The 42047-nt window shown below is 46.0% G+C and carries 36 protein-coding genes and 2 pseudogenes; 21 read left to right on the forward strand and 17 right to left on the reverse strand.

Annotated elements, in window-relative coordinates; genetic code table 11:
* Window positions 1–114: pseudogene (locus QUA77_RS19475) on the forward strand (IS5/IS1182 family transposase); the annotation flags it as partial.
* Window positions 115–201: 87 nt separating this feature from the next.
* On the opposite strand, the pseudogene QUA77_RS19480 reads toward QUA77_RS19475, so the two are convergent.
* Window positions 202–1695 (reverse strand): annotated as a pseudogene (locus QUA77_RS19480) (IS5 family transposase).
* Between the two features lie 153 nt (window positions 1696–1848).
* Here QUA77_RS19480 and QUA77_RS19485 point away from each other — a divergent pair.
* Window positions 1849–2097: a hypothetical protein gene (locus QUA77_RS19485; protein WP_333451920.1), complete on the forward strand. Its 249-nt coding sequence runs from the start codon at window positions 1849–1851 to the stop codon at window positions 2095–2097.
* Complete coding sequence (locus tag QUA77_RS19490; protein ID WP_333451922.1) at window positions 2091–2366, forward strand: type II toxin-antitoxin system PemK/MazF family toxin; 276 nt, start codon at window positions 2091–2093, stop codon at window positions 2364–2366. Before QUA77_RS19485 ends, QUA77_RS19490 begins: the two co-directional genes overlap by 7 nt.
* Window positions 2367–2482: 116 nt before the next feature.
* On the opposite strand, the gene QUA77_RS19495 is transcribed toward QUA77_RS19490, so the two are convergent.
* Entirely contained in the window at window positions 2483–2755 is a 273-nt protein-coding gene (locus QUA77_RS19495; protein ID WP_333451956.1) for a hypothetical protein, read from the reverse strand.
* On the opposite strand from QUA77_RS19495, the gene QUA77_RS19500 reads away from it, so the two are divergent.
* Window positions 2726–3121, forward strand: coding sequence for a DUF2243 domain-containing protein (locus tag QUA77_RS19500; protein WP_333451954.1), 396 nt, complete (start codon window positions 2726–2728; stop codon window positions 3119–3121). The two genes, QUA77_RS19495 and QUA77_RS19500, sit on opposite strands and share 30 nt — an antisense overlap.
* A gap of 71 nt (window positions 3122–3192) precedes the next feature.
* On the opposite strand, the gene QUA77_RS19505 is transcribed toward QUA77_RS19500, so the two are convergent.
* From QUA77_RS19505 to QUA77_RS19515, 3 genes are all read right to left on the reverse strand, one after another.
* Window positions 3193–4155: an Rpn family recombination-promoting nuclease/putative transposase gene (locus QUA77_RS19505; protein ID WP_333451924.1), complete on the reverse strand. Its 963-nt coding sequence runs from the start codon at window positions 4153–4155 to the stop codon at window positions 3193–3195.
* A gap of 125 nt (window positions 4156–4280) precedes the next feature.
* Window positions 4281–4646 (reverse strand): hypothetical protein, encoded by a 366-nt coding sequence (locus tag QUA77_RS19510; protein ID WP_333185839.1) that lies wholly within the window; start codon window positions 4644–4646, stop codon window positions 4281–4283.
* A 118-nt stretch (window positions 4647–4764) separates the two neighbouring features.
* Window positions 4765–11445 (reverse strand): translocation/assembly module TamB domain-containing protein, encoded by a 6681-nt coding sequence (locus tag QUA77_RS19515; protein ID WP_333451926.1) that lies wholly within the window; start codon window positions 11443–11445, stop codon window positions 4765–4767.
* Between the two features lie 454 nt (window positions 11446–11899).
* Here QUA77_RS19515 and QUA77_RS19520 point away from each other — a divergent pair, with 454 nt between their 5' ends.
* Entirely contained in the window at window positions 11900–12274 is a 375-nt protein-coding gene (locus QUA77_RS19520) for a DUF3110 domain-containing protein (protein ID WP_333042205.1), read from the forward strand.
* Between the two features lie 226 nt (window positions 12275–12500).
* A complete protein-coding gene (murQ, locus tag QUA77_RS19525; RefSeq protein WP_333042206.1) occupies window positions 12501–13415 on the forward strand; it encodes an N-acetylmuramic acid 6-phosphate etherase in 915 nt (304 codons plus the stop codon).
* A gap of 99 nt (window positions 13416–13514) precedes the next feature.
* Here murQ and QUA77_RS19530 read toward each other — a convergent pair whose 3' ends face one another.
* Window positions 13515–14042 carry an adenylate kinase gene (locus tag QUA77_RS19530; RefSeq protein WP_333042207.1) on the reverse strand — a complete coding sequence of 176 codons (528 nt, stop codon included), beginning with the start codon at window positions 14040–14042 and terminating at the stop codon, window positions 13515–13517.
* Window positions 14043–14402: 360 nt separating this feature from the next.
* Here QUA77_RS19530 and QUA77_RS19535 point away from each other — a divergent pair, with 360 nt between their 5' ends.
* On the forward strand, window positions 14403–16124 hold the full coding sequence (locus tag QUA77_RS19535) for a bifunctional diguanylate cyclase/phosphodiesterase (protein WP_333042209.1): 1722 nt from the start codon (window positions 14403–14405) through the stop codon (window positions 16122–16124).
* Window positions 16125–16134: 10 nt separating this feature from the next.
* Here QUA77_RS19535 and QUA77_RS19540 read toward each other — a convergent pair whose 3' ends face one another.
* From QUA77_RS19540 to QUA77_RS19555, 4 genes are all read right to left on the reverse strand, one after another.
* The gene (locus QUA77_RS19540) at window positions 16135–16311 is read right to left on the reverse strand and encodes a hypothetical protein (RefSeq protein ID WP_333042211.1); all 177 of its coding nucleotides are present in this window, start codon (window positions 16309–16311) and stop codon (window positions 16135–16137) included.
* Window positions 16312–16419: 108 nt separating this feature from the next.
* Window positions 16420–17712 (reverse strand): CAP domain-containing protein, encoded by a 1293-nt coding sequence (locus QUA77_RS19545; RefSeq protein ID WP_333451930.1) that lies wholly within the window; start codon window positions 17710–17712, stop codon window positions 16420–16422.
* Between the two features lie 511 nt (window positions 17713–18223).
* Complete coding sequence (nblB, locus tag QUA77_RS19550; protein ID WP_333451931.1) at window positions 18224–18898, reverse strand: phycobilisome degradation protein NblB; 675 nt, start codon at window positions 18896–18898, stop codon at window positions 18224–18226.
* 263 nt (window positions 18899–19161) lie between these two features.
* Entirely contained in the window at window positions 19162–19623 is a 462-nt protein-coding gene (locus QUA77_RS19555; protein WP_333036916.1) for a CBS domain-containing protein, read from the reverse strand.
* Between the two features lie 245 nt (window positions 19624–19868).
* Here QUA77_RS19555 and QUA77_RS19560 point away from each other — a divergent pair, with 245 nt between their 5' ends.
* From QUA77_RS19560 to QUA77_RS19570, 3 genes are all read left to right on the forward strand, one after another.
* The gene (locus QUA77_RS19560; RefSeq protein WP_333036915.1) at window positions 19869–20195 is read left to right on the forward strand and encodes a (2Fe-2S) ferredoxin domain-containing protein; all 327 of its coding nucleotides are present in this window, start codon (window positions 19869–19871) and stop codon (window positions 20193–20195) included.
* A gap of 75 nt (window positions 20196–20270) precedes the next feature.
* Window positions 20271–21719, forward strand: a complete 1449-nt coding sequence (gene dacB, locus QUA77_RS19565; protein WP_333451934.1) for a D-alanyl-D-alanine carboxypeptidase/D-alanyl-D-alanine endopeptidase — start codon at window positions 20271–20273, stop codon at window positions 21717–21719.
* Window positions 21720–21936: 217 nt separating this feature from the next.
* Entirely contained in the window at window positions 21937–22833 is an 897-nt protein-coding gene (locus QUA77_RS19570; RefSeq protein ID WP_333036913.1) for an alpha/beta hydrolase, read from the forward strand.
* 149 nt (window positions 22834–22982) lie between these two features.
* On the opposite strand, the gene QUA77_RS19575 is transcribed toward QUA77_RS19570, so the two are convergent.
* The gene (locus tag QUA77_RS19575; protein ID WP_333036912.1) at window positions 22983–23207 is read right to left on the reverse strand and encodes a helix-turn-helix transcriptional regulator; all 225 of its coding nucleotides are present in this window, start codon (window positions 23205–23207) and stop codon (window positions 22983–22985) included.
* Between the two features lie 29 nt (window positions 23208–23236).
* Window positions 23237–23710, reverse strand: a complete 474-nt coding sequence (locus QUA77_RS19580) for a Coq4 family protein (RefSeq protein WP_333036911.1) — start codon at window positions 23708–23710, stop codon at window positions 23237–23239.
* Window positions 23711–24326: 616 nt separating this feature from the next.
* Here QUA77_RS19580 and QUA77_RS19585 point away from each other — a divergent pair.
* Window positions 24327–25046 (forward strand): hypothetical protein, encoded by a 720-nt coding sequence (locus tag QUA77_RS19585; protein ID WP_333036910.1) that lies wholly within the window; start codon window positions 24327–24329, stop codon window positions 25044–25046.
* A gap of 119 nt (window positions 25047–25165) precedes the next feature.
* Here QUA77_RS19585 and QUA77_RS19590 read toward each other — a convergent pair whose 3' ends face one another.
* Entirely contained in the window at window positions 25166–26650 is a 1485-nt protein-coding gene (locus QUA77_RS19590) for a NarK family nitrate/nitrite MFS transporter (RefSeq protein WP_333036909.1), read from the reverse strand.
* 305 nt (window positions 26651–26955) lie between these two features.
* On the opposite strand from QUA77_RS19590, the gene QUA77_RS19595 reads away from it, so the two are divergent.
* A complete protein-coding gene (locus QUA77_RS19595; protein ID WP_333451937.1) occupies window positions 26956–27393 on the forward strand; it encodes a hypothetical protein in 438 nt (145 codons plus the stop codon).
* 174 nt (window positions 27394–27567) lie between these two features.
* On the opposite strand, the gene recA is transcribed toward QUA77_RS19595, so the two are convergent.
* Window positions 27568–28707 (reverse strand): recombinase RecA, encoded by a 1140-nt coding sequence (gene recA / locus QUA77_RS19600; protein WP_333036907.1) that lies wholly within the window; start codon window positions 28705–28707, stop codon window positions 27568–27570.
* A 318-nt stretch (window positions 28708–29025) separates the two neighbouring features.
* On the opposite strand from recA, the gene QUA77_RS19605 reads away from it, so the two are divergent.
* A complete protein-coding gene (locus tag QUA77_RS19605) occupies window positions 29026–30642 on the forward strand; it encodes a glycosyltransferase family 39 protein (RefSeq protein ID WP_333451939.1) in 1617 nt (538 codons plus the stop codon).
* Window positions 30643–31005: 363 nt separating this feature from the next.
* Window positions 31006–32541, forward strand: a complete 1536-nt coding sequence (locus QUA77_RS19610) for a peptide ligase PGM1-related protein (protein WP_333036905.1) — start codon at window positions 31006–31008, stop codon at window positions 32539–32541.
* Window positions 32542–32720: 179 nt separating this feature from the next.
* On the opposite strand, the gene lepB is transcribed toward QUA77_RS19610, so the two are convergent.
* Complete coding sequence (lepB, locus tag QUA77_RS19615) at window positions 32721–33329, reverse strand: signal peptidase I (protein WP_333081491.1); 609 nt, start codon at window positions 33327–33329, stop codon at window positions 32721–32723.
* An 89-nt stretch (window positions 33330–33418) separates the two neighbouring features.
* Between lepB and QUA77_RS19620 the strand changes: the two genes are divergently transcribed.
* The 3 genes from QUA77_RS19620 (at window position 33419) to QUA77_RS19630 (ending at window position 35483) form a co-directional block, all read left to right on the forward strand.
* Complete coding sequence (locus QUA77_RS19620) at window positions 33419–34741, forward strand: dihydroorotase (RefSeq protein ID WP_333451940.1); 1323 nt, start codon at window positions 33419–33421, stop codon at window positions 34739–34741.
* A gap of 61 nt (window positions 34742–34802) precedes the next feature.
* Window positions 34803–35135, forward strand: coding sequence for a DUF433 domain-containing protein (locus tag QUA77_RS19625; protein WP_333451942.1), 333 nt, complete (start codon window positions 34803–34805; stop codon window positions 35133–35135).
* A 12-nt stretch (window positions 35136–35147) separates the two neighbouring features.
* On the forward strand, window positions 35148–35483 hold the full coding sequence (locus QUA77_RS19630) for a DUF5615 family PIN-like protein (RefSeq protein WP_333451944.1): 336 nt from the start codon (window positions 35148–35150) through the stop codon (window positions 35481–35483).
* Window positions 35484–35499: 16 nt separating this feature from the next.
* Here the strand turns inward: QUA77_RS19630 and tsaE are convergent, their stop codons facing one another.
* The gene (gene tsaE, locus QUA77_RS19635; RefSeq protein ID WP_333036903.1) at window positions 35500–35949 is read right to left on the reverse strand and encodes a tRNA (adenosine(37)-N6)-threonylcarbamoyltransferase complex ATPase subunit type 1 TsaE; all 450 of its coding nucleotides are present in this window, start codon (window positions 35947–35949) and stop codon (window positions 35500–35502) included.
* A 134-nt stretch (window positions 35950–36083) separates the two neighbouring features.
* Window positions 36084–37484, reverse strand: coding sequence for a gluconeogenesis factor YvcK family protein (locus QUA77_RS19640; protein ID WP_333451946.1), 1401 nt, complete (start codon window positions 37482–37484; stop codon window positions 36084–36086).
* A gap of 171 nt (window positions 37485–37655) precedes the next feature.
* Between QUA77_RS19640 and QUA77_RS19645 the strand changes: the two genes are divergently transcribed.
* The 4 genes from QUA77_RS19645 (at window position 37656) to QUA77_RS19660 (ending at window position 41615) form a co-directional block, all read left to right on the forward strand.
* Window positions 37656–38438, forward strand: a complete 783-nt coding sequence (locus tag QUA77_RS19645; protein ID WP_333036901.1) for an ATP-binding cassette domain-containing protein — start codon at window positions 37656–37658, stop codon at window positions 38436–38438.
* 93 nt (window positions 38439–38531) lie between these two features.
* Window positions 38532–40022: an MlaD family protein gene (locus QUA77_RS19650; protein ID WP_333451948.1), complete on the forward strand. Its 1491-nt coding sequence runs from the start codon at window positions 38532–38534 to the stop codon at window positions 40020–40022.
* Window positions 40023–40209: 187 nt separating this feature from the next.
* The gene (locus QUA77_RS19655) at window positions 40210–41007 is read left to right on the forward strand and encodes a Uma2 family endonuclease (RefSeq protein WP_333451950.1); all 798 of its coding nucleotides are present in this window, start codon (window positions 40210–40212) and stop codon (window positions 41005–41007) included.
* 113 nt (window positions 41008–41120) lie between these two features.
* On the forward strand, window positions 41121–41615 hold the full coding sequence (locus QUA77_RS19660; protein WP_333451952.1) for a Uma2 family endonuclease: 495 nt from the start codon (window positions 41121–41123) through the stop codon (window positions 41613–41615).
* Window positions 41616–42047: the final 432 nt, after the last annotated feature.

Below are 42047 nucleotides of genomic sequence, written 5' to 3' on the forward strand. Positions count from 1 at the left end.
ATACTTTCATCCAGATATCGGAATCGAAGAAGGCGCTTCGGATTAAGATTTAATTTGATCGCTGGTATTTATAATTATGAACTTTCTTTAAAGACTAAATTAGATATCGCCTGAGACTTTCGCAAGAGGTCTATTGTGTTAGAATAAATAGGGCTTGCTGAATAATCGATCGCAAACTAAGAACAGGAGTGATCGATCTATTCAAGCTCGATTAAAGATAAGTTGTTTCGGCATTGATTCTACCCAGTTATAATTGTAAATTATCTTCTACCCAAAAATAGGTGTTCTTTTTCCAAATAGACATAAAAACACACAAAAAACCCGGCGCCACCAGGTAGTAAGGTTCATGACCAAAAAAGTAATTGCAATAACTGTAGCAGATGTATTATCAAGTTTTGCCATTATTCGATTGAGACCGAATCTTCGTTTTCCTTGCCCAAACTTCCCCTCAATTGCATTTCTAATTCTTTCGTCTTCTTTCGCTTGCTTCTTTTTTGATTTACTCACATTTGCTCTTGGTCTTCCTAGGGGCGGGCCACTGAGTCTAATTCCTTTTTCTTTACACCAAGCTCGGTTTGATCTTGTACGGTAAATGCGATCTGCATGAACGGATTCTGGATAATGTCCTGTGAACCTATGATAGGCTTCTACTTGGGCTTTCAAGTCCCCTGATTCGTTAAAGTTATCCCAGCTCATCCGGTCTAAAAATACATATCCTTCAAAGCAACTGGCTGATAGTTTAGCTCCAAACTCTACGCTTTTCCCGGCTTTTCCTCTGACTATGGGGCGAATATGGGGTTGACTTAAACTTACTATTCTATCCTCAATACTCTGTTTATTGTTGTCAAGTAACCACTGTTGTTGGCGAGTGACTTCTGTGAGGACTAGCAAGGTTTTATATTGCTTTTTAGTCAGACCTTCTAGGCTCGCACCTAACTCTATTAGCTGTTCAATATGAGCTAAATTTCTTTTGATATATTGGAGTTGTTTTTTGATTGCTTGTCTTTTTTTGTTTTTGGTGGGTCGTCTTTGTTTGGCTACTGCTAAGTAGTCTTTTCTGGCCTTATTACGGTAGGTTATAGGTTTTTTATGGGTTTTTTCTTTAATTTGTTTATACAGTATGTCTATGATTTTTTCTGTATGAACTCTAGCTCTGTTTAATAGTCCTAAGTCGGTCGGATAACTAATGTCGGCAGGGGCCGAGGGAGCATCTATGATGAGTTTGCCCCGATTGGGTGACTCATTTTTGTCGTCCGAATCCTTTTTTTTTTCGGGTTTGACTGGCTTGATTTCTCGCATTTTTTCGACCATGCGTTCGTTGACTTGATTAATTAGGTTGGGACTGATTCGTTGCCGAAAGTGTACTAAGAGTGATGGGTCAAATGCAAGTTCATTGCTGTAGCTTGATTGACCGATGAAGTATTGTAGATAGGGGTTTTCGCGGATCTGCTCTACTGTTTCTCGATCGCTAATTCCTAATTTTTCTTTAATAATTAATGCTCCCAATGCCATCCGAAAGGATTTGGCGGGTGCCCCTTTTTCTGTGGGGAAGTTTTTAGCATATTCTGCTTCAAATTCTGACCACGGGATTATTTGGGCCATTTTTACCCAACGGTTGTCCGCTGACAATTTAGAGCCGTTGGCTAGTTCAAACTCTAAGGCTGGGAGGAGAGCAAGCTCAGCTTTCTTGTACACGCTCGCAGGTTGTGATGCACGGGTTTTGACCTATTCTACCTGTTTATCTTGCACTAAACTCTCGATCGCGCGATCGAAACCTTTCGCCATGTCAAGTGCGATCGATATATTCAACAAGCCCTAAATAAACCTGAGTGTTAACCTCGCAAATGTATGAAAGCCAAAATACACATCAGCAAATTAGGTAATTCCTTGGCTTTGCCAATACCCGACTACATAGTAAAGTTTCTCAACCTTAAAGCCGAATATTCAGTAATTTGCAGCATAGAAAATGGGAAACTGGTCATAGAGCCTGTAAATAATAAAATACCAAAGTATACCCTAGATGAATTATTGGCAGGCGAAATAGAATCTAGCGAAGAAGTCTCTTGGGGAAAACCAGAAGGAGAGGAAGTTTGGTAAACTATATCCCCGAACGAGGTCATTTTATTCGCCTCAATTTTGACCCTCAATCAGGACACGAACAAATGGGGACTAGGCCTGCACTGGTTGTGAGTCAAACTAAATTTAACCGAAAAATGGGGTTTGTGTTCGTCTGTCCCATCAGCAACACACAACGCAAAAATCCGTTTTATGTTCCCATTCCAGAAGGTGAAGCGATAACAGGTGTAATTATGACGGATCAACTCCGTTATGCAAGATTATCGCGCAAGGCAGGCAAGTTTTCTTAGTGAATGTCGATCAGATATAATTTAGGAAGTTTTGAGGCGAATTCAACCTATTTTGTTTGAGAATATGACTGTTGATGAATAGTTAATCAAATTATAAACTAGATTTGTAGTTGGCATTAAGCATCAAGAGTATCCAGAAATCTCTCTCGCGGATGATGCGATCGCCCCTCCTCCCCAGCAAAACTAAAAAATGTACTGGCAAATCCCTTCACAGGCCCAGGCTCAGCAGTTAAATAATCTGAGGTTTTCCATTGGACGATCGCACAAACCCACCAACCACCGCAGCTAACAACCGCCGACCTCTCATTATCGCAGGAATTCTCCTCGGTATCGGTCAATCCGGCTTTTTTGACGGCATTGTGCTGCACCAACTCCTCCAGTGGCACCATATGTTTAGCAGCGTTAAAACCGATACTACCGTTGCCGGTTTAGAATTAAATACCCTTGGAGATGGACTGTTTCACGCTGCGGATTGGTTGGTAACAGTGGCGGGCATCTTCTGTTTGTGGCGTGCTGTGAAGCGCAAAGATGTTCCTTTGTCAACTCAAACTTTTTTCGGTTCCATATTAATTGGTGCTGGATTGTTTGACTTTGTTGAAGGCATTGTTGACCATCAAATTTTGGGAATCCACCACGTCAAACCCGGTATCAACGAGTTAGCTTGGGATTTAGGATTTCTCGCTTTCGGTCTTATTTTAGCGTTGTTAGGTTGGATGCTGGTACAGAGTGAAGTTCCCGCAGATACTAAAGTTTAAATGAATGCAGAGATTGGGAATTTTACCAAATCCGCGTTACAAATCCCCGACTCTCTTTTTAACTCATCAGTTCATCCCGCCGCCGACTCCAACCACGCAATCAAATCCTCTGGACTCCTAAAATCCAACAAAGCCTCTCCCAAATCATCTAACTGTTCCGCAGATAACCCTTGGATGCGAGTTTGAACTTCCAGTGTTACCTCACCCACCCGCCGCACCAGTAGACGCATAATTAATCCTATTTCCCCCTCAATTTTCCCCCTTTCGATTCCTTGTTCGATTCCTTGTTGTATTCCCTGTTCAATCCCCTGTTGTAGACCAATTTCTATCCCTTTCATCACAGACCCGATTTGGTCTTGGATAAACATTTCTCGCTTGTCTACATCGTTCAATTCGTCTAGGGTCAAATTTGCTCGGTTGGCAATTCCCAGCGCGGTATTAATCTCTTCAATAGACCCCAATGTCTCTGGTACTGCTTCCAAAGAGGGCGCATTCTTCATAAAATAAATCCATTTTTCCGGCAGAGTTTCGAGTTCATTCAATTCTTTTTTGAATTTGGGTAACTCGACAAACACTAATTTTAACTCGCAGTTGGGATAAACGAATTTCTCTTCTGTTTCTGTGAATTCAAAGTTAGAAATTAGTTTGGTAGTATTTTCAAATAAGATAAAGTCGGTGATGGTTAAAGCAATGACCGGATTTAACTTTAAATAACCTTCTCCGGCTTTGAGTTGAGTAGAATAGGTTTTGGCTGCATTATATACTACCCGTTTTTCAAAGGCGGCGACGTTGAGTACCTGCATTTCCACAATCACGGTTTTGTTACCGGTAATCTTGGCTTTGACATCCAGGTAAGTGTCTTTCAATCCTGTAACGCTTCCTGCTGAATAAGGGTGAATTATTTCTAATTCTTGGATAGTTGGTTCTCCGTTATACAGCATTGCATTTAGGAAGCTGATGAGAATTTCTGGATGTTCGGAAGAAGCGAATATTTTTTTGAATGCAAAGTCTGTTTTGGGGCTGATGAAACGCATATTATAGAAGGAAGAGGGAAGAGGGAAAAGGGAAGAAGGAAGAAGGAAAACGCAATATCTTAGGGATTTTTAGGTTGGTAGTTGCGCTTTACCACCCTTAGCGCAACTACAAAGTTTTTCAATTATCAGCCTGTTGCTTCAGTAGTAGTTGCAGGCGACATAACTAGCTTTCCAGTTATATCCATCGTCGCTAGCTTCAGCACTTCATTAAAAGCTAAACCCCGAATTTTGAGTTCCCACCGAATGCCTTTTGCTTTCATTCGCTTGGCTTTCCGCATATCGACATCAGCAGCTTTTTGATGCAAGAGCAAATATTTCATTGCTGCTGTAGCTTCTACTTTTGTGGGAAATGCAATATAAGTGATAAATCCGCCGTCCCAATGATTGGCGTTGCGGACACTGCTGATAGTCGCAACTCTCGGACTAAAGCGGTTCCAGTACAAGTCGCCGTAGCCGATCGACTGTGTATTAACTTGGAGTTTGTTTGCCATTTGACTTAACTCCTATAACCTTGTGTGCGGGGTTAGCAGCACCAATTTGCTGCTATTAACTATTATAGCAAATTACTGAAAAAGTGGTAATTGTTGGCTGTTGGCTTTGGGCTGATGCCTAAAACCTCAATTCATATTCAGCAGTGACGCGGTTGTCTCCTTGAAAATTACTCGAACTTCTGAGTAAAATTTTATCGCTCAATCGATAACGCACAGTAAATTCAGTCGGTTGATTTGCTGACAAAACTCGAATTATTGAGGCTGAAATATTGCGCGTGATGTCAAACCCAACTTCTAAACCTAAACCGAGAGAACCCGCACCCGAACTGGAACTAGCTGTTTGTGCTTCGTTGCCTCTAATGCGAGTGGGAAATAAGCGAAATTCGCTCAATCCTGTGGCGTTAGTAATCGCAGATTGAAGGTTGTTCAATAAACCCGCACCGGCTAAATTTGCGATCGCCAGCGTACTGTCTCCCTGTCCCAAAGTCTGCACGAAACTGCCGCCCAACAGCGCTACAATCTCTGTTTCCGATCGACTCGGAGAACTCCTCAACTCCAGACTTTCCGCCAACTGAGAAGCTCTTCCCTGCACTAACGCTTGAATTCGGACACTCCGCACATTGCCGAAACTTGTCGGTTCGTCTGCGATTTCAGAGGCTACAGATGTGCCGGGAGTGCGGAACCGCGTTACTTCCTGCACCGAAGTTGCTAATCTCACATCCAGCGTCGGATCGAGTCCTTGTGTTGGTACAAAGATCGCAGTCTGTGAGTATCCTCGATCGAGTCTAAACTCTGTCGTAAACAAATTCACCGACCCGGAAGTCAACCGAATCGTACCCTCCGGGCGAAGGTCATCTAAAGTTCCATTCACCGTCAAGCCCCCAGTCGCCTGAAAACTTAATATCGGCGCACTTGTGACCCGAATTCCCCGACCCAAATTCAGCCGCAAATCGTTCAATCCAACTTCAAAGGAAGGGGAAGTCGGAGTCGCAGGAGAAGGAGAAACCTCAGTTGTAGGGGAAGCAGAAACGTCAGTCGCAGGGGAAGCCGAAGATGTAGAAGGAGAATCGGAAGCAGAAGAGGAAGAAGCTAACTCAGTTGTGCCGCCGCCGGGACTCCGGAGAAATACTTCACCGTTGTACAGTTCAATATTACCGCTCAACTGCGGGCGCCTAGCCGTGCCCCTTGCCTGCACTTGACCAACAACGCCACCGCTGTACAATCCTCTGAGGTTCACTGCCAACTTGTCGAGATTCACAGCCAGGGGATTATCCGCATCGACATCGCCCTCCGCGAAGGGCACAGACAGCGGAATCACGCCAGCGGCCACAACTTGCCCCTGACTCAACTGTCCACGAATTCCCTCTACCCGAATACGATCGCCCTCAAAGCGCACCGTCCCAGTTAGCCCTGTCAGCGGTTCTGGGAAGGCGTTCGCCCGGACAGTTGCATTTTCAAAATTCGCAATTCCTTGCGCTATAGGGTCTTGCAGCGTTCCTCCCACGCGAATTTGCACCTGTCCCTGGCCGCTGACCCACGCCACTTGCGGAGTCAATACATTAATAATTGCCAAACCTTCATTTTGCAAATTCGCCCTCACATCAATTTGATTGCTATCAGCTTTCACGGCGGCAAACGGCAACTCAAAAGGCAAACTTCCCTGCACTTCAATCGGTTCGGTTTGAGTTACCAAAGCGCTGCCGCCAAAATTCAGGCGGGCATTGCTGTAACTGAAACTGCCGTCGGCTTGCTTAATCGGTTCTCCGTTTAGCGTACCCTCAAGCAAACTCAATTCCCCGGTGGCTTGCGGGTTTTCCAAACTGCCGGCCAAATTCGCCCGCAAATTCAAATTTCCCGTGACATCCACAAAAGGCAATTCCACCAGTTTTGCCAACTCTTCCACGGGGACATTTTCTACCCGCAACTGCCCGGATTGAGCTTTTTGCCCGAGTTGTCCCGAAAAGCCGATCGCACTTTTTCCCGATCGAATTTCCAAAGGCAAAACAGTTAAAATCCCGTCCTGAAAACTGCCTTCAATGCTGAAATTTTCAGCGACATATCTTCCCCACTGCCAGTTATCGCCTTTCACGTTAAATTGAGCTTGCACGCCCGTTTGCAAAGAACCGGCGACAGCAATTTCCGCGCCAAAAGTGCCTTGCAATTGAGATAAGGGAGGCAATTTTTCTGATGATTTAACTGCTTGCTGCTGCTGCAAAATAGTTTCAATTTCTGCCAAGCGGCGCAACTGTACAATTAGCGGGGCTTCGGGTTCTCCTACTGCTACAGTTTGCACGTCGCCGCTGTCACCGTAAACAGGAGGTTTTAGGCCTCTCGCCAAGTCGCCTAAATTGAAATATTGCAAAGCGGCTAAAACCTGCTGCAAATTGCCTTGCTGGACGTTAACTTTCCCGGCAAATTGAGGGTTTGCGCCTGTTTGAACATTGCCGGAAATTAAGTATTGACCGCTGCCTTGGCGGAATATGCCATTTGTAAGAGTTGCGCTGCCGTTAGCGTAGCTGAATTCGGCTTGGAAACTGTCACCTTTAATGTAGCCGATCGCCGGTTGGGCGATCGCAATTTGTCCGCTTGCTTGCAAAGTCGCCGGATTTAACGGCATCTTCCAACCGGGCACATTTACTTGTCCCGAAACCGTACCGGTTATCGGCCCCAAACCGACCTCTTTACCGGGTGATAGATTCAAAGCAGCGAGGGGAAAATCGCTTAAATTAACTCGCAAAGTTTCTCCCTCGGTTTGGCCCCTAGCCACGGATTCCCCGCGTTGAATTAAGAAAGATGTCGGCAGAAAAGATTGATTTAAAGCTACTTCAATTTTGTCGCTGGCGCCGGCCAAACGCAAATCTACACTTTTCCCAGCATCCGCATTCACAGTCCCCGCCAGTACCGGGTCAAAAGCGATTTGATTTACTGCTAAATCCCGCACTTCCACGTCGCCAACTAAGCTGAGGGCGGCGAGGGTTCCGGTGAGGCTGCCGGTAAAATCGACATTGCCGCGCAGGGGTGGGTTTTGCTGTGAGGAATTTTTGTCCCCAATTGCAGACAAAAATCCTAGTTGTTCTGCTGGTAAGGCTTCCAGGTTAAAGTTGGCGAGTTTGACATCCAAATCTAAGTTGGAAATTGAGGGCCCTCCTTTACCTCCGAGTTCGACGTTAACAAAACCGTTTGCTGTCAAACCGGGAGTTCTGGCGTTCTCAATTTCCACCCGTTTGCCGTCCCAATTAAATACTGCCTCAAAAGGTTGTTTCAAAAACGGCAATTCCGAGATGCGGAAACTGCCGCCGGCGCGAACATTTTGTAGGGGCGGTGCCCCCGTGCCCGCCCCAATCGGGCCGGATAAATTGATATTGCCGTTAAACAGTCCTACAAGCTGGGGGAGATTTTGGGAACCAGAGACTCCACCTCCGGTTTGCAAGCTTTGGCGCTGCGACTCAAAGGCTTGCTGGAAGCGACTTAGAGCAATTTGCTCGCCCTCGATAGACGCGCGCCAATTCCCCGATGCGGCGCTGCCTTTAGCATTGACAATTCCTCCGCCGTTGGCGAGTCGAATTTGTCCGTCCCCATTGGCGGTGATGCCGTTGGCGGTTAGATTATCTACTGTTCCCAAAATGCGGACTTGGCCGTCGAGGGTTCCGTTAATTTCTGGCGGTAAATCCGCTGTCAGCAAACCTGTTTGTTTCAGGGTTTGTTCTAAATTACTGACGGCAATTCCGTTCGTTTCCAGCAATGCTTGCAAGTTGCCGTTTTCTAATTTAGCCGTAGTATCGATCGCCCCTAGTTGATCGACCAAAATCACTCCCTCTCCGCTACCACTAATTCCCTTGGCTGTCAAGTTATCCAAACTTCCGGCTGCTTGGAATTCGCCGTTAACTCTGCCGTCAAATCCTTTAGGCAAAGTCGCCGTCAGCGGAAACAGTTGGAGATTGCGAACTGTTTGTTCTAAGCGACTGAGAATAACTCGATCGGCATCGGCGAAAGCTTGCCAGCGTCTGTCTTCTAATTTACCTCTAAAAGCAACAGTACCGTCGGCAATATTGAGTTGGCCGCTGCTGTTGACAGAAATATCGGCGGCGGTTGAATTATCAAGATTGCCGCTGGCTTGAATTTGATTCGATATTTGTCCGTCAAGCGATTGGAGATTTTGGATTTTGGATTTTAGATTGTTGATATTGGCGACTGTTTGGGGATTGTCAGCAGCGAAAGCTAAGCCAACATCTAACAGGGGCAATCCTAAATTTACCAGACGGCTGATCGAAGTGCGATCGGTTTCTGCTGTTGCTTGCCAGTTTCCCGCTACCAATTCTCCTTTTAAATTAACATTGCTGCCGGCAAGATTGAGTCTGCCGCTGCCGCTGGCATTGATGCTGCTAGCAGTCAAATTGTCAAGACTTCCCGATGCTGTAATTTGACTCGATAGCAGTCCGTCAATCGATTTTAGATTTTGGATTTTGGATTTTAGATTGTTGAGATTAGCCGATTGCTGATTTTCGGGATTGAATGCTGAAGCCACATCTAAAATCGGCAGTGTCAAATCTACCAAGCGGCTGATGGAAGTGCGATCGGTTTCTGCTGTTGCTTGCCAGTTTCCCGCTACCAATTCTCCTTGTAAATTGACATTGCTGTCGGCAAAATAGAGCCTACCGTTGCTACTCAAATTGATTCCGCCAGCAGTCAAATCGTCAACATTTCCCGCAGCTTGAAATTTACCTGCTAGCTGTCCGTTTAACGTTTTAAGATTTGGGATTTTAGCTTCTAGATTCTCCCGATTGGCTGGCGTTTCCCGTGTTAATAACGGCAACCCAATATCAATCAATTGATTGACGGCAACTTTTTCAGTGTTGCCAAAAACTTGCCAGCGGCCCGATTCTAGTTCGCCATTAACATCAACAATACTGTCAGCAATATTCAGCGTTCCTTTGCCCGTCGCAGCGATCGCATTTAAACTCAAATCGTCCAGAGTTCCCGCAGCTTCGGCAGTTCCGCTGAACAAACCGGCAAGTTCAGGAGGCAAATTAAGGTCTGGCAGAACTTGCTGCAAACTGTTGAGGGCAACTCGATCGCCCTCGATGATAGCTTGCCACTGACGGTCTTTTAGCGCAGCATCCACGTTAACAGAAGCGTCGCCAATTTTCACAACCGTATTTTGCAAATCTGCCGAATTCCTTGCGGCTCGAATTTCGCCCGCCGCGGGAAAAGTTCCTTGCGGTGCTTGCCATTGAACTCTAGCTTGAATGTTGTCTAACGGACCGAAAATTTGAGCTTTTGCGGAGACACTGCCAATTGTAACAGTAGCAGGAATTGGGAGAGCGTAAATTTGGGCGAGATTATCTGCAGGCAAGTTTTCAGCTTGCAAGTCAAACACCAAACCAGATGGATAATTGCTACTTTTTAAAGCAATATCAACTTGACCTTTGCCACCAATTTTACCACCCGCCGCCGGCACTACCAAAATATCGCTCAAAGTCAATGCTAAAGAGGAAAACGGGGGAATAGAAGCTTGAGAATTGGGAGTTGGGGTTTTAGCTATTTTCCCGCGTTCCAATTTGAAATTAGTGCTAATATTATTTAATTGCAGTCGATCGACCGTAGCGGGTTTTGTCGAGGCGATCGCACCTGTCACCACCGGTTGATCGACGGTTCCAGTTAGCTTGACATCCGCCTTCACCTCCCCCGCAACAGCAACGGGTAATACTACTTTCTGCCCTAACTCTGTCTCCACCGCACTGACAACACTTGCAAAAGCCACTGGTTGCACGCTAGTTGTCAGATTGAAGCTAGAGTTCTCCAAATTAAAATTAGTTCCAGTTGCAACTGTTCCTGCTATTCTCAGCGGAATTAGACCGTAATTAGCCGCCAGACTATCGACAATCACATTAGTTCCCTGAAACCGCAACTGACCGCTGCTATTTTGTATGATTTGTTTCAAGGGAGAAATACTCGCTTGCACTCCTCCAAAACTAGCCGCTCCGGTAATTCCCGACACTTTATTTTCTCGCACTTGCACGGTCAAATTGCCATTAGCAAGACCTTTTTGTAAAGAAATGCTAGAAAGCCTTAGCAAGCGAGCGAGGTCGGGCAAAGGCAAATTTTGACCTTGCAACTGCAGGTTAGTTTGAGCTGCAGGTAACATAGAATCAGCTTTAAGTATAAAATTATCGCTGTTAGTAAACTGACCGTTTACTTCGTAGAGAACGCGCTGGTTTTGGTCGCGAAATAGAGCACTGCCATTTTTCAGATTGACAGAAATAGGAGCCGAAGTTGTCTGTCCGACTGCGGGACGCGGCACCAAAACTGCGGCGGTATTTTCAGCTCGAATTGCTTCAACTTCAGTTTTAAATAAACCCGGAGATTTCCGCTCCGCCCTTGGAAGATTAACCCAGCGGCCTTTAGCATCCTGTTCGATATAAGCGCTGGCTTTAACTAAGGTAATCTCTAATTTGAGATTGCGGGTGAACAGCAGTTGCAAAACCGAAAACTTTACTTTAACTGCTTCTGTAGAAGCGTAATCCGGATCGGTAGGAGTTGCAGGTAAAGTCGATCTGCCAAACCGCAAACTTGTGGGAGAAAATCCCTCCAAACGTCCGAGTTGCACGGGCCGCTTCAGCAACTGACTGACTTCAGTTTCCACCAAAGGAGCTAACTTTTCCCGCACCCACTGGTATCCTACCGCCGCCGCAACCAAGGCGAGAATACCCAATCCCGTACCGCTAAGCAGCAGCAGACGCCACCAGCGGCGGTGGGGACGGGGTGCGAGTTGATTTTTGTTATCGTCGGAGTTAGTCATGGGTGTTTCTCAGAAATCAGAGAATTCAGGAATTAAGGGAATCAGCCGATTTTAGACAGGTATAATTTCTGTGATTCGCCAGCGTGGCTTCTGCCTTTGGTAGACTCAGAATTTAGGTCGGAAGTGCCGATCGGGCGCAGCGAAGGTCGAAGGCACGCCCCCACTCCAGGGTAGACTCCAGAAACCTTTACCGAACTTAATCAAAACACGCAAGATCACCTAAAACCAAGTCCTCCAACTCCCCCAAATCCTCTAGGTTTCCCCCGCTGTGCAGGATCGGCGGTCAATCTAAAATCTCAAATATCAAACCAAGTCGTCCAAATGCCCCTATTCCTTTCGATCCCGCCAGTGCAGGATCGCTGGTCAATCTAAAATCTAAAATATAAAATTTAAAATCGGTTGCCCGATCGCTTCTAAGATAAAAAAACGGTGGTTAAGAAGGTCTTTAAAACTTATGCGAGTGTTCGTCTTACTCTTCAATGCCCGCACCGAGAATGAGGGAATTCATACCATTCAACTCGGCGATCGCAATAAAGTTCTGATGTTTGAGTCAGAAGACGACGCCACCCGCTTTGGCGTGATGTTGGAAGCTCAGGATTTCCCCGAGCCCACTGTCGAGGCGATCGACGAGGAGGAAATTAAGGAGTTCTGCAACAGTGTTGATTATGATTGGGAACTCATACCTGCGGGGGCGCTGGAGATTCCGCCAGAAAACAATGTAACACAAACTCAGTGGCAGCCGGAGCCGGAGCCGGATCTCGATCTGGATTCTGAGGTTTCCCAAAACGAACTGGATTCTATTCGCCGCCGACTCGAAGGACTTTTGTAAAAGGAAGGTTCGGGAACGGATTCTGTAGCGGAGCTAACGGATGGATATTGAGATTCGAGGCTCGATGTGAAGAAGGAAGAGGGAAGAAGGATAAATTTCATCTCTTCCAGCGTACTCAATCAAGGGCTTCATTTGTAGATACAGGCTTGCAGGCTGAACCTGTGAGTCTGTATGTCTCTTGACTTCGCTTGAAGACCGACAACTGACAATTAACAACTGAGAAAAAATGAAGAATTTGGAAGAACGGGGCCATCTGCTGACTGAACAGGTGAATACCAACAGCGAGAATTTAGACCAACTCAGTTCGATCGAATTAGTGGACTTGTTCAACCGGGAAGACGCCCAAACCTTAAGCGCGATCGCCCGTGCCCGCGAACAGTTAGCCCAAGCGATCGACATTGCAGCCGAGTCTCTGCGTCAAGGAGGTCGCCTGTTTTATGTCGGTGCGGGTACTTCCGGGCGTTTGGGGGTGCTGGATGCGGCCGAGTGTCCCCCCACCTTCTGCACGCCGCCAGAACTCGTACAGGGCATAATTGCCGGGGGTGCGGGGGCTTTGGTGCGGAGTTCGGAGGATTTGGAGGATCGGGCTGAAGATGGGGCTGAGGCGATCGCCCACCGTCACATTACCAACTTAGATGTGGTTGTCGGGATTACGGCTGGAGGTACGACGCCGTTTGTCGCGGGCGCTTTGCAGGCGGCGCGCCAGCGGGGGGCGAAAACTGTGTTTATGGCCTGCGTACCCGTCGAACAAGTGAATTTTGAGGCTGATGTTGATATTCGGTTGTTGGTTGGCCCGGAGGTAGTGGCTGGTTCGACGCGCTTGAAAGCGGGTACAGTAACAAAAATGGCTTTAAATATCATTTCGACTGGGGTAATGGTGAAGCTGGGGAAGGTTTACGGCAATCGGATGGTTGATGTGGCGGTGACTAATAAGAAATTGCGCGATCGGGCTGTGCGGATGTTGCAGGATTTGACTGATTTAAGCCGGGAGGAGGCGGGTTTTTTGCTCGAAAAAAGTGGCAAGTCTGTTAAATTAGCTTTGATGATGCACTGGACTAATTTGGAGAAGGAAGAGTGCGATCGAATTCTGGGCGAGTTTCAAGGGAATTTGCGATCGGCTGTAGCATCAATTAGTCAGTAGTCATCAGTCATTAGTGATTAGTGAGAGGTGATTTGTTAGCACAATGCCTTTCGCCGATCGTGCCCCATGCCCCATTCCCCATTCCCTATTCCCAAGTCATTAGTGATTAGTCTTTTGCACCATCGATTCAAAAAATTGTGAAATCTCTTCAGTGGACCTGATGTGATAAACACTTTTGGTATTTTGAGCGCGATCGACATACTCGCGATATCTGGGAGTCAAATACTTGTGACACAACCAAAGAACACGGTAACTATTAATTGAACTCTTCAAGATAGGACTCTTTTGGGGCCAGCCTTCTGGCGGTATAAACTTACCTGTAATCAGCCGTTTAGTCACCCACCAGAAATGCACGTATAGGGGCAGATCGACAAAAACCAGAGTATCTGCCTCGTTGAGTCGAAGCCATAGGGTTTCCATGCAACCAAACCCGTCAATAATCCATCGGTCAGTCGCCAAAATTTTCTCATGGGTCTGCTTATATTCTTCATTGGGAACCTCAGCGCCCCCAGATTGATATTGAATTTTATCCAAGGGGTAAAGTGGCAAACCAGTGATTTCCGATAATCTCTTGCTGAGAGTTGATTTACCACCTCCAGCGTTGCCAAACACCGCTACTTTTTTCATAGTTACCCTTTTAGTAATTTAGTTATTAGTCATTAGTTATTAGTTATCAGTAGCGGACTCAAAGCTGAAGGTAGAGCGAATTTGTAGCTTTCAAAAAAGTCAATTTCGGTGATTTTTGACGTGGATCATTGACGTTTTTTAGAAATGCGATTAGGGTCAGTATATATATTTGTTATTTGGCGATCGCTTGGATATTTTATCACACAAGCGATCGCGGTCTGGTATTGTCGAGCGATTTGTAAAATATCGGTCAAATCTAAGGCGATCGCTCCTTAGTTAAAAAAGCCGTTTCTGAAGCGAACGCACCTAGTACGAGACTGCTGGATACTCTACCCACTTTAAATTCTCAAACCGAGTCATATGCAACCAAAGCCTAACCTTAACCTATACTCATCCTTGGCGCATCTCCCCTGGCTGAAAAAAAGCTACACTGCCAAAATTATGGTGGTTGCATTTTTAGGCACGCACGTTCCTTTGCTAACCTTAATGGTCTGGTTTCTTACCTCAAACGCTTACTCTGTAGAGACATCAGTCCGGGTTCTGCTGATTGCTCTGCTGGCGACATTAGCAGGTACGGCAGCAACGCTTTCTACGCTACGCTACCTCCTGGTTCCGGTAATCTTAACCTCGGAGGCTCTACAAAACTACCTCGATACAAGAACATTGCCGAACTTACCCACAGAGTTTACTGATGAAGTCGGTACGCTGATGGCAAATTCCTCACAAACGCTTTACAAACTAGATGAATTGATTCATTACATTACCCACTACGATGAACTGACTGGATTGCCAAATCGTGACTTATTCTGCGATCGCCTGAATCAAACCCGATCTCAAAATCACTCACCCTTGGTCGCAGTGCTGGTATTGGGTATCGACGATTTCACAGGGATGCGCCATGCGTTGGAGCCTGGGATATGCGACTTACTAATTAGAGCCGTTTCCCAACGGGTGGTACAGTGCATGGATGGGTCAGATGTCTTGGCGCGTTTGAGCGACGGTGAATTTGCGATCGCTCGCAGCGAATTCCACTCGCTGGAGAGTGTGGTCAAGCTATCCCAACTGCTACTGAGTACGCTAGCAAAACCTTTCTCTGTAGAGGGTCAACCGATCCACCTCACCGCCAGTCTTGGCATTACATTGAACCATTTAGAAAATACCAATTCTCCAGAGCAACTTCTTCAGCAAGCTCACTTCGCACTTCATCAGGCAAAGCAGCAAGGGCGGAGTCACTATCAGTTTTATTCACCCGAAATGAACGTTCAGTTACAGGAGCGACTGGCCCTAGAAAATAGCCTGCGCGGAGCGCTGGATCGTAACGAACTACTGGTTTACTATCAACCGCTGATCGACTTGCACGGCGGACGGGTGACAGCAACGGAGGCGCTGGTTCGCTGGCAGCATTCTACAGAAGGTTTGGTCTCTCCGGCAAAATTTATTCCGATCGCCGAAGCCAATGGCGAGATCGTCCCCATTGGTGAATGGATCTTGCGAACGGCTTGCGCTCAAAACCGTCGCTGGCAACTGGCAGGGCTGCCAGCCCTGCGGATTTCGGTGAATCTGTCGGCTCGACAATTTGAGCAGGCGAATCTGGTTGAGATGGTTCGCCAAATTTTGGCAGAAACCGAACTAGAAGCGGCGTATTTAGAACTGGAAGTGACTGAAAGTGCATTGATGACTGACATTGAGCGATCGGTCAAAACCTTAACGCAACTGCGAGAACTTGGCGTGTCCCTCGCCCTAGACGACTTTGGCACAGGTTATTCTTCCCTCAACTACCTGCAACGGTTTCCGGTTAATATGCTCAAGATCGATCGATCCTTTGTCAACGATATACTGTCTAACCCGGACAGCGCCACCATTACTGATGCCATCATTGCTCTGGCAAAAAGTCTGCGGTTAACCATCACCGCAGAAGGCATTGAAACCAAGGAGCAGCGTGACTACCTGCAAGCGCGAGGCTGCGATGAAGGTCAAGGGTTTTACTTCAGTCGCCCTGCTAACGCTGATACAATCACCAAACTGCTAAAGGACTCGCTTCAGTCTGATGCAGCATCTATCGCTCTTGCCACCCACTTTTAAGCTGAACCAGTCAAGAACTCGCCGTCAACCCAAAGGGTATGACGGAAGCTTGCAAAAAGCTCTGACTTGACGGGATTAAGTTGGCTTTCACCGGTAATGCGATCGTAAACTCAGTACCCATGCCTGTGGTTGAGTTGAAGGCGATCGTAGCGCCGTGTTTTTCCGTCCACGACTGTATAAAAACCAATCTCTCAAAACAGCCACCCCGATTATTCTCTCAAAGTTAAACGTAAAGCGCTCTCGTTTTTAGATTCCTGACTTCTCCAAGAAGTCGGGAATCTGGGTATGCTGTTTTTTAGGCGTTGACAAAAACAGAAGATGTAAGCTGACTTTCACTTACACCTTGCACGATGCCCAAATAATTGTTCCCCGACTTAATCGCCGTAGAAGCGACACTTGCCCCTCCATCCAACTGCAAACTCACAGCTTCAAAAGTCAAGTTTGCAAACCCAATACCGTCCGTCAAACCAATTTTATCCCCAGCCCCAAAATCGACAATTACATCCGCACTAATTAAAGTAGCCGCAGCAGACAAACCTCCTGCTAGGATAAACGTATCATTTCCGCCGCCGCCGGTCAGCATATCTTGCCCGCGATCGCCCGCCAACACATCGTCGCTGTTACCGCCAACCAAGACATCATCTTCTTTGCCGCCGCGAATAGTATTGTTACCGTCAGATCCGATTAGTCGATCGTTATCGTTATTGCCGCTGATAAAATCATTGCCAACACCGCCCTCAATTGAATCCGACTCTTTGCCGCCCGATAAGCTGTCATTGCCGCCTGCGCCATTAATTGTATCCGCACCTTGCATTCCATTAATGCTATCAACACCTTCTCCCCCGGTGATATTGTCTTTCCCGGAAAGGGCAAAAATTGGCAATCCCGCAGCATTTGTCGGTATTTGAGTATCGGCACTATCTGATAGGAAATAATTGCCGTCGCTGGCTGTATTTTTGGGTGCTTGTGTCGGGCTGCCGTCCCCTATAGCGTTGGGTATTGGCGAAGTAATCGATACCGATGTGTTGGGAGTTGGTGTGGGAGTTGGTGTGGGTGTCGGTGTCGGTGTCGGTGCGGGATTGACACTACCGTCAAGAGAAGTCGCAAAAACTTGCGTCCAATAGTGATTCCAATTTTCTGTGCCCGTATCGTCGGCTAAGAAATAGTAACCGATGCCAATTTCTTTGAGATTCGGGTTAAGAATGTTAGCCCGGTGGCCGCTGCTGTTCATCCAAGATGATACAACTTGTTCGGGTGTAGAAGAACCCGCAGCAATGTTTTCTGCGGCCGCTGAGAATTGATAGCCCGTTGCAGAAATCCTACTTCCTAATGACGAACCATCTTTTCCGGTATGCGAAAAGAAGTCTTGCAGTGCCATGTTTTGGCTGTGATTTTCCGCCGCATTTAGTAACTGAGTATTTAAGGTTAGCGGGGACAAACCTAATTTGCTGCGTTCGGTGTTGGTAAGTTCTAAAACTCTATTAATAAAGTTTTGATTGGTTGGGCTTGGTGCTACTTGAGAGGCGGGTGGCTCTCCTGTTAAAATGTTCAAAGACTCAGAAGCGGAATTTGGTAGTTGTTCAAGCATGGGGATGATCAACAGTTTTAAGACTTGGTTTTTCTGGTAGATGGCTTACCGTCTTAACGATAGTTTCCCCGATCGCTAGCTGGCTAGGTACAATTCAATAATTTTGTTAATCCCTGCCGCTGCTGTATTTATTTTGATTATAGCTGTTGTCAAAGTGCGGATGTCAAGATACTGGCTCTGGTTGGGAAAGCAAAGAGTACGCTGTAATTTAAGGAGAGTTTCAAAGGAATTTGCGATCGCCCGTCGCATCAATACAATTTTAAATTTGAGATTTAAGATTTGAGATTTTTCCTGATTAGTAAGGTTTGCGCTACCCAACCAGCCCGTTGGCTGGCTAGAAACCCGGTTTCTACAAGTTTTGCAGAGAGGAACAAGAAATATAGAAAGAAACCGGGTTTCTGAATTCTGTGTGCGATCGCGAACAGAGTTGTTACTAGAACCCGCACAAAAAATTCTAAATTAATTCAAAATTCACAACCGCGCAGGGTTGTTTGCGATCGCCGAAGCAATCTCAAGATTTCAAAATATTTTCTTGTCCGGCTTTAGCCTCCTGAGCAACTTGTTCAACCTCATCTTTTGCGAGAATTTCCAAAGCCACCTCTGCTTCTGTACCGCCCAACCGCCCAAGAGCTTGGGCTACTCTGTAACGGATCTGCCAATCTTCATTGGAAGTGTAGGGAAGTAACAGCGGCAGCGCGCGTTTATCTCCTAATTCACCTAATGCACTGATGGCAATGGTTTGGATCAATTCGTTTTCAGAATTCAGGGCATTTTCTAACATCGGAAAGGCTTTCGGATCTCCCATTTCTCCCAAAGCCGCGACGATGCTCAGTTGCACCAGCCATTCAGAGGTACTGCTATAAACTTGCTGCAAATCTTCTAAAGCATCGGTTAATTTCAATGCGCCCAAAGCATCGGCTGCTGCTGCTTGCACGTCGGGTTCGGGGTCGTTGTTCAGGCTGTTTCGCAGTACCTCTAAAGCGTTCGGCAGATTCTGCGTGCCGAGGGTTGATAATTGGCTGACTGCTGCGTAGCGAACCCGGACGTTATTATCGCCGATCGCAATTTGAATCAGTTTATAGGCAATCGCTGGTTCTAGTTGCCGCAGTTGGTTGACTGCTCGCAGTCTTTCGCCAAAATCCTCGGAATTCAGCAATTGTTCGACAGACTCAGGGGTAATGCTCATTCGATTTTAAATTTGATAATTGGTAATTGGGAAGAAGGAAGTTCGGCAACGGATTCTGTAACGGATGTAACGGATGTAAAGGATAGAAGGAAGAGGGAAAGAGGGAAGAAGGAAGAGGGAAGAAGGAAGAAAAAAAATAGCTCTGCGTGTATTCCTGACTTCCTTGTCGTCAATCTCGGTAATTGGTAATTGCCAAAAGTTGGCGAGATTGAAAGAGCGATCGACTCATTTTCTGATACAGTCCTGGAACTGCAACAGTTAATTTAAGATTCGGCAGCCATCGAGCGAATAATATCTCCCCTAGTGAGGATGCCGATTACTTTGCCCGCCGAATCGACCACCGGCAATCGATGGATGCTGCGATCGTGCATCAGTTTGGCAGCTTCTTGGATAGATTTGTCCGGCCCGATGGTAACTGGCTCTGTACTCATCGCTTCTCCTACTGTTTGCCCTAAAGCCTTGTGGAGTTCTCGCTCGTAACGAGAGGGATTTTCCAAATAAATCACGCTATCGAGCACCATGATATAAGCGGGCGGAGTTACGCCGCTTTCCCGCCACATCAAGTCGGTTTCGGAGATGACTCCTACCAACAAGTCATTCTCATCTACGACGGGAAGACCGCTAATGCGTCGATCAGCTAAAATTTTAATCGCTTCGTTCAAGGGCATTTCGGGTCGCGCCAAAATCGGCTCGCGGCTCATTACATCGGCTACTGTTTTTGGCATGATTAGCGGTTGATTGAGTTGTTGCTCTAAATCGATCATATAGGGAAAGCGTGACACAGACTGAAGAAAGGCAGCTCTGCTGAAAGGATTGGTTTGAAGGTAGTAAAGAAGGAAAAAGTTTGAATGCCAGAATTTTGCTGTTTTTTTCGATCGCACTATAAAATTCTGCCGTTTGCCTCCCTCCGGCGAGCGATCGGCTTGAGAAGATTGTTAAGATATCTTAAAGAGCGGATAAATCCTTACCAATGCCAGAATCTCCAGCCCGAGAACCAGACTCCCAACCAGAAGCGCGCTGTGTATTGGTTTGCCAGTATCAATCTTGCCTGAAAAATGGTTCAGCAGCAGTGCTAGCTGCTTTTGAAGCTCAACAAGTTGCCGGGGTGAAAGTGGAGGCCTGTAGTTGTCAGGGACAGTGCACCACTGGCCCGACTGTACGAGTTACCCCAGACGAAATTTGGTATTGTCGAGTTAAACCGAGTGATGTACCGTTAATTGTGGAAGATCACCTCAAAGAGGGGAAACCTGTAGAGGCGCTGTTCAATCCGAGAATTCATGCGCGTTATTCTTATTAAGATTGACTTGATTCGGTGAAACTTCCAAGATCGGGCGCATCTAATTTTAATAGTTATTGTTAAGGAACTGGCACTTTGAAAATCCAAGGAATTGCGCTGAGTTTGTTAGTCCTAATTCTGGGGCGTCCGTTGGCGGTTGCTGCTCAAACGTCGGCGGTTTCTGGGGATATTTGTCCTGGGGAATTGGGGGCGCAAGTAGATGCGATCGCCAATCGTCCCGAATTTAGTCGATCGCGCTGGGGCATTTTGATTCAACCTCTATCTTCTACTACTACTCTCTACAGCCGCGACGCCCAAAAATATTTTATTCCAGCATCAAATGCCAAGCTGCTAACCACAGCCGCTGCTTTGCAGAAACTCGGTGCAGATTTTCGGATTAAGACATCGGTTTACAGCGGCGAAAATGGAAGTTTGTACGTTGCCGGCAGGGGAGATCCCAGCATTGCTGAGCCTCAGTTGAAATCCTTGGCGCAGCAGTTGAAGCAGCGGGGAATCAGTCAAGTTAACCAGTTGATTGGCGATGACAGCTATTTTCAAGGCAGTGCAGTCAATCCGAATTGGGAATGGGAAGACGCGCAAGCAGGCTACGGAGCCCCGATTAACAGTTTAATTTTCAATCAAAACGCGATCGACCTTCTCTTGTCGCCACAGGCTCTGGGGCAACCTCTGAAAGTTACTTTTGCCGAAGCAAAGCTGGCAAATCAGTGGCAACTTCAGAACAATACTCTTACCGTCGCCCAAAACGAATCTGAGTTTATTGAAGTTGGCCGGGAGTTCGATCGACCTATAATTCGAGTGAGCGGACAGTTGAAAGTTGGTGGGGAACCTGAATCAGCTTATGTGGCAGTTGTCAACCCCGCTAATAATTTTTTGCAGTATTTTCAACAAGCCCTGGCAGCAGAGGGAATTCCTGTTAAACAGGCTTTAGTTGCATCGGCTTCTCGCAATTTAAATCAAGAATTAGCGACCGTTGAATCGCCGCCGCTGGCGGAATTGGTGAGAGAAACTAATCGCGAAAGTAACAATCTTTATGCAGAAGTTTTATTGAGATTGCTGGGAAAAGTTACAGGCAAGATGCCTGTGCCACAAGAGGATACAGGTGAAAGCGGTTTGAAAGAGCTAAAGGCAGTTTTAACTCAATTAGGAGTAAATCCAAACAGCTACATATTAGCCGACGGTTCCGGCTTGTCTCGGCACAATTTAATTACTCCAGAAGCCTTGGTGGAAACTTTGAGATTTATGGCCAATTCACCTGCTGCATCGATTTACCGCCAGTCACTGTCGATCGCTGGGGAGAGCGGCACTTTGAAAAATCGCTTTAATAATACACCAAATCGCGTAATTTTGCAAGCAAAAACAGGAACTATGAGCGGAGTTTCGGCGCTGTCGGGATATATCGAAGTTCCGAATTACGAGCCGCTGGTGTTTAGCATTATCGTCAATCAATCTGACCTATCGACTGCAAAAATGCGATCGGCAACGGACGAAATTGTGCTATTATTGAATCGCCTGCGCCGCTGTTAAAACAATACATTTAAGGTGATAAACTTGAACTCAGTAGTTACACCTAAAACACAGGACACCCCAAAACCCTACAAGTTTTAAGTTTAATTAGATTGCAGCGGCGGGGATCGAAAAGCAGCTACAATAAAAGTAGAAAAATTAACAGCATTGGGCCGTTTCAGCCTGCTACCAGTCGGCGGGTTGTGTACTTCCCGAAAATAAGTCTAACTTTCCAACTATGAATTCTTTCGATTCCGAACAGCAACACATCTTTGTCGAAACCAATAACATCCGCCTGCACTGCGTTTCTCAAGGAGAAGGCGAGCTCGTTCTCCTCCTGCATGGGTTTCCAGAGTTTTGGTACTCTTGGCGTCATCAAATCCCTGCTTTAGCGCGTCATTTCAAGGTTGTGGTGCCGGATTTGCGGGGCTACAACGATTCCGACAAGCCGGAAAGCGGCTATGATTTAGATACCCTGAGCGCGGATATTCGCGGTTTGATTGCGAGCCTCGGTTATACAAAAGCTCACGTTGTAGGTCATGATTGGGGAGGAGCGATTGCGTGGCACTTAGCTCAAAAATTCCCCGAACAACTCAACCGCTTGGCAATTTTAAACGCTCCGCACCCGCAGCGATTCGTGCAGGAAATGGCGAGCAATTTAGATCAAATCCGCCGCAGTTGGTACGTTTTGGCGTTTCAGGTTCCCGGCATTCCCGAATGGTTGATCCGGCAAAACTTGAAAGATTTTGTACACAATGTTTTTCAAGGACAAGCTGTTCGCAAAGGATCTTTTAGCGCTGAGGAAACTAAGATTTATCAGACTGCTTTAGAAAAGCCGGGAGTATTAGCCGCAGCTATCAATTATTACCGGCAGATGTTTCATCCGCAGAGGCTTTGGAATTTGGGGCAGAAATTAGAACCTGTGACAGTGCCTACTTTGGTGCTTTGGGGAGAAGAAGATGCGTTTTTGAGCCACAAACTTGTAGAAGGTTTAGACAGATTAATTACTGCTCCGTTTAAGTTGAAATTAGTTCCTCACTGCGGTCACTGGATTCAGCAGGAAGCGCCGCAAACGGTGAATCGAGAATTGCTGAGTTTTCTAAGAAATTCTTCTCGTTCTGTGGCTGTGGCATAGAATGTTTTAAACATTGCAAATGAAAACCCGGTTTTACAGCTAAACCGGGTTTTCATCTGTCTAGGGATAGGTTTTTTTTAGGGTGCGTCGTGCCTAGAGTTTCTGGATTACCAGAGAATTCAAGCTAGCTGACGCACCCTACTTATTTATTAGTCCCAGAGCAAATTTTCTTGGATCAGCAGTGCAATCATCGCAGTTCTGGAACACACACCGAGTTTGATAAAAATCCGCCTCACGTAAGTAGCAACCGTCCAGTGACTGATGTTTAAATTTTTGGCAATACATTTGTTGGGCAGCCCTTGGGCTACTAATTGTGCGATCGCTCTTTCCCGTGGACTCAGGCTAATTTCCGGTTTGTAACTTTTGCTTTGCATACTTTTGCAGTGAGGTAACGAGTTAAAATCTAATCAATTAAGGGTAGAATTCCGAGTTTTTCTCGAACTTCAGATAAAGGAGTTTCCCAATCAGATGCAACGTCCCAATTAATTAGCCGAGTAGCTAATTTTCCGTGTTTTAAGCCTTTGATAATTTGTCCGATCGCGCATTTGCCGCTGATCAGTCCAACTAACACTAAAATCGCACAAGAAGGACGAAATACTTGAGCGCGAGTAAACGCTTGAAGTACCAATTCATCTTCTGTTGAAGCTGAAAGACCGGTCAGAACGTGCCAAACGTCGTGGTTTCGCTGAATCCAGTCTCCCGATGCGATCGGCTCAAAGCCTTGTTCGTCTAGAAATCGCGCCACTTCGCACCCTAATGTTCCTGCTGGCAGTTGGCGCAATTTTGCCAAGTCTATTTCAAAATGTCGATCGCTCTCAATTTGAGGATTAATTGTTTGAGCCATCTTTAATATAACTCCTAATTGACCGTCAGCCATAATTTATTCTCCCTTCAACAATGATTTAAGTTTCGAGCAAATTAATTTATGTTGGTCAAGTTCATTTTTGCGCTGAATCAATACGATTTTTTTACGGGCTGAACTTAGAAATCGTATTTTCTGTCAAAGCAATCGGCTGTCAGGAGCTTTTACATTTCTTTACAAGCATTCTTAGATTTGAAATCTGCTACCTGTAAAAATCGCCCTAGTGTTTGGAATCCCAACTTGACTCACCGGGAAGTACCAGTAAAATCCACAGTATTTAGCGGTGATTGGAACCCCCTTACTTACGTATATAAATTTATTCTGCTGCTAATTATTGGAACCTGCAATGAGTCAGAAGTTGAAGCTTGCAGACCTCGTGATGCAGGTGCATACAAGTGAAGAGAGTTGAAGGGAGCTGAAGTAAGGTGAAGTTATGCAGAGTTGATGTTTCGGAATTACGCAGTAGTGCCAATCCCCCGTGGTTGCCGAATTTGTCGTGGCAATCATGGGGGGTTGCCCGTATGTCGTTAGAATGTAGCTCAAATGAGTCACACTCATTTGAGCGACTTGTCAAATATCTTCACCAACAGCTACAAATAAAGTAGAGATTCATATCATACAAGGTGTTGCTGTGAAAAAACTTTCTATTTTGTTATCCACAGGAGTTGTGTCATTGATTTGGTGCGCTGCTGCTAGCGCTACGACTTATGTTAATCCTAACGGTAAAACTACTTTAAACCTGTCAGAAAAAGGGAACAATCGCAGCGGTTTTTACATTACCAAAGTAGGCAATCGGGAATTTTTGGGCAATATTCAAATTACCCGTTATGAAGGAGCAGCAGGCTCTTACTATTACAATGGGACTTTCAAAGACAGTGCGAGCGGCCCTGGCCAAAAAATTGTTTGTTCTGGGGATATTACCATTGTTAGGCGTCAAGTTGGAAGGAGCAGCCAATTGGGAGCCGAAGTTACTTGGAAGGTGAAAGGAGGAGAAAATTGTCCTTCTATTGGCCAGACATTTAAAGTAAATTTAGTCGAATCTTTACCGCGTCCTAATGCTAGCGGCGACTATACTTCTAGCAATGCTAATACTTGGCTGGGCCAAACTTCTGGCTTAGGAACTTGGCCGTCTTGGCGAGTCACCTCGCGGGATGGAGAACTCAACTGTCGCCAGACTCCCAATGGAGCAATCAAACAAGTTTACCGCGCGAATCAAGATCCAATTGCTGCTGAACTCAGGGGAACAAATGCAATTAAAATTGAGAATAATCAACCCTGGCTGCTGACAACAAAAGGCTGTTATGTGCGGGCTAATTCTCAATACGTTCAGCCAGTTTCTATGCCACAGTAAGTGACAAAAGTGATAAATAAACTGCTGCTCATCTCAAAGCATGACTTCTTAAATAAAGAAGTCATGCTTCTGGGTGTTCTGTTTTTTTAACTTGTTCTACTTAAAACCTAATTTGCCATTTAGTGGCCCAGCAGCAAAGCTTCTTCTGCCAAATCTTGGCTTTCAATAACCTTTGGTTCCTTCAGGATAAAAACACAAAGGAAGCACACAATTACAGCCGCAATTCCGAGTAGCTCAAAGAAGCTGCGGTTGCCTGCCACTGTTTGGGGCAGAAAGCTATAAATGGTCGCATAAATTACAGAGCCGACACTGCCGTAAGCACCGATGTTGCCGGCAATTTGACCAGTTGCTTCTGGTTTAATTAAGGGGGCGATGCCAAAAGTTGCGCCTGCTGCGGCGAAGACAAAGAAGGCACATAACATGGTCATGATAATCACAATTGCTAAATGCCAGTTGGCGCTAATTTGGCTCATTATTAAATACCCCAATCCCACTCCGCCCGTCATGACTGTCAGCGTCCACTTGCGGCTGCCGATTTTATCAGAAATTAAGCCTCCGGCTGGACGGCTGACCAAGTTCATCAGCGGATAGCTAGCAGCTAGAGGCCCGGCGATCGCATGATTTAGATTGAAGGTGTGTTCAAAAAATTCCGGTAACATGGAAACCACAGCGAGCTCTGAACCAAAGCTGACTGCATAAGCTAATTCTAATACGAATACTTGACTGATTTGATAGCGTTCTTGAGGTGGGTAATGTTTTTGACCGGTGACAACTTCTCGGTTAACTTCCCAGGCTTTGTAAGCCTGAATTAAATAGAGTGCTGTCAAACTAATCCAAACAGCGTACATCACATTTGCCGTCAGAAAATTTGCTTTCTGCAAGCGCCACACAATCAAAGCTAAGGCACCAAATAGAGGAATATTGGTCATCGACAGTGCCCAAAAGCTTTTGGCGCTGGTGACTTCCATTGCGCCGTTGCGGGCGGGGCGCTGATAGACTTTGCCGGGAGGAGTGTCTTGAACGTTGCAGTAAAAAATGACTCCGAAAACTGCTGTGGCAATTCCAGTAAGGGCGATCGCCAGCCGCCAATTTGTGTGTCCGACTGAGAGAAAAGCTGTTCCTGCCGCGATCGCGGGTAACGCTGCTTCTGCGGCAAAAGAGCCAAAGTTGCCCCAGCCTCCATAGATACCTTGAGCGAAGCCGATATCTTTTGGGGGGAACCATTCGGCAACTAAGCGAATGCCAACTACGAATCCAGCGCCGACAATTCCCATTGCCAAACGGCTCAAAACCAACTGATTGAAGTTTTGGGCAAAGGCGAATGCCAGAGTCGGAAATGCTGCATACACCAGGAGTGAAGAGAAGGTGATGCGAGGCCCGAAGCGATCGAGCAACATCCCGATAATAATACGTGCAGGAATTGCGAAAGCTAAGTTACATAAACTGATGATTCTGGCTTGCCCAACTGTCAATCCCAAATCGTGCTGCACCGTTGTGCTGAATGGTGCGTAGTTGAACCACACTACGAAAGTTAAGAAAAAAGCAAACCAACTCAGGTTCAGAATCCGAAAAGGTCCTCTGAACGATAAAAGCCCTTGAAGCATATATAACAACTTGTCCTAATAAATAATACAGATTATTAATTTCGAGTTGACTTTCTAACTGTTTGGGGTAACGGTTTATTTACTTTCGCGCTTTTATCCGTTGCGTTCCAATTCAAGTGGATGTCCAGAGGAAAAATTGTATACAAAGTTACTGTTTATCCTCAAAACGCCAGTTAGCGCATCGAATTGATGCGGCTATTGCATTTAAGTCGAAATTTAGTAATAAATACTTATTGCGTTAAAACTCAAAAAAATGTATATTTGAATACAGAAATTAAATTTATTTTAATAACAGGTAAGTAAAAATGCTTGTACGTTTAACCGAAAGAGAAACCCAGCAAGGCGATCGCCACTCTATCAGTGCCATGAACAACGGATTTAAGGTTAAATCAAGACTTTTTAGTTTTCTGACAGTATGTGTAGCAGTGGCTGGATGCTTGGGAACTGCTTCTGGGGCGATCGCCCAGGAAGCTCAACCGCAAGTAAAAGCACAGGCGATCGAGCAATCCAATCAGCAGACAGTCAACAGCACGACAAGTCAACCTACTGCTGCGCCTCAATTCGATGCAGCAGCGCAAGAAGAAATTGCTCAGATGTTGCTGGGATTTATCTATTTTGTATTGCCAGTGGGTGTGGGCTTAACTATTTTTCTGCACGACAAATATGCTCAGAAGCGCTCTGCTACTCTCAACCAGCAGATAGAAGTTTTAGAGATTTCCTTTCACCAAACTCCTCAACATTAAACAACGTGGTGAAATACTCTTATTTTAGAACCCCGACTTCTTCGATGAAGTCGGGGTTATTTGTATTCTCTCAAATGCTTTACCCATACATCTAAAAAAAACAGAATAAACAGAGCGCCGACTTCTTTAAAAAGTCGGCGCTCTAACAGCTATCGGATTTATTAACTAAAAGATTTAGATTTCTTCCAAATCCTCTACATCTTCTACATTGTTTAGATCTTCTACATTGTCTAGATCTTCTGCATCCTCATCCTCATTGTCAACAGGGGCAACAGAATTAGCAGAAACCACAGCACCAGTCTCAAGTTTCTTTTTAACTAGCTCCTCAATTTCATTTTTGAAGTCGGCATTTTTCTCCATGTGTTGGATCACTTTGTCTCGTCCTTGAGCTATGTTTTCGCCGTTATAGCTATACCAAGAACCTTTTTTGATAATTACTCCCATTTCGTCTGCCAAGTCAGTAAGACAGCCTAAGGTAGAAATGCCTTTGCCAAATACAATGTCAAATTCGGCAATGCGGAAAGGCGGAGCAACTTTATTTTTAGCAACTTTAACTTTCGTGCGGTTGCCGTACTCTTCTGTGCCTTTTTTCAAGGTTTGAATCCGGCGGATGTCGAGTCGCACGCTGGCGTAGAATTTGAGCGCGTTACCGCCAGTTGTGGTTTCGGGGTTGCCGTAAGTTACGCCGATTTTCTGCCGCAATTGGTTGAGGAAAATGACGGTACAGCCAGATTTGCCGATATTACCAGTGATTTTCCGCAAAGCTTGGCTCATCAAGCGCGCTTGCAAACCCATGTGGGAGTCGCCCATGTCGCCTTCGATTTCGGCGCGTGGGACGAGGGCGGCTACGGAGTCAATTACTACGATATCGACGGCGACGGAACGCACGAGTTGATCGACAATTTCTAGACCCATTTCACCGGTATCCGGCTGGGAAACTAATAGATTTTCAATATCGACGCCTAAAGCTGAGGCGTAGGTGGGATCGAGGGCGTGTTCGGCATCGACGAAGGCTGCGATACCGCCGGATTTTTGGACTTCGGCGATCGCGTGGAGGGCTAGAGTGGTTTTACCGGAACTTTCGGGCCCGTAAATTTCAATGACTCGGCCTTTTGGCAAACCGCCGCCCAAAGCAATGTCCAGTGTCAGGGCTCCGGTGGAAATGGTTTCTACCCTCATGCGAGTGGAGTCTCCCAATCGGACGATCGCCCCTTTGCCAAAGCTGCGCTCGATTTGGGAGAGTACGGAAGTTAGAGCTTTTTGCTTTTCTGAGTTTTCAGTGGAAGTTTTTATAGACGTATCTCTTTTTGCCATTTGCGGTACGCGGGTAGACCCCTTGCGGAGCTTGTTGATTAACTGTACAACACGTATGTTAGCAGTTATTTTTAGGGTCTGGAGGTTCTGCGGGGATTTGGTTTAAGATTCTTGATTTTGGGGGTGGTTCAGCCTGAGCCAGCTTTCAGAAGGCTCTAATCTAGAAGGTATTCGGCATCCGGCAGAGGGTAGAATTATTGTCTGTTGGGGGATGTAGTTGGTATCGATCGCTCTCGGAGTGAGGTTTAAGATGGTCTACAGTTCCAAATTCCGTGAAGCGTAGCTATCCCGGAGGGAATCGCCACAATTAGGACAAGCATGGGATCTACAACACATCAAGACACATCTGTTAATACCAAAAATTCCCGCTGGCTGATGAACTTATTGGCGATCGGCATTTTACTAGGTATCGGATTTCGGTTTTTTGAGATCGATCGCAAACTGTACTGGCACGACGAAGCTTACACATCAATCCGCGCCGCTGGTTTCACCCGCCAAGAAATCGACGACGAACTATTCCAAAACCGGATTTTCCCCGCACCAGAATTGCAAAAATATCAGCGGATTAAACCGGGAAGTACAGAAGCAGACACAATTCGTTCTTTAGCACTAGAAGACCCGCAGCATCCGCCTTTATACTTTCTCATGGCTCGTTGGTGGATGCAGCAATTTGGCAGTTCTCTAACAGCATCCCGCACTTTGCCAGCACTATTGAGTTTGCTGTCGCTGCCTTTGATGTACGCTTTAGCTCAGGAACTTTTTGCCTCGAATTTTGCTGCGTTATTAGCAACAGCACTTTTGGCTTTATCTCCCTTTGACATATTGTTTGCTCAGACAGCAAGGCAGTACAGTTTGCTGACAGCCACAGTTATTGGCAGCAGTTGGCTGCTGCTGAGAGCAGTGCGGTTGCGGGGTTGGAAAAATTGGGTATTTTACTCGCTGGCGATCGCCCTTGGTTTCTATACTCACCCTTTCTTCAGTTTAACACTCATTGGGCACGGAGTTTTTATAATTTCTTACTGGTTGTTTGTCAAAAAAACAAAATTGCCAGGTCACGTCACTAATTCCCAATTTTTCTTAGCAGTAACAGCAGCTTTAATATTGTATATCCCCTGGATTTACGTGCTGGCAACCAACCTGGGACGAGCATCAGCTACGACAGATTGGACGCGAGTATCTCCGGGTTGGCTGTATCTTGTCAAATTGTGGACACTCAGCTTTACAGCTTTATTTTTTGACTTCGACTTCGGGTTTGATAATATTTGGACTTATCTGCTGAGATTGCCATTTTTGTTGTTAATCGCGGCAGCCCTTTACAAAATTTGCCGCAGGGTTAGCACTTCAACTTGGCTGTTTATTTTAACATCAATTTTTGTACCTTTTTTGATACTGGCATTACCGGATCTCATCCTAGGCGGCAAACGTTCCGCCGTCAGCCGTTATCTAATTTCCTGTTTTCCGGGAGTGCAGCTAGCAGTTGCTTACTTGCTCGCCAGTAACGTGAAAACTCAGCAGCGGTTTTCGCAAGTCATTTTAGCCTTGGTATTTACAGCAAGTGTAGCCTCCTGTACAGTTAGCGCTTTTTCTGATACTTGGTGGAGCAAAGACTTGAGCTATTTTAATGCTGAAGTTGCGAAAATTATTAACAAAGAGGCGATAGCTAATCGGTCGATTAAAGATACAATTGTAATTAGCGATCGCGGCAACGATTTTACGAACATGGGAGATTTGCTGTCTCTGAGTTATTTGCTCGACAAAGACGTGCGGCTGATGCTGATGAGCCAGTCGCCAGAAATCGAGATGCTGAACAAATATTCGGCTCCCCTGGTGTTCCGCCCTTCGGAAAAATTGCGATCGGCACTTAAGCAAAATCAACGCCGCTTAGAGCCGATATTGGAATATGCCAGACTTTTTCGAGCGCGGCGAGCTTCTTAGAGCAGATGGACCGAAATGAACGATCGTCCCCGGTAGGGTTCGTCAGTGGATTTTAGATTTTAGATTTTAGATTTTAGATTTATTCCACAGATGAATCTGGGAGATTAAACTTTGGTCTAAAATTTTTGGAGATTCACGACAGGAGTAGGTGGGACGGTATCGGTTTTTGGGGGGTCAGAAAAAACTGTTTGAGTTGCCTCAAATATTTCGACTGACGCACCTTAAATCACTATTTGGGCATTTTTGTCAATATTCCCGGTAAAGTGCGTCAGACAAAAAAACTGTGTCAGTTGTCTCAAGTATTGGGGCTGACACACCCGACAGGATCAGCAATAATTATTTGAATACTTAGGATTAAACACAATGCAAGAGTTAAATAAATCATCTTCCGAATCCGCGCAGAAGTTTCGCGATCTTCAGACAGAATTACGCGAACGTTGGCGAGCTATCGAAGAATTCGACAGCGGAGATTGTGACATTATTATCATTCCTTCTCTCAGCTTAGATCAGCAAGAAATGCAGAAAGTTGAGGGGGCTTACCACTACGAAGAGCGGCATTTATTTTCATTAATTCGCCTGCGAAATCCGCGCACGCGCTTAATTTACATTACCTCCGAGCCCTTGCACCCGATGATTGTGGATTATTACCTGCAATTGCTGCCGGGAATTCCATTTTCTCACGCGCGCGATCGGCTTGTGCTATTCAGTGCTTACGATGCTTCTGCCAAATCCCTCACCCAGAAAATTTTAGATCGTCCCCGCTTAATGGAGCGCATTCGTCAAGCAGTGCGGCCGACAAAATCCTATATGGTTTGTTATAACTCGACGCCCTTAGAACGCGAGTTATCTGTTAAATTGGGAATTCCTTTGTGGGCCAGCGATCCCGATCTGTTATACTGGGGAACCAAAAGCGGTAGCAGGCAAATTTTTAAAGAATGTGGCGTGCCTTATCCTGACGGTTCCGAGTTGGTTTGGAATGCGGAAGATTTAGCGGAAGCTGCGGCGGATTTGTGGGCACGGCAGCCGCATTTGCAACGGATCGTAATTAAGTTAAATGAAGGTTTTTCGGGGGAAGGAAATGCAATTTTATATCTGAAGTCCCTCGCAGGTAAAGCGCCTCAAGAAAGAGCGAAGGCAATTGGCGAGCACTTCCATAATTTGCGCTTTCAAGCAACGGGGGAAACCTGGGAAAACTTTAGCAGCCGCATTCCCGAATTAGGGGCAATTGCCGAAGCATTTATCGAAGGAGAAGCAAAGTTCTCGCCCAGTGTTCAAGGCAGAATTGTGCCCAGCGGCGAAGTAGAAATTCTCTCAACCCACGACCAAATTTTAGGAGGCCCAGACGGCCAAATTTTCCTGGGTTGCCGATTTCCTGCGGACGAATCTTACCGGCTGGCTTTGCAAGAATTGGGATGGAAAGTCGGGCAAAACTTAGCTAAAAAAGGCGCTTTAGAGAGATTTGGAGTAGATTTTCTCGCGGTGCGCCAATCCGACGGCAACTGGGATATGCAAGCAATAGAAATTAACTTGCGGAAAGGAGGCACAACTCATCCGTTTATGGCGCTGAAGCTGTTAACAAATGGTCGGTACGAACGTTCGACAGGATTATTTTACAGCTTGCAGGGCCGTCCAAAATATTATGTCGCTTCGGACAATTTGAAAAAAGAGCGCTATCGGGGATTATTACCGAACGATTTGATGGATATTATTGCTGACAATCAACTGCACTTTGACAGCGGTACAGAGACGGGCAGCGTGTTTCATTTAATGGGTTGTTTGTCGGAGTTTGGCAAATTGGGAGTGACGAGTATTGGCAATTCGCAGCAAGAAGCTGAGGATATGTATAACAAAGTTGTGAAAGTTCTCGATCGCGAAACGTCAGGCGATTTTAGATTTTAGATTTTAGATTTTATCCAGCCAGTCAGCTTGGATACCCGGCTTCTTGAAGAAGTCGGGTATCTAATATCCCTCGCGTTTTGTATAGCAACCGGCAAGACGATTAGGAAGTTTTTTATCACCCAAACCATTGCTATTATTGAATTTGCCTTCTTGCTGCTTGCTTCTTCCTTCCGTTATAGCTAATTTTTAGCGGGATAAAGGGGCGTGGGGTCGATCGAACCTGTGCGGTTGAGCGGCCAAAAACGCACAATTGCCCTACCGATGATATTTTGCTTGGGTACAAAGCCCCAGTAATGACTGTCACAGCTTGCGTTGCGGTTGTCGCCGAGCACCAAGTAAGAATTTGGAGCTACAACTACAGGCCCGTAGGGATACTGCGGAATTTCTTCAATATATTTTTCCTGTAGCGGCTGCTTGTTAATAAAAACTTTTCCCTCTCTGACTTCCACACTGTCCCCCGGCAGTCCGATCACTCGCTTGATATAGGCATCTTTGATCGGTGGCGGCTGTCCCGTGCACAAACTAGCGGGGTCAGGAGGCATAAATACGATAATATCTCCTCGCTGGGGCTCTTGGAATCGATAGCTGACCTTATCTATAATTAATCGATCGTTAATTTGTAAGGTTGGGAGCATCGAGCCGGTGGGAATGTAGCGTGCTTCGGCAACCAGGGTGCGGATACCAAAGGCTAAAAATGCTGCTAAGCCGATCGTCTTAATTCCTTCGATCCAAGGATTTTCGGTGTCTTGCGGAGGTTTTTCGTCGGCTGACTTGTCTAGACGAGTCATAGGGTATTGTAGTGACTGAGCTGGATACGAATTATAAACTTAATAATGCTTCCATGCTAGCACGCTGTTTACTCAATTAATGGTATCTTATGACTCCCAAATCAAGTTTGTTAATCCGTCGCGCTCGCATTCTTTTGCCCAATGGTGAGTTTTTGGTAGGAGATGTGCAAATCTGCGATCGCAAAATTGTCAAGGTTGCTGCGGAAATTGTCGAATCTGGCGATCGAGAAATAGATGCTAAAGGCTTAACTCTGTTACCCGGAGTAATTGATCCCCAGGTACACTTCCGCGAACCGGGTTTAGAACACAAGGAAGACTTATTTACCGCTAGCTGTGCTTGCGCTAAAGGCGGCGTGACATCGTTTCTGGAAATGCCGAATACGCGACCTCTGACCACAACCCAAGCTGCCTTAGATGATAAACTAAGTCGCGCTGCCGAGAAGTGTTTGGTGAACTACGGCTTTTTTATTGGTGCAACGCCCGAGAATTTGCCGGATTTGTTGAATGCGAATCCGACTCCGGGAATTAAGGTGTTTATGGGTTCTATGCACGGGCAGTTGTTGGTGGATGGAGAAGCAACTTTAGAGGCGATTTTTGCCAAGGGCGATCGACTAATTGCCGTACACGCAGAAGACCAAGCTAGAATCAATCAGAGGCGTCAGGAATTTGCCGGGATTTCCGATGTAGCCGTGCACTCGCAAATTCAAGACAATCAAGCAGCTTTATTAGCAACTCAGCTAGCATTAAAACTTTCTAATAAATATCAGCGGCGTCTGCACATTCTGCACCTTTCAACTGGGGATGAAGCTGAGTTATTGCGCCAGGAAAAACCGAGTTGGGTGACAGCAGAAGTTACGCCGCAGCATTTGTTGTTAAATACCAGCGCCTATCAAAAAATTGGCAGTTTAGCTCAGATGAATCCGCCTTTGCGCGAGCCCCGCGATAACGAAATACTTTGGCAAGCTTTACTCGACGGCGTAATTGATTTTATCGCCACCGACCATGCCCCGCATACATTAGCAGAAAAAGCTCAAGATTATCCGAATACGCCGTCTGGAATGCCGGGAGTCCAAACTTCTTTGCCTTTGATGCTGACACAAGCAGTAGAGGGAAGATGTACAGTTGCTCAAGTTGCTAATTGGATGTCGGCGGCAGTTGCTAAGGCTTATAAGATTCCTAACAAAGGAGCGATTGCTCCTGGTTTTGATGCCGATTTGGTATTAGTAGATTTGGATAATTATCGACCTGTGCTGCGAGAAGAAATGGTGACAAAGTGCGGCTGGAGTCCTTTTGAAGGTTGGAGTTTGACTGGATGGCCAGTTGTGACTGTTGTTGGAGGAAAAGTTGTTTTTGAAAATGGTAAATTGGATACAAATGTGAGGGGAGAAGCTTTGACATTTGACGCGGAGTAAGCTTGAATTTAACTCAAGTGTTATAATTGGGTATTCCTGCATCGCAAAAGCGATTTTACCCATGATCCTCGAAGAACTAGAAACACAACTCCTGGCCTTAACTCCGACTGAGAAAGCTGAAGTCATAAGACTGTTAGCCCAAAGTTTAAGTAATAGCTGGCCAGGAATTACCAAAACTCCCGACCTGTGTGGCGGCGATGCTTGCATTGCCCAAACTAGACTTCCCGTTTGGCTGTTCGTGAGTTGGCGCCGTCAAGGTTCAAGTGATGCTGAACTTCTACAATTTTATCCCCAGTTGAATGCTGCAAACTTAGTAAATGTCTGGACTTATGCTGAGGCTAACTCCGAAGAAATTGAAACAGCACTCCGAGAAGAAGCAGCAGCAATGATGTAGGAAGTATAATTTATGGCACGTCTCTATGCAGATGAACAGTTCCCGTTTCCTATTGTGGCATTGCTGCGAAATTTAGGTCACGATGCCCTGAGTATTCAAGAGGCAGGAAATGCCGGAGATGATGACCCCGAAGTATTAGCCTTTGCTGTGAATAACGATCGGGCGGTTATGACGCAAAATCGTCGGCATTTGATTCGCTTGCATACTCAACAACCAAATCATGCTGGTATTATCGTATGTACAGACGATAAAAATCTAGAAAGGTTGGCAACACGCATTAATGATGCTATTGCTGGTAAGGAAAATTTGAGAGGTAAATTGATTCGAGTCAACCGCCAGCCGCAGTAAGTTCGATCGCACTAGCTCAATTTTCCCATTGCCAATCCAATAACTCGCCATTACCAATTACTTCAGCTTGCCGCCCGTTATCGAGATAACTTAAAGAAATTTGCAAATAATTTTCTGGTTTGTACTGCAATCTTTCCGCCCATTCGATCGCCACAATTCCCAAATCCCTTTCTAATCCGTCCCAATAACTTTCTAAGTGCAAAGCCTCCGCTTCTTCGGGTTCTAGTCGATACAAATCTAGATGATACAGCGGAATTCGTCCTCCAAAATACTCGTTAATCAGTGTAAAAGTAGGACTCTCAATCGAGTCTGAGATTCCTAAGCCTTCAGCGATACCTTGAACCAAGGTAGTTTTGCCTGCACCTAAATCTCCTTGTAATAAGATTACAGTGCCGGGGGGGAGCGATCGACCTAACGCAACACCAAAGTTGCGCGTAGCCTCAGAATCGGGAAGCAAAGTTTTCATTTCAATAATTAGTCATTAGTCATTTATTATTAGTTATTTGTTATTTGTTATTTGTTAGTCGCTGGCGGCTGCCAATAACCAATAACTAATAACATTAGTCAACAGTAAACCTTCAACAGTCAGCAGTCAGCAGCTTAAATGTTCTGCGCGCGGCCGTACCAACGCAGCAACATCCCCGCCAACCTTTGAGAATTGTGGCGAATTAAACCCGTATTTTCATCTTCATCCATGACATTGGCGATGACAACTCGCCGCCCCAATTGCGTTACGGCTTCTCGATCGAGTACAACCGGATAAGAATCCTCCTGAGAATAGCGGATCAAAGCCTTTGCAGAAGGGACTTTGCCTTGAACTACTACAGCATCGAACAGCGGCCGGCCGCAAGCGCGGTCGATCGCCCGAATGTGGTCTGCAACACTGTATCCGTCAGTTTCCCCCGGCTGAGTCATAATATTGCAAACATAAATGCGCGGAACTTCGCTGTTGGCGATCGCATCAGCAATTTCCGGCACCAACAAATTCGGAATGACACTCGTATAAAGACTCCCCGGCCCAATAATAATAAAATCCGCTTCCCGAAGCCCTTCCACAGCCCTAGGTAACGCCGGAGGATTAGCAGGAGTGCAGCCTATTTTGAGGATTTGCCCGTTTGCTTTTGTAATGCTTGACTCCCCCTCAATCCTGCGACCGTCAGCGAGTTCTGCCCACAAAGAAACGTCGCTCAGAGTAGCCGGCAGCACCTCTCCCCTCACTGCTAAAACTTTAGAACTCGCGGCGATCGCCTGTTCCAAATCTCCAGCAATATCGCTCATCGCCGTCAAAAACAAATTCCCAAAACTGTGACCCACCAAACCGTCACCAGCCCGGAAACGATATTGAAATAACTCAGTCAATAACTTTTCCTCATCTGCCAAAGCCGCCAAACAATTGCGAATGTCTCCCGGTGGCAATACCCCAATTTCCCGCCGCAGCCGCCCGGAAGACCCGCCATCATCCGCCACGGTGACAATAGCAGTGATTTTGGCGCTGTAATCCTTCAATCCCCTGAGCAAATTAGAAAGACCCGTACCGCCCCCAATTGCCACAATTTTCGGGCCGCGGTTCAAGCGACGGTGGTTGAGGAGTCGATCGACCAGTTCCTCGTTGCCTTCGGGCATCAGCACTTGGGTAATAGAGTTCAAACTGCGAGTTTGTCCCCACAGAATTAATAAAATCCCGCCAGCAATGATGATCGGGCCTGACACGTAATTGGGAATAACTTCCGCAATCCACGCCAAAAAATTTCTCAATAATTGCAATAAGAAGAAAATGGGAGTCATCCCAGTCCAAATTGCTAAACCCAAAGTGGCAAGTACCACGCCGCTGGCACTAATCAGCAGCCACCGTTTCACTAACAGTCCGGGGGCTAACCACTTAAACCACTGGTGAACTCGCCCGTTCCGCAAAGAAGGGGGGTAAGGATTTCTGGATTGGGCAAAAACCTGCTTGGCTTTAGCCAAGACGCGGAGGGCTTTAGGAAGTGAACTAATTGACATGGTTAATTAGTCTTAAGGGTATTGGAACAGCTCGAGCTGACAAATTTACAATACAAGAGAGTTTTGATTCTGGCAGTCAATTGAAGTAATTAGTGATTAGTCATGAGTCATGAGTCATGAGTCATTAGGTAGACTGATGACTGAGGACTGACAACTTATTGATAACATCCTATGGCAGAGCCACTAATCGAACTCAAGGGGGTAAGTAAGTCCTTCGGCCAGAACCCGATCCTCGATCGAGTCGATCTGAGGATTTATCGGGGAGAGGCCCTGGCAATTATTGGCCCTTCCGGGACGGGGAAATCTACGATTCTGCGGATAATTGCGGGTTTGTTGGCCCCGGATGCCGGTGAGGTTTTTGTTCAGGGACAGCGCAGGGTCGGATGGGTGGACGACGTGGCAGATCCGATCGGAATTGGGATGGTGTTTCAGCAAGCGGCTTTGTTTGATTCGCTGACGGTGGAGGAGAATGTCGGTTTTTTACTTTACCAGCATTCTAAGCTGCCGCGCCGCCGCATTCGGGAATTGGTGGAGGAAAAGTTGGAGATGGTGGGTTTGCCGCGAATTGGCGAACGCTATCCAGCGCAGTTGTCTGGGGGAATGAGGAAGCGGGTAAGTTTTGCCCGCGCTATCATGGCGAATCCTGATAATGACAGGGATAATCCAGAGGTTTTGCTGTACGACGAACCGACGGCGGGTTTAGATCCGATTGCTTCGACGGTAATTGAAGATTTAATCAGGGACTTGCAGGCTGCCCAAGGTGTTTGCAGCACTTATGCGATCGTCACTCACCAAGACAGTACCATCCGCCGCACTGCCGATCGCATTGTGTTTCTCTATCGAGGCAAAGTGCAGTGGGAGGGAACTGTCAGCGATATTGCATCGACAGATAATTTACTGATCCGACAATTTTTTAGCGGCAGTGTTACTGGCCCAATTCAAGCGCTTGGATAGTCAGCCAATTTTAGATTTTAGATTTTAGATTTTAGATTGAAATGACCGATGATGAATGACTAATAACCAATGACCAATGACTGAGGAGAAAATATGCAATCGCGAACTGTAAGAGAAGGTTCTGTCGGGTTCTTAATTTTAGTAGGAATCGGTTTATTTGGCGGCTTAGTGCTCTGGCTGCGGGGCGTGCAGCTAGGGAACCGCAGCTACAAATTCGCCGTAGAATTTGGCAGCGCCCAAGGAATGCAAATAGGCACGCCCATCAGGTATCGCGGGGTTGCAGTCGGTAAAATTACCGCCCTCAAACCGGGTTCCAACGGCGTAGACGTGACGCTGGAGATTGCCCCCGGTACTTTAGTGATTCCCAGGGATGTTACGATCGAAGCGAATAAATCGGGTTTAATTGGCGAATCGTCGATCGACATTACCCCCAACTCGATTTTGCCAGAATCGTTACTTACCGCCAATCCCGTTAGTGCCGACTGTCCCCCGGAGATAATCTGCCAAAATGCGCGCTTAAAAGGTCAAGCTGGAGTCACTATCGACGAACTAATTCGATCCACAGTCCGCCTAGCTAATTTCTACACCGACCCCGCGCTGTTCAACAATATTAAATCCCTCGCCGAAAATACAGCCAACACAGCTAAAGGTGCAGCTAAACTCACTCAAGATTTATCGACTTTAACTAAAACGGCCCAAGCCGAAATAAAAACTTTAAATCAAGATGTAAGGGCCGATCTTGGGAGCTTAAATCAATCACTAAAAACCGAAATAGCAAGTTTAAACCAATCGTTAAAGGGAGAAGCCAGCAGTTTAAATCAATCATTAAAGGGAGAAGCCAGCAATTTAAATCAATCGCTAAAAGCAGAAATATCAGGAGTCGCAACTGATATTTCTAAAGTAGCAGCTACGGCGGACACTTCCACAAAAGCCGTATCGGCCGCTGCGATAAATTCTGCTAATTCAGTAACTCAAGCAGCAAATCAAGTTACATTAACAGCCAACCAACTCAATTCTTTAGTAACAACAAACCGCGCAAGTTTAGTCTCTACTCTAAATAACATCAATCAAAGCAGTCAGGAACTGCGGGTAGCTGTCAGCAGTTTGAGTCCAACAATTAATCGCATCAACCAAGGACAATTGCTGAACAATTTAGAAGTTTTATCAGCGAATGCTGCCCAAGCTTCTGGTAATTTGCGAGATTTATCCAGCCAGGTAAACAATCCCGCCACTTTGCTATTATTGCAGCAAACTCTAGATTCTGCACGAGCTACATTTCAGAACGTGCAGAAAATTACTTCCGACGTGGATGATTTGACAGGAGATCCGGCTTTCCGCAACAACATTCGCAGGCTGTTTAACGGATTGGGAGGCTTATTGGGTTCGACAGAACAACTCCGACAGCAAGTGAAAGTGACTCAAACATTAGCTCCTCTTTCTGAGAAAGTAAATGAGAGTACAATTGCCAGAAATCAAGCAGTAAAGCCGGGATTTCCCAGCTTGCAAAAACAGCCAAAATTGCCTGTTATACCTTCTCAAAGTGCAAGGTCATCAGAACAAATTGCTCCCGCAAATACCCATTAAAACAGGGTATCATTGAATAACCGCAATTATTGCAAAACAATATTCGCGACTTCCGATAGTTAGTAATCAGGGCAATAAACACCAAGATTACAGCTAGTTAATAATGTGCGCTTTTCGCACCAGAGATTAAAGTTATTGTCCAAATCCTATTAACAAAAAACTATTTCAATCTAAGCAAGGAAAACCAATGACGCAAACTTTGTCGAAACCGGACGCAACCAAAACCCAGTATACTGTAACTTGGGAAAAATTGCCAGATGACTTTAAATTACCCGACGATCCTGTGGAAAACATCGACCAACCACTTTTAGCCGCCGCCTTGCGAGAAGCCTTGGATATGGCAGGATTTATCCTAGCTTCAATGCTAATAGCTTCCAATTTTGGACTATGTGCCAAAGTTAACGACAAAACAGTAGTAAAAGCCCCTGATTGGGTGTTCGTTCCCTCGGTATTGCCAGCAGAACCAGGAGAAGTTCGCCGCAGTTATACGCCCAATGCTGAGGGAGAAGTACCTGCTGTAGTGATGGAATTTTTATCGGATACTGACGGTAGTGAATATTCAAATAAACCGACATATCCTTACGGAAAATGGCGGTTTTATGAGCGAATTTTCCAAGTACCGATTTATGTAATTTTTGAACCTAAATCTGGAGTCTTGGAAGTGTACAGACTCTCGACATCGGGAGAATACGAATTGCAAGAACCGGATGCTAATCAGCGATTCTGGATAGAATCAATGGGTTTATTTCTGGGGGTTTGGGAAGGTGAAAAATCTCAGAGAACCGGTTATTGGTTGCGCTGGTGGGATGAGAATGGCAATTTGCTCTTGTGGGGTGCCGAACGGGTGGAACAGGAACGCCAGAGGGCCGAAGAGGAACGCCAGAGGGCCGAAGAGGAACGCCAGAGGGCCGAAGAGGAACGCCAGAGGGCCGATCGACTAATGGCATACTTGAGAAGTCAGGGCATCGATCCTGATGGCATTTGAAGGTGTGGGATGTCGATCGACCTTTCGCCCCTTAATCCAATCCCATTTTGATTGCACAATCGAGTCAGCAAGGGCGTTTTAGATTAAAAATAACCACAATTAAGGAGTCAGGCATGACTGCAACAACATTAGAAGAGAAATTAGCTCAGCCGTTGCTATTTCCAGGGTTAACGTGGGAACAATTCAAAACCTTAGAACCGATGCTGGATATTCCAGGGGTTCGGCTGTCATTTTTAGATGGGATACTGGAGATTCAGAAAATGCCTGGAAGAAAACACGAAACAGCGAAGGGACGTATCGGTGCGTTAGTAGAAACTTACATGATGGCGGCAGCAATCGATTTCACCCCTACGGAGTCTCTGACATTAGAAAATGAATCGCGACTGGTAAAGTGTGAAGCCGACAAGTCTTACGAATTGGGTACTGATAGAGAACGTCCCGATTTAGCGATCAAAGTTGTCGTCACTAGCGGCGGAATTGATAAGCTAGAGGCTTACAAACGGCTGCAAATCCCTGAAGTCTGGTTTTGGGAAAACAGCCGACTGTCTCTCTATGCTCTCAGAGAGCAAGGATACGAAGAGATTGCGAGTTCCCAATTGCTCCCATAACTCGATATTGGTTTACTCGTCAGGTGTGTTAATATGCCGAGTCATGTTGAGGCAATTAAGGAATTCCAAAGGGCGATCGATCTCAATACTACCAACAGGAATATAGCTATCAATTAATTACTAAAAGTCGCCGTGAAGTGCTGCAACGGCGTTTAGAAATAGGTGGAAAACTCATCTGTTTTTATCTGAAAGATAATGGATAAAAATTACTGCTTCCTGATGAATTACCCTCCGCACTAGAAGCCGAACCCCAGCGTGCTGCTGAACTCGCATCTTTGCTAGCGCGTTACCGATCTCGGTTTGGCGAATTCCCTGAGAGTAACGGCTAAAAAGTCAGGGTGCGATCGCGCTTCACTAGACCTCTTGCGAAAGTCTCAGGCGATGGCTAATTTGTCTTCAAAGAAAGTTCATAATTATAAATACCAGCTATCA

The sequence above is a fragment of the Microcoleus sp. K5-D4 genome (assembly GCF_036704575.1).
In the GTDB taxonomy this organism is placed as follows: domain Bacteria; phylum Cyanobacteriota; class Cyanobacteriia; order Cyanobacteriales; family Microcoleaceae; genus Microcoleus.

Bases quoted from the DNA above. Each gene is read 5' to 3' on its own strand.
- QUA77_RS19485 (WP_333451920.1), top strand. From the start codon at position 1,849: ATGAAAGCCAAAATACACATCAGCAAATTAGGTAATTCCTTGGCTTTG.
- QUA77_RS19495 (WP_333451956.1), bottom strand. From the start codon at position 2,755: ATGGTGCCACTGGAGGAGTTGGTGCAGCACAATGCCGTCAAAAAAGCC.
- QUA77_RS19505 (WP_333451924.1), bottom strand. From the start codon at position 4,155: ATGCGTTTCATCAGCCCCAAAACAGACTTTGCATTCAAAAAAATATTC.
- QUA77_RS19510 (WP_333185839.1), bottom strand. From the start codon at position 4,646: ATGGCAAACAAACTCCAAGTTAATACACAGTCGATCGGCTACGGCGAC.
- QUA77_RS19515 (WP_333451926.1), bottom strand. From the start codon at position 11,445: ATGACTAACTCCGACGATAACAAAAATCAACTCGCACCCCGTCCCCAC.
- QUA77_RS19520 (WP_333042205.1), top strand. From the start codon at position 11,900: ATGCGAGTGTTCGTCTTACTCTTCAATGCCCGCACCGAGAATGAGGGA.
- murQ (WP_333042206.1), top strand. From the start codon at position 12,501: ATGAAGAATTTGGAAGAACGGGGCCATCTGCTGACTGAACAGGTGAAT.
- QUA77_RS19530 (WP_333042207.1), bottom strand. From the start codon at position 14,042: ATGAAAAAAGTAGCGGTGTTTGGCAACGCTGGAGGTGGTAAATCAACT.
- QUA77_RS19535 (WP_333042209.1), top strand. From the start codon at position 14,403: ATGCAACCAAAGCCTAACCTTAACCTATACTCATCCTTGGCGCATCTC.
- QUA77_RS19545 (WP_333451930.1), bottom strand. From the start codon at position 17,712: ATGCTTGAACAACTACCAAATTCCGCTTCTGAGTCTTTGAACATTTTA.
- nblB (WP_333451931.1), bottom strand. From the start codon at position 18,898: ATGAGCATTACCCCTGAGTCTGTCGAACAATTGCTGAATTCCGAGGAT.
- QUA77_RS19555 (WP_333036916.1), bottom strand. From the start codon at position 19,623: ATGCCAAAAACAGTAGCCGATGTAATGAGCCGCGAGCCGATTTTGGCG.
- QUA77_RS19560 (WP_333036915.1), top strand. From the start codon at position 19,869: ATGCCAGAATCTCCAGCCCGAGAACCAGACTCCCAACCAGAAGCGCGC.
- QUA77_RS19570 (WP_333036913.1), top strand. From the start codon at position 21,937: ATGAATTCTTTCGATTCCGAACAGCAACACATCTTTGTCGAAACCAAT.
- QUA77_RS19575 (WP_333036912.1), bottom strand. From the start codon at position 23,207: ATGCAAAGCAAAAGTTACAAACCGGAAATTAGCCTGAGTCCACGGGAA.
- QUA77_RS19580 (WP_333036911.1), bottom strand. From the start codon at position 23,710: ATGGCTGACGGTCAATTAGGAGTTATATTAAAGATGGCTCAAACAATT.
- QUA77_RS19590 (WP_333036909.1), bottom strand. From the start codon at position 26,650: ATGCTTCAAGGGCTTTTATCGTTCAGAGGACCTTTTCGGATTCTGAAC.
- QUA77_RS19595 (WP_333451937.1), top strand. From the start codon at position 26,956: ATGCTTGTACGTTTAACCGAAAGAGAAACCCAGCAAGGCGATCGCCAC.
- recA (WP_333036907.1), bottom strand. From the start codon at position 28,707: ATGGCAAAAAGAGATACGTCTATAAAAACTTCCACTGAAAACTCAGAA.
- QUA77_RS19605 (WP_333451939.1), top strand. From the start codon at position 29,026: ATGGGATCTACAACACATCAAGACACATCTGTTAATACCAAAAATTCC.
- QUA77_RS19610 (WP_333036905.1), top strand. From the start codon at position 31,006: ATGCAAGAGTTAAATAAATCATCTTCCGAATCCGCGCAGAAGTTTCGC.
- lepB (WP_333081491.1), bottom strand. From the start codon at position 33,329: ATGACTCGTCTAGACAAGTCAGCCGACGAAAAACCTCCGCAAGACACC.
- QUA77_RS19620 (WP_333451940.1), top strand. From the start codon at position 33,419: ATGACTCCCAAATCAAGTTTGTTAATCCGTCGCGCTCGCATTCTTTTG.
- QUA77_RS19625 (WP_333451942.1), top strand. From the start codon at position 34,803: ATGATCCTCGAAGAACTAGAAACACAACTCCTGGCCTTAACTCCGACT.
- QUA77_RS19630 (WP_333451944.1), top strand. From the start codon at position 35,148: ATGGCACGTCTCTATGCAGATGAACAGTTCCCGTTTCCTATTGTGGCA.
- tsaE (WP_333036903.1), bottom strand. From the start codon at position 35,949: ATGAAAACTTTGCTTCCCGATTCTGAGGCTACGCGCAACTTTGGTGTT.
- QUA77_RS19640 (WP_333451946.1), bottom strand. From the start codon at position 37,484: ATGTCAATTAGTTCACTTCCTAAAGCCCTCCGCGTCTTGGCTAAAGCC.
- QUA77_RS19645 (WP_333036901.1), top strand. From the start codon at position 37,656: ATGGCAGAGCCACTAATCGAACTCAAGGGGGTAAGTAAGTCCTTCGGC.
- QUA77_RS19650 (WP_333451948.1), top strand. From the start codon at position 38,532: ATGCAATCGCGAACTGTAAGAGAAGGTTCTGTCGGGTTCTTAATTTTA.
- QUA77_RS19655 (WP_333451950.1), top strand. From the start codon at position 40,210: ATGACGCAAACTTTGTCGAAACCGGACGCAACCAAAACCCAGTATACT.
- QUA77_RS19660 (WP_333451952.1), top strand. From the start codon at position 41,121: ATGACTGCAACAACATTAGAAGAGAAATTAGCTCAGCCGTTGCTATTT.